Annotated in this window: 62 protein-coding genes (2 of these 62 running past the window's edge); 59 read left to right on the forward strand and 3 right to left on the reverse strand. The window is 55.6% G+C overall.

Annotation, left to right across the window (positions count from 1 at the left end; all coding sequences use genetic code 11):
- The 55 genes from AC0CW1_RS02225 to AC0CW1_RS02495 form a co-directional block, all read left to right on the forward strand.
- On the forward strand, nt 1-631 hold the 3' portion of the coding sequence (locus AC0CW1_RS02225) for a FliH/SctL family protein (RefSeq protein ID WP_488181483.1). The gene continues 158 nt to the left of window position 1, outside the view; only the last 631 of its 789 coding nucleotides appear in the window; the start codon falls outside the window, past its left edge; its stop codon occupies nt 629-631.
- 10 nt (nt 632-641) lie between these two features.
- A complete protein-coding gene (gene fliI, locus AC0CW1_RS02230) occupies nt 642-1,943 on the forward strand; it encodes a flagellar protein export ATPase FliI (protein WP_488181484.1) in 1,302 nt (433 codons plus the stop codon).
- Nucleotides 1,940-2,395: a flagellar export protein FliJ gene (fliJ, locus tag AC0CW1_RS02235; RefSeq protein ID WP_488181485.1), complete on the forward strand. Its 456-nt coding sequence runs from the start codon at nt 1,940-1,942 to the stop codon at nt 2,393-2,395. The genes fliI and fliJ overlap by 4 nt, the downstream gene beginning before the upstream one ends.
- 11 nt (nt 2,396-2,406) lie before the next feature.
- Nucleotides 2,407-3,270, forward strand: coding sequence for a magnesium transporter MgtE N-terminal domain-containing protein (locus AC0CW1_RS02240; protein WP_488181486.1), 864 nt, complete (start codon nt 2,407-2,409; stop codon nt 3,268-3,270).
- Nucleotides 3,271-3,368: 98 nt separating this feature from the next.
- Nucleotides 3,369-5,015, forward strand: coding sequence for a flagellar hook-length control protein FliK (locus tag AC0CW1_RS02245; RefSeq protein WP_488181487.1), 1,647 nt, complete (start codon nt 3,369-3,371; stop codon nt 5,013-5,015).
- Nucleotides 5,016-5,039: 24 nt separating this feature from the next.
- Nucleotides 5,040-5,606 carry a flagellar hook capping FlgD N-terminal domain-containing protein gene (locus AC0CW1_RS02250; protein WP_488181488.1) on the forward strand — a complete coding sequence of 189 codons (567 nt, stop codon included), beginning with the start codon at nt 5,040-5,042 and terminating at the stop codon, nt 5,604-5,606.
- Between the two features lie 20 nt (nt 5,607-5,626).
- Nucleotides 5,627-6,019, forward strand: coding sequence for a TIGR02530 family flagellar biosynthesis protein (locus AC0CW1_RS02255; RefSeq protein ID WP_488181489.1), 393 nt, complete (start codon nt 5,627-5,629; stop codon nt 6,017-6,019).
- Nucleotides 6,020-6,104: 85 nt separating this feature from the next.
- Nucleotides 6,105-7,433 carry a flagellar hook protein FlgE gene (locus AC0CW1_RS02260; protein ID WP_488181490.1) on the forward strand — a complete coding sequence of 443 codons (1,329 nt, stop codon included), beginning with the start codon at nt 6,105-6,107 and terminating at the stop codon, nt 7,431-7,433.
- Between the two features lie 57 nt (nt 7,434-7,490).
- Nucleotides 7,491-7,721, forward strand: a complete 231-nt coding sequence (locus AC0CW1_RS02265) for a flagellar FlbD family protein (RefSeq protein WP_488181491.1) — start codon at nt 7,491-7,493, stop codon at nt 7,719-7,721.
- Nucleotides 7,722-7,806: 85 nt separating this feature from the next.
- Nucleotides 7,807-8,292, forward strand: coding sequence for a flagellar basal body-associated FliL family protein (locus AC0CW1_RS02270; RefSeq protein WP_488181492.1), 486 nt, complete (start codon nt 7,807-7,809; stop codon nt 8,290-8,292).
- 50 nt (nt 8,293-8,342) lie between these two features.
- The gene (gene fliM / locus AC0CW1_RS02275) at nt 8,343-9,338 is read left to right on the forward strand and encodes a flagellar motor switch protein FliM (protein ID WP_488181493.1); all 996 of its coding nucleotides are present in this window, start codon (nt 8,343-8,345) and stop codon (nt 9,336-9,338) included.
- Nucleotides 9,328-10,632 carry a flagellar motor switch phosphatase FliY gene (fliY, locus tag AC0CW1_RS02280; RefSeq protein ID WP_488181494.1) on the forward strand — a complete coding sequence of 435 codons (1,305 nt, stop codon included), beginning with the start codon at nt 9,328-9,330 and terminating at the stop codon, nt 10,630-10,632. Before fliM ends, fliY begins: the two co-directional genes overlap by 11 nt.
- 17 nt (nt 10,633-10,649) lie before the next feature.
- Nucleotides 10,650-11,012 (forward strand): response regulator, encoded by a 363-nt coding sequence (locus AC0CW1_RS02285; RefSeq protein WP_161259068.1) that lies wholly within the window; start codon nt 10,650-10,652, stop codon nt 11,010-11,012.
- Nucleotides 11,013-11,057: 45 nt separating this feature from the next.
- The gene (locus AC0CW1_RS02290; RefSeq protein WP_488181495.1) at nt 11,058-11,699 is read left to right on the forward strand and encodes a FliO/MopB family protein; all 642 of its coding nucleotides are present in this window, start codon (nt 11,058-11,060) and stop codon (nt 11,697-11,699) included.
- Complete coding sequence (gene fliP, locus AC0CW1_RS02295; RefSeq protein ID WP_488181496.1) at nt 11,696-12,460, forward strand: flagellar type III secretion system pore protein FliP; 765 nt, start codon at nt 11,696-11,698, stop codon at nt 12,458-12,460. Before AC0CW1_RS02290 ends, fliP begins: the two co-directional genes overlap by 4 nt.
- Before the next feature lie 15 nt (nt 12,461-12,475).
- The gene (gene fliQ / locus AC0CW1_RS02300; RefSeq protein WP_488181497.1) at nt 12,476-12,757 is read left to right on the forward strand and encodes a flagellar biosynthesis protein FliQ; all 282 of its coding nucleotides are present in this window, start codon (nt 12,476-12,478) and stop codon (nt 12,755-12,757) included.
- Between the two features lie 20 nt (nt 12,758-12,777).
- Complete coding sequence (fliR, locus tag AC0CW1_RS02305) at nt 12,778-13,578, forward strand: flagellar biosynthetic protein FliR (protein ID WP_488181498.1); 801 nt, start codon at nt 12,778-12,780, stop codon at nt 13,576-13,578.
- 43 nt (nt 13,579-13,621) lie between these two features.
- Entirely contained in the window at nt 13,622-14,701 is a 1,080-nt protein-coding gene (flhB, locus tag AC0CW1_RS02310; RefSeq protein WP_488181499.1) for a flagellar biosynthesis protein FlhB, read from the forward strand.
- Between the two features lie 46 nt (nt 14,702-14,747).
- Nucleotides 14,748-16,808 carry a flagellar biosynthesis protein FlhA gene (flhA, locus tag AC0CW1_RS02315; RefSeq protein WP_488181500.1) on the forward strand — a complete coding sequence of 687 codons (2,061 nt, stop codon included), beginning with the start codon at nt 14,748-14,750 and terminating at the stop codon, nt 16,806-16,808.
- Nucleotides 16,809-16,811: 3 nt separating this feature from the next.
- On the forward strand, nt 16,812-18,083 hold the full coding sequence (flhF, locus tag AC0CW1_RS02320) for a flagellar biosynthesis GTPase FlhF (protein ID WP_488181501.1): 1,272 nt from the start codon (nt 16,812-16,814) through the stop codon (nt 18,081-18,083).
- On the forward strand, nt 18,083-18,970 hold the full coding sequence (locus AC0CW1_RS02325) for a MinD/ParA family protein (protein WP_488181502.1): 888 nt from the start codon (nt 18,083-18,085) through the stop codon (nt 18,968-18,970). Before flhF ends, AC0CW1_RS02325 begins: the two co-directional genes overlap by 1 nt.
- 76 nt (nt 18,971-19,046) lie before the next feature.
- Nucleotides 19,047-20,165 (forward strand): protein-glutamate methylesterase/protein-glutamine glutaminase, encoded by a 1,119-nt coding sequence (locus AC0CW1_RS02330; RefSeq protein WP_488181503.1) that lies wholly within the window; start codon nt 19,047-19,049, stop codon nt 20,163-20,165.
- A gap of 30 nt (nt 20,166-20,195) precedes the next feature.
- Entirely contained in the window at nt 20,196-22,304 is a 2,109-nt protein-coding gene (locus tag AC0CW1_RS02335; RefSeq protein WP_488181504.1) for a chemotaxis protein CheW, read from the forward strand.
- Between the two features lie 12 nt (nt 22,305-22,316).
- The gene (locus AC0CW1_RS02340) at nt 22,317-22,775 is read left to right on the forward strand and encodes a chemotaxis protein CheW (protein ID WP_488181505.1); all 459 of its coding nucleotides are present in this window, start codon (nt 22,317-22,319) and stop codon (nt 22,773-22,775) included.
- Between the two features lie 95 nt (nt 22,776-22,870).
- Entirely contained in the window at nt 22,871-23,350 is a 480-nt protein-coding gene (locus AC0CW1_RS02345; RefSeq protein WP_488181506.1) for a chemotaxis protein CheD, read from the forward strand.
- A 12-nt stretch (nt 23,351-23,362) separates the two neighbouring features.
- The gene (locus tag AC0CW1_RS02350) at nt 23,363-23,734 is read left to right on the forward strand and encodes a hypothetical protein (protein WP_488181507.1); all 372 of its coding nucleotides are present in this window, start codon (nt 23,363-23,365) and stop codon (nt 23,732-23,734) included.
- Between the two features lie 38 nt (nt 23,735-23,772).
- Nucleotides 23,773-24,573 carry an RNA polymerase sigma factor WhiG gene (whiG, locus tag AC0CW1_RS02355; RefSeq protein WP_488181508.1) on the forward strand — a complete coding sequence of 267 codons (801 nt, stop codon included), beginning with the start codon at nt 23,773-23,775 and terminating at the stop codon, nt 24,571-24,573.
- A 38-nt stretch (nt 24,574-24,611) separates the two neighbouring features.
- Nucleotides 24,612-26,258 (forward strand): flagellar assembly protein A, encoded by a 1,647-nt coding sequence (locus tag AC0CW1_RS02360; RefSeq protein WP_488181509.1) that lies wholly within the window; start codon nt 24,612-24,614, stop codon nt 26,256-26,258.
- A gap of 39 nt (nt 26,259-26,297) precedes the next feature.
- Nucleotides 26,298-26,621 (forward strand): hypothetical protein, encoded by a 324-nt coding sequence (locus tag AC0CW1_RS02365; protein WP_488181510.1) that lies wholly within the window; start codon nt 26,298-26,300, stop codon nt 26,619-26,621.
- Nucleotides 26,622-26,687: 66 nt separating this feature from the next.
- Entirely contained in the window at nt 26,688-27,317 is a 630-nt protein-coding gene (locus AC0CW1_RS02370) for a hypothetical protein (protein ID WP_488181511.1), read from the forward strand.
- A gap of 88 nt (nt 27,318-27,405) precedes the next feature.
- Complete coding sequence (locus tag AC0CW1_RS02375) at nt 27,406-27,834, forward strand: hypothetical protein (RefSeq protein WP_488181512.1); 429 nt, start codon at nt 27,406-27,408, stop codon at nt 27,832-27,834.
- Nucleotides 27,835-27,998: 164 nt separating this feature from the next.
- Nucleotides 27,999-28,697, forward strand: coding sequence for a 30S ribosomal protein S2 (rpsB, locus tag AC0CW1_RS02380; protein ID WP_488182101.1), 699 nt, complete (start codon nt 27,999-28,001; stop codon nt 28,695-28,697).
- 134 nt (nt 28,698-28,831) lie between these two features.
- Nucleotides 28,832-29,479 (forward strand): translation elongation factor Ts, encoded by a 648-nt coding sequence (tsf, locus tag AC0CW1_RS02385; RefSeq protein ID WP_488181513.1) that lies wholly within the window; start codon nt 28,832-28,834, stop codon nt 29,477-29,479.
- 130 nt (nt 29,480-29,609) lie between these two features.
- The gene (pyrH, locus tag AC0CW1_RS02390; RefSeq protein WP_488181514.1) at nt 29,610-30,332 is read left to right on the forward strand and encodes a UMP kinase; all 723 of its coding nucleotides are present in this window, start codon (nt 29,610-29,612) and stop codon (nt 30,330-30,332) included.
- Nucleotide 30,333: 1 nt separating this feature from the next.
- Nucleotides 30,334-30,891: a ribosome recycling factor gene (gene frr, locus AC0CW1_RS02395; RefSeq protein ID WP_488181515.1), complete on the forward strand. Its 558-nt coding sequence runs from the start codon at nt 30,334-30,336 to the stop codon at nt 30,889-30,891.
- A complete protein-coding gene (locus tag AC0CW1_RS02400; RefSeq protein ID WP_488181516.1) occupies nt 30,891-31,124 on the forward strand; it encodes a hypothetical protein in 234 nt (77 codons plus the stop codon). The genes frr and AC0CW1_RS02400 overlap by 1 nt, the downstream gene beginning before the upstream one ends.
- Before the next feature lie 78 nt (nt 31,125-31,202).
- On the forward strand, nt 31,203-31,985 hold the full coding sequence (uppS, locus tag AC0CW1_RS02405) for an undecaprenyl pyrophosphate synthase (RefSeq protein WP_488181517.1): 783 nt from the start codon (nt 31,203-31,205) through the stop codon (nt 31,983-31,985).
- A 14-nt stretch (nt 31,986-31,999) separates the two neighbouring features.
- Nucleotides 32,000-32,797: a phosphatidate cytidylyltransferase gene (locus AC0CW1_RS02410; protein WP_488181518.1), complete on the forward strand. Its 798-nt coding sequence runs from the start codon at nt 32,000-32,002 to the stop codon at nt 32,795-32,797.
- Complete coding sequence (gene ytvI / locus AC0CW1_RS02415) at nt 32,794-33,897, forward strand: sporulation integral membrane protein YtvI (RefSeq protein ID WP_488181519.1); 1,104 nt, start codon at nt 32,794-32,796, stop codon at nt 33,895-33,897. The genes AC0CW1_RS02410 and ytvI overlap by 4 nt, the downstream gene beginning before the upstream one ends.
- A gap of 5 nt (nt 33,898-33,902) precedes the next feature.
- Complete coding sequence (locus tag AC0CW1_RS02420; protein WP_488181520.1) at nt 33,903-35,078, forward strand: 1-deoxy-D-xylulose-5-phosphate reductoisomerase; 1,176 nt, start codon at nt 33,903-33,905, stop codon at nt 35,076-35,078.
- Nucleotides 35,075-36,130: an RIP metalloprotease RseP gene (rseP, locus tag AC0CW1_RS02425; RefSeq protein WP_488181521.1), complete on the forward strand. Its 1,056-nt coding sequence runs from the start codon at nt 35,075-35,077 to the stop codon at nt 36,128-36,130. Before AC0CW1_RS02420 ends, rseP begins: the two co-directional genes overlap by 4 nt.
- A gap of 4 nt (nt 36,131-36,134) precedes the next feature.
- Nucleotides 36,135-37,205, forward strand: a complete 1,071-nt coding sequence (gene ispG / locus AC0CW1_RS02430) for a flavodoxin-dependent (E)-4-hydroxy-3-methylbut-2-enyl-diphosphate synthase (RefSeq protein ID WP_488181522.1) — start codon at nt 36,135-36,137, stop codon at nt 37,203-37,205.
- A gap of 287 nt (nt 37,206-37,492) precedes the next feature.
- Complete coding sequence (locus tag AC0CW1_RS02435) at nt 37,493-39,214, forward strand: proline--tRNA ligase (RefSeq protein WP_488181523.1); 1,722 nt, start codon at nt 37,493-37,495, stop codon at nt 39,212-39,214.
- 48 nt (nt 39,215-39,262) lie between these two features.
- Nucleotides 39,263-39,943, forward strand: a complete 681-nt coding sequence (locus tag AC0CW1_RS02440) for a glycosyltransferase family 2 protein (RefSeq protein WP_488181524.1) — start codon at nt 39,263-39,265, stop codon at nt 39,941-39,943.
- A gap of 405 nt (nt 39,944-40,348) precedes the next feature.
- Entirely contained in the window at nt 40,349-41,692 is a 1,344-nt protein-coding gene (locus tag AC0CW1_RS02445; RefSeq protein WP_488181525.1) for a PhoH family protein, read from the forward strand.
- 179 nt (nt 41,693-41,871) lie between these two features.
- Nucleotides 41,872-43,020, forward strand: a complete 1,149-nt coding sequence (locus AC0CW1_RS02450; protein WP_488181526.1) for an MGDG synthase family glycosyltransferase — start codon at nt 41,872-41,874, stop codon at nt 43,018-43,020.
- Nucleotides 43,021-43,164: 144 nt separating this feature from the next.
- On the forward strand, nt 43,165-46,959 hold the full coding sequence (locus tag AC0CW1_RS02455; RefSeq protein ID WP_488182102.1) for a PolC-type DNA polymerase III: 3,795 nt from the start codon (nt 43,165-43,167) through the stop codon (nt 46,957-46,959).
- A 333-nt stretch (nt 46,960-47,292) separates the two neighbouring features.
- Nucleotides 47,293-47,997, forward strand: a complete 705-nt coding sequence (locus tag AC0CW1_RS02460; protein ID WP_488181527.1) for a hypothetical protein — start codon at nt 47,293-47,295, stop codon at nt 47,995-47,997.
- A gap of 76 nt (nt 47,998-48,073) precedes the next feature.
- Entirely contained in the window at nt 48,074-48,265 is a 192-nt protein-coding gene (locus tag AC0CW1_RS02465; RefSeq protein ID WP_488181528.1) for a helix-turn-helix domain-containing protein, read from the forward strand.
- Between the two features lie 42 nt (nt 48,266-48,307).
- Nucleotides 48,308-48,913, forward strand: a complete 606-nt coding sequence (locus AC0CW1_RS02470) for a CHC2 zinc finger domain-containing protein (RefSeq protein WP_488181529.1) — start codon at nt 48,308-48,310, stop codon at nt 48,911-48,913.
- Entirely contained in the window at nt 48,910-50,733 is a 1,824-nt protein-coding gene (locus AC0CW1_RS02475) for a YfjI family protein (RefSeq protein ID WP_488181530.1), read from the forward strand. The genes AC0CW1_RS02470 and AC0CW1_RS02475 overlap by 4 nt, the downstream gene beginning before the upstream one ends.
- Complete coding sequence (locus AC0CW1_RS02480) at nt 50,660-51,133, forward strand: TubC N-terminal docking domain-related protein (protein ID WP_488181531.1); 474 nt, start codon at nt 50,660-50,662, stop codon at nt 51,131-51,133. Before AC0CW1_RS02475 ends, AC0CW1_RS02480 begins: the two co-directional genes overlap by 74 nt.
- The gene (locus AC0CW1_RS02485) at nt 51,130-51,417 is read left to right on the forward strand and encodes a hypothetical protein (protein WP_488181532.1); all 288 of its coding nucleotides are present in this window, start codon (nt 51,130-51,132) and stop codon (nt 51,415-51,417) included. Before AC0CW1_RS02480 ends, AC0CW1_RS02485 begins: the two co-directional genes overlap by 4 nt.
- Before the next feature lie 8 nt (nt 51,418-51,425).
- Complete coding sequence (locus AC0CW1_RS02490) at nt 51,426-51,626, forward strand: hypothetical protein (RefSeq protein ID WP_488181533.1); 201 nt, start codon at nt 51,426-51,428, stop codon at nt 51,624-51,626.
- 131 nt (nt 51,627-51,757) lie between these two features.
- Complete coding sequence (locus AC0CW1_RS02495; protein ID WP_488181534.1) at nt 51,758-52,201, forward strand: ArpU family phage packaging/lysis transcriptional regulator; 444 nt, start codon at nt 51,758-51,760, stop codon at nt 52,199-52,201.
- Nucleotides 52,202-52,406: 205 nt separating this feature from the next.
- On the opposite strand, the gene AC0CW1_RS02500 is transcribed toward AC0CW1_RS02495, so the two are convergent.
- Nucleotides 52,407-53,231, reverse strand: a complete 825-nt coding sequence (locus tag AC0CW1_RS02500) for a hypothetical protein (protein WP_488181535.1) — start codon at nt 53,229-53,231, stop codon at nt 52,407-52,409.
- A 17-nt stretch (nt 53,232-53,248) separates the two neighbouring features.
- Nucleotides 53,249-53,473, reverse strand: coding sequence for a helix-turn-helix domain-containing protein (locus AC0CW1_RS02505; RefSeq protein ID WP_488181536.1), 225 nt, complete (start codon nt 53,471-53,473; stop codon nt 53,249-53,251).
- Nucleotides 53,474-53,584: 111 nt separating this feature from the next.
- On the opposite strand from AC0CW1_RS02505, the gene AC0CW1_RS02510 reads away from it, so the two are divergent.
- The 4 genes from AC0CW1_RS02510 to AC0CW1_RS02525 all read left to right on the forward strand — a co-directional run bounded on the left by AC0CW1_RS02510 (nt 53,585) and on the right by AC0CW1_RS02525 (nt 57,046).
- A complete protein-coding gene (locus tag AC0CW1_RS02510; RefSeq protein WP_488181537.1) occupies nt 53,585-53,836 on the forward strand; it encodes a hypothetical protein in 252 nt (83 codons plus the stop codon).
- A 68-nt stretch (nt 53,837-53,904) separates the two neighbouring features.
- Nucleotides 53,905-54,606, forward strand: coding sequence for a hypothetical protein (locus AC0CW1_RS02515; protein WP_488181538.1), 702 nt, complete (start codon nt 53,905-53,907; stop codon nt 54,604-54,606).
- Between the two features lie 167 nt (nt 54,607-54,773).
- Nucleotides 54,774-55,952, forward strand: a complete 1,179-nt coding sequence (locus tag AC0CW1_RS02520; RefSeq protein WP_488181539.1) for a site-specific integrase — start codon at nt 54,774-54,776, stop codon at nt 55,950-55,952.
- A gap of 74 nt (nt 55,953-56,026) precedes the next feature.
- Nucleotides 56,027-57,046 (forward strand): hypothetical protein, encoded by a 1,020-nt coding sequence (locus AC0CW1_RS02525; RefSeq protein ID WP_488181540.1) that lies wholly within the window; start codon nt 56,027-56,029, stop codon nt 57,044-57,046.
- A gap of 22 nt (nt 57,047-57,068) precedes the next feature.
- Here the strand turns inward: AC0CW1_RS02525 and AC0CW1_RS02530 are convergent, their stop codons facing one another.
- A protein-coding gene (locus AC0CW1_RS02530) for a DNA-methyltransferase (protein ID WP_488181541.1) crosses the window boundary here: on the reverse strand, nt 57,069-57,671 show its 3' portion. 240 nt of this gene lie beyond the right edge of the window; the window shows 603 of its 843 coding nt (coding positions 241-843); its start codon lies beyond the right edge, outside the window; it ends in the stop codon at nt 57,069-57,071.

The raw sequence follows: 57,671 nt of genomic DNA on the forward strand, positions 1-57,671 counted from the left end.
CCTCGAAGAGACGCGTCTGGCTGTTCAGGAACTGATGATCCAAGCGAGAGAACAAGCGAACGCCATCATTACCGGCGCCAACGCAGAAGCTGCAGCTATCATCGCGGCGGCGGAGCAGGAGGGTGAGGCAATTCGTTTGCGCCAGGCCGAGGAAGGATACCAGCTTGGTATCGCCCAGGGCCTGGAATCGGCCCGGCAGGAGGCGGAAGCCATTATCGCCGAGGCATGGCGTGAAGCGGAAGCGGCTCGCCAGGCCAAATCCGCCTATATCAACAACTCGGAAGCAGAGATGGTGGAACTGGCCATTGCCATCGCTGAAAAGATCCTTGCTTATGAGATCACCAACCGGCAGGATGTGGTGGTCCATATCGCCGCCAACGCCCTCAATAAGGTGCGCGATATGAGCGCTGTCATTCTCAAGGTCAACCCTAAGGACTATCCCCTCGTTCAGTCGATCAAACCGGAACTGACGGCCATGGTCAAGGGGTTGCGCACCCTGGCGGTGGAACAGGACGAGACGGTGACCGTTGGCGGATGTATCATTGAGACCAACCACGGTTACGTCGATGCGCGCATCGATGCCCAGTTGGATGAGGTGCGCAGGGTGATTCGAGAAGTGATGCACGGGTAGGTGGAAGAGCATGCAAAAGTATCTGCAGGCGATAGGAACCATGGACCCGGTGCGGCTGAACGGAAAGGTGTCACAGGTGATCGGCCTCGTCGTCCAGTCTGACGGCCCCAGCGCCAACCTGGGCGAGGTGTGCCTTGTCTCCACCCAGACAGGCAAACAGCGGGTCCGCTCCGAGGTGGTCGGATTCCGCGAAGGCAAGACCCTGCTCATGCCTCTGGGAGAGATGGGCGGCATCGGGCCCGGTTCCCAGGTGCTGGCCACGGCAGACATATTAAAGGTCGCTGTCGGGGAAGCGTTGCTCGGCCGCGTGCTCGACGGACTCGGCAACCCCATGGATGATGGTGGACCTATCGCCACGACAGGTGATTATCCCCTGACAGCGCCGCCGCCCAACCCCTTGAAGAGGCAACGCATCCATCAGCCCCTGCCCCTAGGCGTCAAAGCCATCGACGGCCTATTGACCTGTGGTCGAGGCCAGCGTCTTGGGATCTTTGCCGGATCGGGCGTTGGCAAGAGCACTCTGCTCGGCATGATCGCCCGCAACACGACGGCTGATATCAACGTCATTGGGTTGATCGGTGAGCGGGGACGCGAGGTCCGTGAGTTCATCGAAAAAGACCTGGGGCCGGAAGGGCTCGCCCGTTCTGTTGTTGTCGTCGCCACGTCAGACCAGCCGGCGCTGGTGCGATTGAAAGGCGCCTTTGTGGCGACGGCAATCGCTGAATTCTTCCGGGATCTCGGCAAGGACGTCATTTTGATGATGGACTCGGTTACCCGTTTTGCTATGGCCCAGCGGGAGGTTGGCTTGGCTGTTGGCGAACCGCCGGCCACGCGGGGTTACACGCCGTCCGTTTTCGCCATGTTGCCCAAGCTGCTGGAACGCTCTGGCACCTCTGACAAAGGCACCATCACCGGGCTCTATACGGTGCTCGTCGACGGTGACGACATGAACGAACCGATCGCGGACGCCGTCCGGGGTATCCTGGACGGACACATCGTCCTATCGAGGGACCTGGCCGCCCAGAACCACTACCCGGCCATCGACATCCTCAGCAGCGTCAGCCGGGTCATGATTGAACTGGTCAGTAAGGAGCACCGAGACGCGGCAGCGCAACTGCGCAGCGTTCTCGCCACTTACCGGGAGGCTAAGGACCTCATCGACATCGGCGCTTACCAAAAGGGCGCCAACCCGCAGATCGACCACTCGCTGAAAAAGATCGATGCTTGCCGAGAATTTTTGCGTCAGGACATCTTCGATGCGTTCCCTTTTGACGAGACCATCAGCAAGCTGCGGAATATCTTTGCCGCATGAAGCCATTTCGGTTTAAATTACAGACGCCCCTTGACTTGAAGCTACGGCAGGAAGATGTTTTGAAGGGAGAACTCCAGCGCCAGCAGGAACTGGTGCGGCAAAAAGAAGCCGAACTGGCTGCCTTGCGGGATACGATGGCTACTGCGATGGACAATATCCGACCCCGTCCCAGGGCGCCCTTCAATGTGGAAGAACGGTTGCTCTTTAACCAGTACTGGCTTCGATTGAAGGAGTTGGAGGCGCGGCAGGAGAGGGAACGGCAACGGGAGCAGACCAAACTGGCCGAGATCAGGCAGTGCCTGCTAGAGACGATGCGTGACCGCAAGGTGATGGAGCGGTTGAAGGAAAAACATCTCGCCGACTACAAGAGAACCTTGTTGCGAGAGGAACAGAAACTGCTTGATGAAATGGCTCTCAACCGGTTTAACGGAAATGACGAATATAACGAATAGGGGGGAAGGAGATGGCTGACACAGAAGCGGCGCAGGGAGAGAAAAAAGGGATGTCCATGACGATGCTCTTTTTGCTTTTGGCGTTGCCGGTCGTTTTGCTGGCCGGGCTAACCGCCGCCCAGGTGACCGGTCTCGTTGATCTGGCGCCGCAACTGCGCGGTCTTCCCGTCATCGGTTCCCTCTTCCCGCAGAAGGATCCCGCTTCTGAAGGCTTCCAACAGACGCTGGAAGAACACCGCATCGCTCAACTGCAAGCGGAAAAAGAAGCTTTGGACGCTAAACTGGCCGAGATGCAAGCGGCGGCGGCATCTGCGCAATCCACCGCTCCCCAGGACGACGCCGTGAAACAGCAGAAAGCGGAACTGGAAAAGCAACTGGCCGCCCTGAAGGAACAGGCGGAGAAGGATAAACAAGCCCAGGCTGATCTAGAGAAATTGGCTGAGCGGCTCTCGGTGATGAAAGCGGCCATCGCCGCCAAGATCATGGAAAATCTCCCTGACGATATGGTCAATCAGTTGCTCAACGGGATGGATGTCGACAAGGCGGCCAAGATCACCGCCGCTCTTGCCCCGGCGCGGGCCGCCCGCCTCTCCATGGCATCGGGCGACGGCGATGCGGCGGCCCGGGAAAAAGCCGATTCTGATCTGAAAAAGAGCGAACTCACCAAGAGCAACTATCAGAACCTAGCCAAAACGATCGCCGCCATGAAAGCCGACGATGCAGCCATGTTGATGGAGCAGTTGCCTGACGAGGTGATCGCCTCCATATTGCGGGAGATGAACCAGGACGCAGCTGGAAAGGTGCTGTCGGCGTTGACTTACACCAATCCGACGCGGGCTGCGCGCCTCGTCAATTTGATGGGGACTCGCGGCTGAATTGCCGGATTGATGACTGCTCACAAAGCTTCGCTGAAAGGGGGAATGCCTGGGCTGAAAGACAGCGAACCTGCGTTTTTATTTCAGGAGGTGAATCGATGGCAGACCTATCCATCCTGAATGGGTTGGCTCTTCTTCCCGCATCTTCGCCTTCCGCCGGCGGCGGAACGGGCGGAACAGGAGGAGCAAACAGCACAACCCAAACAGGCAAAGGCTTTTCGAGCTACCTGCAAGACAGTCTCTACTTTTTCCCTAAAACCCAGGAAAACCGGATGAATCAACGAGTAGCCCTCTTCAGTAGCGCCCCAAAAAGTCTTGACTGCCAGCAGGAAACGCAACGAGCCGAAAAACTTGCGGCACGATTGACCCAGCGCGACAGCAAAGCTCCAGAGAGGAGCAACGAACGGAGCCGAGTCCGGCGCAACGACGATCGAGCCGATGAGGCCGCTACCAACGAGGCAGAACCAGTCGCCGACGAAACTGCGCCAGCAAAGAAAAGGTCAACCCAACCGAAGGATCCAGCAAGGGTCGAGGCAGCATCTGTCAAGCAAGAAGATCCGAAGGATGCAGTTCAACCTGCAAAGGTCATTGAAGAGACACCTGTTGCGGCAATCCCGCTCATCGCCTTTGTCACTCAAACAAATCCTCCCGAAGGAGGAGAACTTGTTTCTAACGGTACTGAACTTTCCGCCGAAGCGGAGATGCAGGGCAAGCCGATGCTTCCGTCTATCGCCGCCGATGAGCCGAGACAACCAGACGGCAGCAACGCCAAGGCATTCGCCAGCTTGCTGTCGATGGAATCACTCGAAAAAACCGCGTTGCCTCAGGGACTACCGAGACAACAGAGTCAACCGGAAACACCACTTCTACCGGCCGCTGTCGTCACCGAACCAAAGGCGATGGAAACAAAGACCCCTTCTGCCCTGTTGACAGTCCCGCCGAACCAACTGGCCCTCCTTGCAGGCCTGCGCAAGGAACAAGCTGAGAGCGGTCAAGCCATGGCCGTAACTACAGATCCCCAGCAGGCAGGCGAACCGGCCCAGGTGGAAACAGCAACAGCAAGTCCTGTTACAGTAGCCACTCAAGGGAAAGGGGAAACCTCGACCGGCTGGATGGCTGGAGGGCAGAACCCAAACGCTAACCCCTTTGCCCAGACGAACGTCAAAGGCGCCCCTGCAACAGAAGGGGAAATTTTCCGATTAAATGAGGCCCAGGGACTGAACAGCCGGACGGCTCCTGCGGCAGAAACTGTTTCCGCTTCGCCCAAACCGGCGATGAGCCGTGAAGCCGCAAGTGTCATGCGCTCCGACGTATTCCGCCAGATCGTGGCTAACAGCGAATTGCTGAAGAAGGCAGACACAAGCGAATTGCGGATTCAACTGAAACCGGAGTTCCTCGGCAAGCTGAACCTCAACCTTTCTGTCGAGAACGGCATCGTCTCTGTTCGTTTTGCCGCCGAAAACCCGCAGGTACGGCAGATGCTCGAGTCTAACTTGAATCAACTGAAACAATCGTTGGAGGATCAGGGCTTACGTTTTGACCGTGTGGAGGTTGGCGTCGGTCAACAGGGAGCGGATTCACATCACGGCGCTGGCGATTCTCGTCAATCTTCGTCAGAGCGATGGGAAAGTCTCGGCGGCGGACAAACCAACGAACGGACCGACCTTACAGACAGCAGTTCCATCGATTTCGTTGCCACACGGGCCTACTATCGAGAGGATACAACCGTAGAGTTTCTGGCCTGACGGCCACAAAAGGGGGATAGGCTGATGGCAGGCACGATCGACAATGTGGGCAGCGTTTATACGGCGCCGACAGGGACGACGACGAAAAAGAGCAACAGTGAACTGGGCAAAGATGATTTCCTCAAACTGCTCGTTACGCAGCTCCGCTTCCAAGATCCGATGAAACCGATGGAAGACAAGGAGTTTATCGCCCAGATGGCGCAATTCTCTTCCCTGGAGCAGATGAAGAACATCGCCGATGGCTTTGAAAAATTCCAAACCTCCCAGGAGAACGTCATGAGCGGTATCAACAACGTTCTCGCCAGTTTCATCTCCGTCCAGCAGCAGATGCAGGCCGACAACATGATCGTCTCAGCGGTGAGCTTCGTGGGCAAACAGTTGGAGGCAACGGTGCCTAAACTGGACGAGAAGGGAAATCCGGTGAAAGACCAGGATGGAGACATCGTCACGGAGAAAATCGCCGGCGAAGTGACCGGTGTGAGCATCAGCAACGGCATGGCAGCGCTTCAGGTCCAATATGAGGTCAACGGCGAAAAGAAAACACGGGACGTTCTCTTAAATGAGGTCACAAAGGTAACCCAAGCGAGCTAAGCAAAATCGAAGACAGGGAGGTGGCGGCCTTGGATAACCGAATCCTCTATCCGCAGCCGCTAATCCCGGGCGTCGGCAAACCGAAACCGGGCTCAATCTCTCAGCCATCCGGCCAAACCTCTGGTGATTCCTTTCAAAAGATCCTGGATCAAAAGACGCTCAAATTTTCTTCCCACGCGTTGCAGCGTTTGGCTCAACGGAACATCTCCCTTGGAGAGGCAGAACTGGGCAAGCTGAACGACGCTGTAGATAAGGCGGGGCGCAAAGGGTCGAAGGAATCCCTGATCCTGATGAAGGATCTGGCGCTGGTTGTATCGGTGAAGAACCGCACCGTCATCACGGCTGTCGATGGAAACGCCATGAAAGATAACGTGTTTACCAACATCGACAGTGCTGTCGTCATTACGGAATAAGGGCTGGACCTCCAGAAGGAAGCCCAGGCTGCTGAACGATTGAGGCGGCCATCCGTTTCAAACATGCAAGGAGGTCGTATTTTCTATGATGCGCTCCCTTTTCTCCGGTGTTACCGCGTTGCGCAACCACCAGACGCGCATGGACACCATCGGCAATAATATCGCCAACGTGAATACGATTGGATTTAAAAAGAGCCGCGTCACCTTTGCTGACGCCCTCAACCAGACCACTCGAGGCGCCTCATCTCCTCAAGGCGGGCGGGGAGGCACTAACCCCATGCAGGTCGGTCTCGGCATGAACATTGCCACCATGGAAACGGTTTTCACCCCTACCAGTGTCCAGGGAACAGGCAAGAATTCTGATCTGGCCATCGAGGGAGATGGATTCTTTCTGCTCGACGACAGTGGCTCACAGTACTATACGCGGGCTGGAAACTTCGATCTCGATACAGAATACAATTTCATCCGCACCGACAATGGCATGAAGGTGATGGGCTATATGGCCGATGCTACAGGAGTGATCGATGCCAGTAAAAGTCCTGTGGCGATCAATATCAATGATAAATTGCAGATGCCAGCTTCAGCGACGAATCGTGTTTCCTTCAATAAAAACCTGAACAGCCTTCAGGCCAGTTCTAAGCCAATACAAAAATCAATAGAGATCTATGATTCAAAAGGTGGCAAACACAACCTTGTGTTAACGTTGAAAAATGTCAGTAATGCTACCACAACAAACACATGGCAGGTTTCGGCCCGCGTCACGACGGAAGATCCGGTGAACCAAACAATTACAACAGCAGGTGGAGTGATTCAAGGAACGATTTCGTTTTTTAGCAACGGGATATTTAAGAGTTTTGATGTGACCAATGCCTCGGATTTTGTATTTACAGGCTTAGGCGTCAATCCCATAACGGTCATGCCAATCACTTCTTATCCAGCTAATTATGTCTTCCCATCCGCTCAAACGGATTCGCGCCTCTACCTCGACCTGCACGCCATCACCCAATTCGATTCAGAGACGACGATCGATAAACTCAGTCAAAATGGTTACGCCGATGGCGCTTTGAAGAGCTATGCCATCGACGCAGCGGGTGTGCTGACAGGCACTTACTCGAACGGGCAGAATCGAAAAATGGCCCAGGTTGCTGTGACCACATTCTCCAACCCTGCTGGTTTGCTTAAGGCAGGCTCCAACCTGTACACGCGCACGAACAACTCGGGCGAGCCGAATACAGGCCAGCCAGCTGTCGGCAGCCGTGGCGCCATCACACCAGGGGCGCTGGAGATGTCCAACGTCGACCTCTCCCAAGAGTTCACTGATATGATCACGACCCAGCGTGGCTTCCAAGCAAACAGCCGGATTATCTCCGTTTCGGACAGCATGCTTGAAGAACTGGTTAACCTCAAACGATAATCCTCGACGGGCGGGTGTCCCGCCCGTTTCTTTTCATTGATAATGGAGGGCGGGGCGATGATCAAAGTCAGGCGACTGAATCAAAGCGAACTGGTGATCAATGCGGAATTGATTGAACAGGTGGAGGCGACTCCGGATACGATCATCACCTTAACGACAGGCAAGAAGATCGTCGTATTGGAAAAGCCTGATGAGGTGGTGGAAAAGGTGATCGCTTACCGCCGCGCCTGTCTCCCCTCGCACTTTAATGATAAAATCGAAGAATCACTGACAAAAAGAAGGACCTAGCGGGAAGAACTCGAATGAATGTATAATTAGGTAAGGTAGGGCCTGTATATTTATACCTTTGCCAAGGAAGGAGCGTTTTTCCGGAATGGCTGAAACCGAAAACGCGCCCAAAAAGAAACCGCTGAACATGAAGCTGATCATTATCGCCGTTGCCGTGTTGGTTTCGGCGGCCATCATCGCTGTGGCGGTATTCAAGTTTTTTATCAGTCCGGACGCAGTATCAGAGCATGCGCCAAAAACGACTGTGCCCAAAACAGTGGGGGTTCTTTTTGAGGCTGGCGACTTTACGACCAACCTGGCTGATCCCGGTGGGAAACGCTTTCTCAAAGCCAAGGTGATCCTCGAACTGAATGAGGAGAAAAAGGATGAGAAAAAGCTGGCCGAGTTGAAAGAACAGCTTCCGGTTATCCGCGACCGGATCCTCTATATCCTCAGCGCCAAGACGGTAGAGGACTTCCAAGTTACCGAGAGCAAGGAAAAAGTCAAGAAAGACATCCTAGTAGCTTTGAACAAGCAGTTCGGCGCTGACAAGTTCCGCAACGTTTACTTCCAAGAACTTGTCTATCAATAAGTCCTGCCCGATAGGAAGATGACGGATTTCAGGAGGTGTGAGGGTAGGACATGAGCGATATTCTGTCCCAGGCTGAGATTGACGCGCTTCTGGCCGCCCTCGCCAGCGGTCAGGTAACCCCTGAGGATGTCAAAGATGACTTAACGAGCAAGATCCGCGTTTACGACTTTAAACGACCGAATAAATTCTCGAAGGATCAGATCCACACCCTGCAGGTCATCTACGAAAACTACTGCCGCAGCTTGACGACCTACCTGGCCGCCAACCTGCGCACACTCGTCCAGATTTCGGTGCAATCCCTGGACCAGTTGACCTACGAAGAATTCATCCGTTCCATTCCCAACCCAACCATCGTCAACATCTTCACCATGGCGCCGTTGAATGGAAACGGGATCATGGAGATTCACCCCAACATCGCCTTCGCCGTCATCGACCGGCTCTTTGGGGGAACAGGCAATCCGCCTGACAAGATCCGGGGATTGACAGAGATTGAGCAATCTGTCTTTCAGCGGACGACACGGCGCATGTTGGATAGTTTCACCGAGGCATGGGACAACATCGCCCAGGTGAAAGCGCGCCTCGAGATGATCGAGACAAACCCGCAGTTTATTCAAATCGTGGCGCCTACGGAGATGGTTGTTGTCGTCACCTTGGCATGCAAGATCGGCGATGTCGAGGGCATGATCAATATCTGCCTGCCTTATATATTACTGGAACCGATCATCGGCAAGTTGAGCGCCCATTTTTGGTTCTCCAATGCGGCGAAAGAACGAACGACAGAGCAATTGGAAGCGTTGCGCAACCGGCTGGAACGGGCGCTCGTTCCCATCACAGTGCTGTTAGGACGCACCACGCTCAGCGTCGCTGAACTCCTAGACCTGCAACTGGGTGATGTGATTCAGTTGGACAATCGTACCGATTCCGAACTGGAAGTGCTCATCGGTCAGCGGGCGAAATATCTAGCGCGTCCGGGTCTCTCCGGCTCCAAAATGGGTATTCAGATCACAGCGACCTACGAAAAAGGAGTTGAGACAGATGATGAGTAGCGGCGTCCTTTCCCAGGAGGAGATCGATGCCCTGTTGAGAGGCGCCGACATCCCCAGTGATTCTGCTGCGCCGCTGGCTGCCGAGGAACCGGAAGCCGACTTTAGTGAGCTGGAAAAGGATGTAATCGGCGAGATCGCCAATATTTCCATGGGGACGGCGGCGACAACCCTTTCTACCTTATTGGGGAAAAAAGTTGACATTACAACGCCGCGTGTGACAGTCACAAGCAAAGCGGCGCTGCAAAAGGATTACCCATCTCCGTTTGTCGTCGTCGATGTGACCTATACTGCCGGATTGGAAGGCAACAATGTCCTGATCATCCGTGAATCGGATGTATCGATCATTGTCGACCTGATGATGGGTGGAGACGGCATGTCACCACCGACAGAATTGAACGAGATCCACTTCAGCGCCATTTCAGAAGCGATGAATCAGATGATGGGCTCCGCGTCCACCTCCATGGCCACGATGCTGCAAAAGAAGATCGATATCTCACCGCCGGCGCTGAATACCATCGACTTTGCCAATGAGAAATTGCCCCATCCAGAGATGGATCCTGTGATCAAGGTGTCCTTCCGCATGGTCATCGAGGGTCTCGTCGACAGCGAACTGATGCAAATCTACCCCATCCCCTTTGCGAAACAGCTTGTATCGGGATTGATGGGCGATATGTCATCGCCACCGGCGAGTGCGCCGACGCAGTCGACAGCACCGCAAATGACGCCGACCCCTCCGTCGGCCGCCCATGTGCCCGCCGCTCCGCCGCCTCCTCCTCCGCCGGCTTCCCATCCTCCTGCGGAATCGCCGATGGTGGCGGCTGCACCGCCGCCTGGTTACGGAAGCCCGCCGACGGAGTATGGTTACCCACCCCCGGGGTACGGCTATCCGCCACCGGGATACTACGGAGCGCCTCCCGGTTATCCTCCCCAACCGCAGGCCGCCGCTTATCCGCCACTACCGTCGCAAGCCCCGCCTGTGCCGGTGCAGCCAGTCCAGTTTGCGCCCTTGCAGCCGCAGCGTAGCGGCAAGGATACGACCAACCTCGGGCTGATCATGGATGTCCCCTTGCAGGTCACTGTCGAACTCGGAAAATCGAGGAAAACCATCCGGGATATCCTCGATCTCGGACCCGGTTCGGTCATTGAGCTTGACAAACTTGCTGGCGAGCCGGTCGATATCCTGGTAAACGGCAAACTGATCGCCAAGGGAGAAGTTGTCGTCATTGATGAGAACTTCGGTGTGCGGATAACCGATATCGTCAGTCCCATCGAAAGGATAGGCAATTTACAATAAACGGAGGATGATTGAGTATGGGAAACCGGATTCTGATCGTAGATGATGCGGCTTTCATGCGCATGATGATCAAGGATATCCTGACAAAGAACGGATATCAAGTGGTCGGTGAAGCGGAAAACGGCGCCGTGGCCGTAGAAAAGTGGAAAGAATTTCGACCTGATCTGACGACCATGGATATCACCATGCCAGAAATGGACGGCATCAACGCTGTTCGCGCCATCCGCCAGGTTGATCCTAATGCCCGCGTCATCATGTGCAGCGCCATGGGGCAGCAGGCGATGGTCATCGACGCCATTCAAGCCGGCGCCAAGGACTTTATCGTCAAGCCGTTCCAGCCGGACCGAGTGCTGGAGGCCGTCCGCAAGGCGTTAGGCTAAGGGTTGCTCAACAAGTTTCTCCTGAACAACAAGTGGGAGATGAGGATGAACTACAGTCGGCGTATTGGCCGCCGGATCATCGGCGGCCTGGTGTTTTTTGGGCTCCTTTTTTTCCTGCTGACCCTTTCGATGGTTGCGATGGCGGCGGAAGCGGCGCCGGGAAGCATCCTAGATCAAACCTACACGCAGCAGGTGGAAACGGAACAAAAGGTCGGTCCCGTATCGACGGGCGACCTCCTCATCCGGCTGTTTGGCACGCTGTTCCTGGTGGGCATCACCGGATGGGTTGCCGTAACGTTCTGGAAACGAAAGCACCAGACGGCCGGACAGGGAAACTGGATGGCTGTATTGGATCAGGTCAGCCTGGCGCCGAACAAAAACCTCGTTGTCACCGATATTGCAGGAAAGGTCTTCGTTATCGGCGTAACCGACCATTCGATTCAGCCGATCTTGGAAATCACCGATTCTCAAGTCATCGAAGCGTTACGGCAGGTGCAGGAGGATAACCGGCAGTCGCCTGCGGCGTCATTGGGGATCGACTTTTTCTCTGGCTTGCTGGCGAAAGGCAAAGGCCCATCAGATCCAGAGCCTTCCTTCCACGCGGAGATGACGAAACAGATTCAACGGTTGAACGCGCTTCGTGAGAGAAGAGGAGAGCCCGATAGGGAAGGGGAGGACAAGCTGTGAAGTCCTCGTTTGGCCGAGGCTTCATTTTATTGGTTTTAACGCTGTTAATACTTTCCTGGGCGGGGCCCGCGCAGGCGGCGCCGCTGCAGATACCGACGGTCAGCTTCGGCGTCGAATCAGCGCAAAACCCTTCAGAAGTTTCCACCAGCCTGCAGATCATCTTCTTGTTGACCATCCTATCGCTAGCGCCGTCGATCCTGATCATGATGACTTGTTTCACCCGGATCATCGTGGTGTTGCATTTCACTCGTACAGCCCTGGCCCTGCAGACGATGCCGCCAAACCAGATCCTGATCGGACTGACCTTGTTTCTGACCTTCTTCATCATGGCGCCTACCTGGACCGCCATCAATGATCAGGCCTTGCAGCCGTACCTGGCCGGCAATCTCACCCAGGAACAGGCGCTGGAGAAGGCTTCCGATCCCTTGCGGGAATTCATGCTAAAGCAGACCAGGGAAAAGGATTTGGCCTTATTCGTCAATATGTCAGATATGGAGCAGCCGCAAACGTACCGCGACATCCCCACCAAGGTTGTCATTCCGGCTTTTATACTCAGTGAATTGAAAACAGCCTTTCAGATCGGCGCCGTCATCTATCTTCCCTTTATTGTCATTGATATGATTGTCGGATCGGTGCTTATGTCGATGGGCATGATGATGCTGCCGCCGATGATGATCTCCCTGCCCTTTAAGGTGCTGGTCTTCGTGCTTGTCGACGGATGGTACTTGATCGTTCGCTCCCTGATCCTCAGCTACCAATGACAGACGAAAAGGAGGATGGCTGTGACACCGGAACTGGTGATTCAGTTAGGACGCGACGCCTTGACCGCCGTTTTGCTGATTTCTGCGCCGCTCCTGGGCGCCAGTTTGCTTGTCGGTTTGGTGATCAGCGTATTTCAGGCCACCACTCAGATTCAGGAAGCCACGCTCACCTTTGTGCCGAAGATCATCGCTGTTTTTGTCGTCGTTCTCCTCTTTGGCCCCTGGATGCTGGAGGCGATGATGAAATATGTCGATCAGATGCTAGGCTCTTTGAATACCTATACCTTTATTCGGTAATTTCGGGAGAGGAATAGACATTGGAAGCGGTCATCAACATTATGCTCAATCATTTGGATGTGCTGCTACTGATGATGACCCGGGTGGGCGGCATCATAACCTTGGCGCCCGTTTTCAATTTTCCTGGATTTAATAATCTGGCAAAGGTCGGCCTCTCCTTCATGATTTCCCTGATTCTCTTTTTGGCCATGCCGGACAGCGCCTTGCCGGTTCCACCACAGGATCTCATCAGTTATGTCCTCGTTGTGGCGCAAGAGGTTTTACTTGGCTTAGCCATCGGATTTATCATGCAACTTGTTTTCGCGGCAATACTGACCGCTGGTCAACTGATCGATATCCAACTCGGATTCGGGATCGTCAATATCATCGATCCCCTTTGGGGCGCCCAGGTGCCCATGACTGGCGTATTCTTGCAAATCCTCGCCTTATTGATTTTTCTCATCTTTGACGGTCATCTTCTGTTGATTCAAGTGTTGGCTGACAGCTTTCGCATCTTGCCGGTGGCTGGCAGTCCCTTTAGTCTCGCTCTATCAGGAACCATCGCCGACTTTATGATCCGCCTTGTCTCCGGGGTCTTGTTGATCGGTGCTCAGTTGGCCATGCCGATCATCGGCATCATCCTGATCAACGATATCGCCCTGGGCCTTGTCTCGCGGACAGTGCCGCAGATGAACCTGTTCGTCATCGGCATTCCCCTGAAAATCATCGTGGGCGTCGCCTTCTTATGGATTACGCTCCCCTTTTATATCGATGGATTAAACCGTTTGTTCACTTTGAGCTTTACCCATGTGTCTGATTTCATGCGCATACTCAGCCCATAATAGGGCTTTTCAAAAGGGCTTCTGAAAAAGAGGGATGAAGCCGATGCTGAAGTGGGACCTGCAATGGTTTGCCGAAGATAAGACAGAAAAACCAACAGCGAAACGGCGCGCGGAAGCGCGCAACAAGGGCCAGGTGGCCCGTAGCCAGGAGATCAACACGGCGCTTATCCTGCTGTTCAGTTTTCTCGCTTTGCGCAGTTTCGGCGTCGAGACGATGGACGGCATGGAGCGCATGATGGTTTACCTGCTGGGCACTGTGACCTTGGAGGAAGTCACTCCTCTTTCAGTGATCACGACGGGCACGACGATCGCCCTGCGGACCATGCTGATGCTCGCGCCTTTTATGCTGGCTGCCATGGCAGCGGGCCTGCTGGCCAGTTACCTGCAAGTAGGCTTTATGTTTTCCTCAGAAGGTTTGAAAATGAACTGGGGAAAACTGAACGTCATTGCTGGCCTGAAGAACATCTTTTCTAGCCGTTCGTTAGTGGAATTGGTCAAGTCCCTCCTGAAAGTCGCTGTCATCAGCTATGTAGCCTATTCGGCGGTCGTCAAATACCTGCATCTCTTTCCCAAACTGCTTGGCATGGATGTTCAGGCGGCTGTGTCGGCCATTTCTACTGTCGCCTATGACGTAGGCTTCCGGGTGTCCGTCCTGCTGATCGTCGTATCTGCCCTTGACTACTGGTATCAATGGTACAAGCATGAGGAATCGCTGAAGATGTCCAAGCAGGAAGTCAAGGATGAGTTCAAGCAGGCGGAAGGGGACCCCCAACTCAAAGGCAAGATTAAACAGCGCATGCGTGAAATGGCTATGCGCCGCATGATGCAGGAACTGCCTAAGGCGGATGTGGTGATCACGAACCCGACACACTTCGCTGTCGCACTCAAATATGAAGGTGGAACCATGACCGCCCCAGTCGTTATCGCCAAAGGCCAGGATTATGTGGCCTTGAAAATCCGGGAAGTGGCTCAGGATCACGGGATACCCCTTGTGGAGGATAAACCATTAGCCCGGGCCTTGTACGGATCTGTTGAAATCGGCCAAGAAATTCCCGCCGAACTGTTCCAGGCGGTGGCGGAGGTCTTTGCCTTCGTCTTCCGGTTGAAGAAAAAACGGGCCTGAAACGTAAACAGGGGGAACAGGGATCAATCGGAAAGGATGTGAACTCATGGCTGCGCCGCAGACCAAAAACGGCGCCATCAGTTATACCGATCTAGGTGTGGCCCTCGCCATTTTGGCCACTGTGATTATGATGATCATCCCCTTGAATCCCGTCTTTCTTGATATGCTGCTCATCTTCAATATTACCATTGCCATGCTGGTCCTCCTAGCCACCATGTTTGTGGAAGGCGCCCTGGAGATCTCCGTATTTCCCACGCTGCTCCTGATCACGACCCTCTTCCGCTTGGCCTTGAACGTATCGTCGACGCGCCTTGTGTTGCTTGAAGGCTATGCGGGACAGGTGATCGAGCGGTTTGGCAATTTTGTTCTCGGTGGCAGTCCTGTCGTCGGTTTTATCGTCTTCGTCATTCTCGTCATTATCCAATTCATCGTCATCACCAAGGGCTCCGAGCGGGTGGCCGAGGTGGCGGCCCGCTTCACCTTGGATGCCATGCCAGGAAAACAAATGGCGATTGACGCCGACCTAAACCAGGGCACGATCAACGAAGCTGAGGCGAAAAAGCGCCGGAGGGATATCCAGCGGGAATCGGACTTTTACGGCGCTATGGATGGCGCCACCAAGTTCGTCAAGGGAGATGCCATCGCCGGCATCATCATCCTGATCGTCAACATCTTCGGCGGCTTTTTTATCGGGGTCTTGCAAAAGAACCTCTCCGTGAGCCAAGCGGCCATGAAATATACGATCTTGACTGTCGGGGACGGTCTGGTGACACAAATCCCGGCGCTGCTCATCTCGACGGCCACCGGTATCATCGTCACCCGTGCGGCTTCTGACTCTAACCTGGGACAGGACTTGACTGGACAACTGTTTGGTCGCCCCCGCATCCTCTATATCGGGGCGGGTGTGCTGGCGCTGTTGGGGGTTATCGGGCTCCCACCGATCCCCCTCTTTACCATGAGCGCTTTTCTCGCTTTTCTCGGCTACCGGATGAACCGGGTCAAAGCAGCTACGGCTGTCGCTGAGATTGAAAAAGCTCAAGAGCAAGAGATCGAGGAGATCAAAAAGCCAGAGAATGTCATCTCCCTGCTCAATGTGGATCCCTTGGAACTGGAGATGGGTTACGCCTTGATCCCCCTCGTCGATACCCAGCAGGGGGGCGATCTGCTTGACCGCGTAATCATGATCCGACGCCAATGTGCTTTAGAACTGGGACTCGTCGTTCCGCCCATCCGCCTCCGCGACAACATGCAGCTTAAGCCGAACGCCTATTCCATCAAGATCAAAGGTGTCGAAGTGGCTGGCGGAGAACTGATGTCGGATCATTACCTGGCCATGGCACCAGGATTTGATGATGGTTCCGTGCCGGGTATCGACACGAAGGAACCAGCCTTTGGACTGCCTGCCAAGTGGATTACGGCGCAATTGCGCGACCAGGCTGAGCTGGCCGGCTACACCGTCGTCGATCCGCCGAGCGTCATCGCCACCCATCTGACTGAAGTGATCAAGACCCATGCCCACGAAATCCTCGGTCGCCAGGATGTGCAGAACCTGCTCGACCATGTTAAGCAGACCCACCCGGCTGTCCTGTCCGAACTGCTCCCCGACCTATTGAGCCTCGGCGATGTGCAGAAAATCCTGGCCGGTCTGCTTAAGGAACGTGTTCCCATCCGCGACCTGGTCACCATCATGGAAACGCTGGCCGACCATGCCCGTATCACCAAGGATACCGATGTTTTGATCGAATACACCCGCCAGGCCTTGGCCCGTCAGATCGTCAAGCCCTATCTGCTTCCGGGAACGAATGAACTGGCTGTCATCTCCCTCGATCCCTCGCTGGAGAACCGGATCCGGGAAGCGATCCAGCAGACGGAGCATGGAACCTACCTGGCCATCGATCCGATGGAGGCGCAGCGCCTGCTTTCCTCCCTTTCTACAGAGGTGGAGCGTGTATCCCAACTCGGCTATCAGCCTGTCATCCTCTGCGCACCCATCGTTCGCCTTTATTTCAAACGCCTGACTGAGCGGGTTGTACCTCATCTGGTAGTCCTGTCTTATAATGAGATCAACACCCAACTGCAAGTACAGACGATTGGGATGGTGAAGTAAGCCTTGCGGGTCAAACGATTTGTTGCGCCGACCGTTCAGGAAGCCATGAGCAAATTGAAGCAGGAAATGGGGAAAGACGCCGTCATCCTCCATACCCGGAAGATCAAAGAGGGTGGCATCTTTGGGCTTTTCTCCCGTGAAATGGTGGAGATCACCGGCGCTGTCGAGGACAGTTCCGTCATCGCCAGGGAGGCGGCGCAACCTGGTGGTCCAGTGCTGCCGGGCTTGCTTCGGTCTGGCCAAGGGGTTCGAGAACCTCGCAGGCTTATCTCGGTCGCCGAGCCTGCCGGCGCGCCACGTTCCGGCGGAACGGATCGTCCCCTCGATGTGATCGCAGGCGCCACCCCTGAAGGGTCGGCTGTGAAAAAAGTCGAACCGGAGGAGAAAACCAGCCCTGTTGGGATCGATAGGGAACTCAAACAAATGAAGATGTTGATGGGTGAAATCCTGGGGAGACTGCATGAAGCGGATGCCAACCTTCCCGTCGAACTGCATTCGGCATTCAAACGCCTCATCGAAAATGAAGTCGACGAAAGGTTGGCTCGCCAGATTATCCGGCAGATCTTTGAAAACAACAATGGGCAAAGCGTCTGGGATCCAGAACGTGTGCGCCGACTTGTGCTCGACCAGTTGGCATCTCTTCTGGGACAACCCCGGCCGATCCTGTTGCCGGAAACGGAAAAAAGCCAGGAAGTAGTGATGATGGTCGGGCCGACTGGTGTAGGTAAGACGACGACCATCGCCAAACTGGCAGCCACCTTTTCCATCGTCAACCGGCGCAAGGTGGGATTGATCACCGCCGATACCTATCGGATTGCTGCGGTGGAGCAGTTGAAGACCTTCGGCGACATTATCGGTGTTCCCGTTGATGTCGTCTTTACGCCCCAGGCGCTACGTTCAGCTATCGACCGCCACCGCGACAAAGAACTGCTGTTGGTGGACACGGCCGGACGGAGCCACAAAAATGACAGCCAGTTGGAAGAACTGAATGCCTACGTGGAGTTGAGTCAACCCAGCCGGACCATCCTGGTTTTGTCGGCTACGACAAAATTCAAGGATTTGTTACAGATCACCGAGTGTTTTTCCCGGATGACCATTGACCGCTACCTCTTAACCAAACTCGATGAGACGAATCATTACGGTTCTATCGTCAACCTCGTCCATGGAACAGGTAAACCACTTTCGTATGTCACCACAGGCCAGAATGTTCCCGACGATATGGAGGTCGCCGACCCGAAAAAGCTGGCCAATCTGATCTATGGAGAGTCGAACTGATGAAAGATCAAGCCGAAAAGCTCCGGATCATGATGAACAATATGCGTCAGACAACGGAACGGACAATTCGAGGCGACTCTCCGTCGACAAGGGTGATCTGCGTATCCAGCGGAAAGGGGGGCGTCGGCAAGACCAACCTGACCCTGAACCTTGGTCTGGCCATGATCGATTACGGTATGCAGGTAATGATCCTTGACGCCGATATGGGCATGGCCAACATCGATGTGATATTGGGGAAGGTGCCTCCCTATAACCTGTACCATGTGATCCGCGGAGAAAAGACACTCGATGAGGTGATCTTTTCAGGACCAAAGGGAATTCAGACCATCTCGGGCGGTTCAGGCGTTGCGGAACTAGCTGACTTGAGCGCCAAGGAATTGGATAACTTTATCGCAAGACTGTCCGGGATAGAGAGATCGGCTGATATATTTCTGATCGATACAGGCGCTGGCATTTCACGAAACGTCCTTTCCTATGTATTTGCTGCTGATGAACTACTGGTTGTCACCACGCCGGAACCGACGGCCATCACCGACGCCTACGGATTGATCAAGTCTGTCGATTCCATGCAGCGGGGCAAACCCATTTCTGTGGTCATCAACCGGGTCGACGATGAAAAAGAGGGCGACAGCGTGGGGAAAAAGCTGACCACGGCGGTTCGACAGTTTTTGCAACGAGACATTGTGATTGTCGGCACGATCCCTGATGACCCGTCTGTGGCGAAAGCGGTTAAGAGCCAGACGCCTTTCTACCTACAAAATCAATATTCGCCGGCTTCTCAGGCCCTTTCCCGACTGGCGGCGACCCTCTGCAGCCTGCCGGTTCGAACGGAAGGGGGAGGGGGGATCGGCAGGTTGTTTCAAAGGATGAAAAGCTTTTTTCGGTAAAGCGGGTTAGGCAGGAAAAAAACAGACCTACGTGGAAGAAAAACATAGGACGGCAGAAAAGTCCGGGGGTGATCGTATGCCGCAGATCAAAGTATTGGTTGTCGACGATTCCGCATTCATGCGCAAAGTCATATCGGATATGATCGCTGCTGAACCGGGTATGGTCGTCGCGGGGACAGCTCGCAACGGGCAGGATGCCTTGGAAAAAATCGCCCAGCTTTCACCTGATGTGATCACCCTGGATGTGGAAATGCCTGTCATGGATGGACTAACCACCTTGGAACGCATCATGGCCTCACGACCGATACCTGTTGTCATGCTCTCCAGTTTGACCCAACAGGGCGCCGATGCCACCATGCAGGCACTGCAAAAAGGCGCTGTCGATTTTGTGCCGAAACCATCGGGCGCCATCTCCCTGGACATCCACAAGGTGCGCCAGGAGTTGATCGGCAAGCTGAAAGTGGCAGCCATCGCCAAAGTTCGCCCCCGGATGGTCGATGTGCGCTCGCCGATACCAGCGAGTACGCTGCCCTCAGCGCCTCCCACCCCGGCGACAGCGCCGGCGCCGGTTCCAGCTCCGCGGGCGGTGACAGGGTCGCAGCGGTTGAACAAACTGGTGCTTCTTGGCACATCCACAGGCGGCCCCAAAGCGCTCTATGAGGTCATCCCCAAACTTCCCGCTGATCTCGGCGCCGCCGTCCTCATCGTTCAGCATATGCCTCCTGGTTTTACCCGCTCACTGGCGGAGCGCCTTGACGCCGCATCGGCTCTCAAGGTGAAAGAGGCCCAGGACGGGGAAGAGATACAGGCGGGTGTCGTCTACATCGCGCCGGGTGACTATCACTTCAAGGTGATCGTGGTGGAACAGCCTGGCGCAGGGCGGCAAATGCGGGTGAAACTGACGCAAGAACCGCCAGTAGGCGGACACCGACCTTCTGTCGATGTGATGATGCTATCGGCTGCCCAGCAGTTTTGGTCCCATATGGTGGGCGTGATCCTGACCGGTATGGGCGGTGATGGAACCGAGGGGATGAAGCTGATCAGGAGCCGCCGGGGCCGCACGATCGCAGAGGATGCTTCGACCTGTGTGGTATTTGGGATGCCGAAAGTGGCCATTGAATCGGGATGCGTTGACAAAGTGGTCCCCCTAACCGGCGTCGCCGATGAAATAGTGAAATCATTGCAGGACAGATAGTTCGGCAACTATGGAGGTGTGAAGAACGAGATGGATATGTCACAATACATGGACATGTTTATGGAAGAATCTCGAGAGCATCTGCAAGCGCTCAACCAAAAAATACTGGAACTGGAAGACAATCCACAGGATCTGGCGATTCTCGACGAGATCTTTCGTTCCGCCCATACTTTAAAGGGTATGTCGGCTACGATGGGTTTCGAGCGCATCGCTGAGCTCACCCATGAGATGGAAAATGTCTTGTCCGTATTGCGGGGTTCCCAGGTAAGTGTTAACACGGCTATCGTCGATCTGCTTTTTCGATGTCTCGACGCCCTGGAAAACATGGTGGAAGCCGTCAGTAGCGGTGAAACGGGAAGTGCAGATATCTCGGAACTGGTTGACCAACTGCGCAAGGCCGGCCAAGGTCAACTTGCTGATGTTGCGGCTGCGCCCAAAGTTCGAAAATCGGAGGCGGTTGGCGTGAGCGAACCGAAGCAACTGGAGGAAGCGAACCTCCCGGTCATGGGTGGACCGGAAATCCTCAACGCCTTCGAAATCAACCAGTACGATCTGACATTGCTTCATGAAGCACAGCGCAAACGGTTCAGCGCATACCATATTCAGGTGGAACTGGCGACTGGCTGTGTAATGAAATCGGCCCGAGCCTACATGGTTTTCCGCAATCTTGAGGAGATCGGTGAGATCATCAAGTCTGTTCCCTCTGCTCAAGAGCTGGAAGACGAAAAGTTTGACACGAGTTTCCAAGTGGTCATCGTCACCCGCCAGGACGAGGAAGCTGTTCGTAAAACCATTGATTCCATCGCCGAAGTTCGCGTCATAGCGGTCACCTCGCTGAATATTGGCGAGGTGCGCATCCAGGAAGGACAGGAACCGGAGGTTGCCTCTTATGCTGACAAAGAACAAGAGGCTATAACATCTCCTGATGCCGCTGCCTCCGGCAAAGCTCGTCCGGCAGCCGGTTCGGGCGCGCAGGAAGTTCGCAAGTCAAAGGGCAGCCAGACGGTTCGCGTTGATATCGAACGCCTTGACAACCTGATGAACCTCGTCGGTGAACTGGTCATCAACAAAACTCGTCTCGAGCAGATTTCGACGACGAGCAACCTGACAGAACTGAATGAGACCATCGAGCATATCGACAGGATCACGACGGACCTGCAAAACGTGGTCATGAAGGTCCGCATGGTCCCCATCGAACAGGTCTTCAACCGCTTTCCTCGCATGGTGCGCGATCTGGCCAAGGAACTGGGCAAAGAGATCAATCTTATCGTCGAGGGCAAGGAGACCGAATTGGACCGCACCGTCATCGACGAAATCGGCGATCCTCTCGTTCACCTGATTCGCAACGCTATCGACCATGGCGTGGAAATGCCCGATGTGCGCCGGCAAAAAGGCAAACCTGTGGAAGCGGTCGTCCGCCTGGTGGCCAAACATGAAGGCAACAATGTCATCATTGAAGTCGATGACGACGGCAGGGGCATGGATCCGCAGACCTTGCGGACGAAGGCGGTTCAGAAGGGACTGATCACCGCCAAAGAAGCCGAACAGTTGGATGATCAAGGCGCCCTTAACCTGATCTTCTTGGCTGGCTTCTCGACAGCGGAAAAGGTGTCCGACGTATCGGGCCGGGGCGTCGGTCTTGACGCCGTGCGGACCAAGATCGAATCGCTCAGCGGCTCCGTGGAGATCGAAACGAAACCGAATGCGGGAACAAAATTTAAGATTCGCCTGCCCTTGACATTGGCCATCATCCAGGCCTTGCTCGTCAATGTAGGCGAGGAGATTTACGCCATCCCCCTCGGCACCATCGACGAGACGACGAGCATCATTCCCAACCAGATCAAAAATGTGCAGAGCCAAGAGGTTGTCCTGCTGCGTGGGAGTGTGCTGCCTCTGGTCCGTTTGGACAAAGTTCTGGAAGTTCCCAAGGCGGCCGAGGCGCCAGAAGAACTTTATGTGGTTGTCGTTCGCAAGGGAGAAAAGAAAGCCGGCCTGATCGTCGATTCCTTGATCGGTCAACAGGAGATCGTCATCAAATCGCCCGGCAAGCTGCTGCAAGGCATCAGCGGCATCGCCGGAGCAGCCATCTTGGGCAACGGCCAGGTTTCTCTAATCCTCGACGTTGGCACACTGTTTTAGGAGGTGAGGGCCGTGGAAAAGAAGGATTTTTCTGATGAGCTTCAGCTTGTCGCTTTCGCGCTGGCCGGTGAAGAATATGCTGTGGATATCCATTATGTGCAGGAGATCAACCGGTTATTGAACATCACCCGGGTGCCGAAAGCCCCCTTTTACGTGGAAGGTGTCATCAACCTGCGCGGAAATGTCGTTCCTGTCATTGATCTGCGGAAACGGTTCTCACTGCCGCCGCGGGAAACGACGGACCGGACTCGGATCATCATCGTCAAGGTCAAAGAGATCACCGTGGGCATCATCGTCGACGGTGTATCGGAAGTGACGCGCATCCCTTCCACGGCTGTAGAACCGCCGCCCGGTCTCGGTGGCAGTGTCGATATCGATTTCATCCATGGCGTAGGCAAACTGGGTGAGCGGTTGCTGATCCTCGTCAATCTTGAAAAGATCATCGATCTCGCCGCTACGGAAGAGGGGTAGCATCGCGGCAGGAATCGAAACATCGCTTGCTGTCCCATGAACAGGGCTGTTTTGGCCGTTTATGGCGGCAACAGGTGTGAAGGGATGATGGAGGCATGCTGATCAAGGTGGGCATGGCCGACCTGAAGGCATCAAAGGCGCCAGACAATTTAATGACTTCAGGTCTTGGATCCTGCATCGGAATTTGTTTATATGATGCCGTTGCCAAAGTCGGAGGACTGGCCCATATCATGCTGCCTGCATCCACCCAGGCTCGGAGTTCTGAAAACAAGGCCAAATTTGCCGATACGGCGATTCCCGTACTCTTGGAAGAGATGTTCAAACTGGGCGCTGTAAAGAGCCGTCTGGTGGCGAAAATCGCCGGAGGCGCACAGATGTTTTCCTTTCCTGGCGCATCGGATGTGATGCGCATCGGCGAACGCAACGCCGAGGCGGTCGTCCACCGACTGAAGCAAGAAAACATCCCTCTTTTGGCCCGCGAGACAGGGGGGAATTTCGGACGCACCATCGAATTGGATACACTCACAGGCAAACTGCACATCCGCACCATTGACCGCGGTGAGAAGGCGGTGTAGGGAGGAAGGACATTGGCTGGCGCCAAACTATGGATACCTGTCGCTTCAGCCGCATTCGTCTGGCTGCTTACCGCCGTCGTCGCCCTCGGCGCTTCTGTATCCTGGCCGGCCCTTCTGAGCCGTAGCTTTAGCGCAGCGGCAGTCGTCGGCATACTGACTTTTGCCATCGTCATTTACCTCGATCGCATTCTCAAACAGGACGGAGAAGGAAAGCCGTCGGCAGTCCTAAGTGATGGGTCGGCTAAGGGGACAAAGGTCGATGTTCAGGTTCCCTCAATGAATCCTTTTGTGCCCGGACAGATCGACGCCGATTTGGACCAACTCCTGGCTGACGATCCCTCACGGGCTGCAGAAATCGTGCGGAAGATGCAGTTGGACGATTGACCGGCCTGATTCGAACAATCACTCTAGGATCGGGGTAGGTGGAGACGATAATTATACCGGCGAAAGATACGGCGAGAGCAAGCGCCCTCTGGGGAAATTACAAAGACCATAAGGATCGGGCGGCTCGTGAGGAGCTGATCCTAATTTATGCCCCTCTGGTGAAGTTTGTCGCCGGCCGGTTGGCGATCAGCCTCCCACCCAATGTAGAGCGCGACGATCTGATCAGTTACGGAATCTTCGGTCTCATGGACGCCATCGAGAAGTTTGATCCCGGTCGTGGATTGAAGTTCGAGACCTATGCGATCGCTCGCATCCGCGGCTCCATCCTGGATGGTTTGCGGGCGATGGATTGGGTGCCTGTTTCGGTGCGCCAAAAGACGCGCGAATTGGAAAAGGCCTACGCTTCACTGTCTAATCGCCTGGGGCGGGAAGCGACCGACGAAGAAGTTGCCGAGGTTCTCGGACTGAACACGAATGAGTTTGCGAAACTGTTGCAGGATGTGCAAGCGACGACCATCATGTCCCTGGACGAATATTGGATAACCGATTCTGACAAGGGGGATCCGGTCCGCTTGATCGACTCGCTGGCTGACGAACAAGTTGAAGAACCGACGGCCGCGTTGGAATTCGAAGAGACGCGTCAACTGCTAGCCCGCGCCATCGATAAGCTTCCTGAGAAGGAACGAACAGTGATCGCCCTTTATTATTATGAAGGCCTCACATTGAAAGAAATCGGTGCTGTCATCGGCGTATCAGAGTCTCGTATCTCCCAATTGCATACAAAAGCCGTTTTGCGATTGCGGGGCCAATTGGCGAGGCAGCAGAAGAAAATATTCTGAACGGGATTGACAAAATTAGGTCCTCCGGAGGTGAGAGTGTGAGCGGTTCCAACATGGATGCTGGGTCGGACAATACGTCTGCTTCTGAAAACCGCCAGGGCTGCTACCGGATCGAGTACCGTTCGGAGGGCGTTGTTCTCTCTGTCTTTCCGCCAGTCGGCATGGGAAGAGCGGTAACGGTGGAGGAAGTCTTACAGGATGTGAAGGAACGGGAGATCCGCAACCCCGATGCCAAGGTCATCCGGACAACGGTCTTTCGTATGGAACAGAACGTCATCATTGCTGAACCGCAGCAGGAAATCATCCGCGATGGGCAAGTGAAGGTGGATATCGATCGAGACGGTATGCGGGCGTACCTGATCGTGTACCCTCCCCGCGGCGGAAAAGCCGTCACCTTTGAAGCAGCCAAAAAGGCTTTGGAGCAGGCTGGCGTCATCTTTGGCATCGATGATGAAAAAGTCGAACATGCCCTTACGCACATCCAGGCGGGCCAACAGGTCACCGTAGCCGTTGGGCAATCCGCTGAAGACGGAAAAAACGCCAAGATCGATTACAAAGTCAATACGGATACGCGGATTCGGCCTGTTGAGTTGGAAGATGGACGGGTCGATTTTTACAATTTAAATTTAATCCGCAACGTTCAGCCTGGCGAAATCCTGGCCATCCGCACCCCGCCAACAGAGGGCATCTCGGGGTCGACGGTCACGGGGAAGGAAATCCGGCCACGACCAGGCAAGGATACCCGCATCCCTGCGGGAAAAAATACGCAACTCAGCGAAGATGGCTGCATCTTGATGGCGGGCACAGCCGGTCACGTATATTTTAACGGAGAAAAAATACAGGTTGATCCTGTTTTCGAACTTAAAGGCGATGTGGACTTTTCCTCAGGCAACCTAAATTTTCTCGGTTCCATCATCATTCGCGGTTCGGTTACCTACGGCTTCCAGGTCAACTGTGAAGGTGACCTGGAGGTAGGGGGCTCCATCGACGGCGGTTCTGTCACGGTCGGCGGCAGTCTCACCGTCCGCCAGGGGATCCAGGGACAGCAAAAATCGCTCATCACCGTCAACGGCAATGTGATCAGCCGGTTCATTGAAAACGCCACGGTCAAAGCCGGAGGGGATATTGTCGTCGGCGAAGGGATCATGCATTCCTCCGTCGATGCCGGAAGAAGCGTAACAGTAGGCGGGAAAAGGGGACTCATCGTCGGCGGTCGCTGCAGCGCCGGGGAAGAGATCAACGCTAAAAACGTAGGCTCCCTTCACTCCACCGTCACGGAGATCGAGGTGGGCATCCGTCCTGAAAAACGGGCTGCTTACAACGAACTGGTAAAAAAGCTCAATGAGGCCCGCGCCAACCTGGAAAAAACGGAAAAAGCCGTTGCTGTATTGAAGGATTGGGAAAAGCGGCAGGGGCAACTCCCCATGGAAAAGCGGATGTTGCTTTGGAAGTTGACACAAGCCTATTCGCAACTGTATAAAAATGTGGAAGCATTGACAAAAGAAAAAGAGTCCCTTGACGCAGAGTTTGAGCAGGTCGCCAAAGGTCGCATCCGCGTGGCCGCCCGTCTCTACCCTGGCGTCCATATCCGCATCGGCCAGTGCACGACGCGGATTCGCGATCCCATCGACTTTTCCGTGGTCTATATCGATAACGGAGAGTTCCGTTTCTCACCCTTCTCCTAGCTTTTCGCGCCCATTCATGGTACGATGGGGGTGATGGCGGTGACGATTCGTCCCGTCGACATGCAGGTGATCGTGCCCAAGGTGGCAGAAGTGGGCAGGCTTCAACAGATTCAACAGCAGGCCCAAGAATTGCAACAACAGTTTGCAGCCCAGCAGACACAGACGCAAGCGGAATACCGTCAAAAAACGGTGCAACAATCGCCTCACTCGGAAGAATCACGCATTGAGGACCGTCAACAGCCGAAACAGCAAAGACAGCGAAAACCGAGGCAAAAGGGAATCCAAGCCGATCACGACAATGATGGTGATGGTTCGCCCGCAGGGGATCCGCTGCGGGGCAGGATGCTGGATATAACGATATAGCAGTAAATGGGGGGAAGATGAACTGTGGACTCCGGCACGCTTTTCACAGGGATTGGATGCGTTTTGATGGGTGCCGGCTTGACATCGTCATTCTTGCAGCGGCAAAAACAGCGAGAAAAGACAGAACAGGAGATCCTGCGCAAACAACTGGCAGAAGCCCGGTTGGTCAAAAGGGACATGGAGACGTTGTTGGCTGCGGCGATGCAGACTGGCGACGAAGTTGTCGATGAACTGCGACAGGAAGTGGAAGCGGCTCACAAAATCCTCGACCGATTGGAGAGATTGTCCACAGGGGCGAATGAAATTGCTCACACAGATGAGCCGTCCCTTCACAAGAAAGCGCTTGCTGTCGGGGATAGGACGTTTCAAACCCATCCGGCGGAACCCCATTGTCATCAGGCGGTTCTGGAATCTTCCGGCGCGGACAAGATCAAACCCATTCGACCGGTCTACATCCAAGAATACCTGCAACATCAAGGTGCTCGCGCCAACATGTCCAACAGCGCCATCGGCAAGGGAGAAACACTGCTGAAGTCGCTGGGAGAGGGAGACCCGCGCCAATGGACGAAAAGTCAGCGCTACGAGATGATCCCCCAACTGCGCCGGATCGGACTAAACGATGGAGAAATCGCCCAACTGTTGCATCTCGGCAAAGGAGAAGTGCAGTTGGTCACTGAACTTCGTAGGAGGGCATGAGAGGGTGAAGCGCGGTTATACCCCCGGAGAGAAGAGAACCTTTTCGGAGCGTCCTTTTTGGTCGCGTGACGGGAGGGTTCTCTTTGCTTTGGGTTTGCTCCTTTTTGGCGCCGGACTCGTCATGCAATCGTCCGCAGGGACGGACAAACCGGAACAGAGGGCAATTCAAAAAGCAACTGCTGAGCATAGTCCCCCCATGGAAGCATCTGTCCCAAAGGAGGAACCCCAAAAGGCGGGTGAGAATTCTCAAAAAGCGGGAGAGACGCTTTCTCGGGGAAAAGAGCCAACAAGTCCGCAAAAGGGCATTATCACGCATTCTATCACCGTCACCTCTGGCGATACCTCCGAAACGGTGGCCCGGAAGCTGCATGCCGCCGGCGTCGTGGTTGATGCGGAACGGTTCAACCGTTTCCTGGTGGAAAAAGGGTATGCCACTCGCATCCAGGATGGGAACCATTCCCTTCCAGAAGGCTTGGCGGAGATCGATATCGCCAAACGTCTGGTCGGAATGCAATAAATCTCGACTTTCTCTCTTGTCTTCTACCATGCATCTATGGTATCATTCTTGATGGTGTGTTAATTCCACACGGTTGACGACCCTTTCTCAGGTGCCCTGGCGTTCGGGGTGGGGGAAAGGGAATGAAGCAACCGGAGGGCAAAACCTGGAAGGAGGTGGATGTTGTGGCGGTTATTTCGATGAAGCAGTTGCTGGAAGCCGGTGTTCACTTTGGACACCAGACTCGGCGCTGGAACCCCAAAATGGCGCCCTACATCTTCACGGAGCGAAACGGTATCTATATCATCGACCTGCAGAAGACAGTTCGCAAAGTCGATGAGGCGTACAATTTCATCCGCGAAGTGGCGACCCAAGGGAAGAAAATCCTGTTTGTCGGTACCAAGAAGCAGGCGCAGGATTCCGTCAAGGAAGAGGCCGAGCGTTGCGGCATGTACTACGTGAACCAGCGCTGGCTGGGCGGTATGCTCACCAACTTCCAGACGATTCAAAAGCGCATCTCCCGTCTGCGTGAACTCGAAAAGATGGAAGCCGACGGCACCTTTGAAGTCCTGCCGAAGAAAGAAGTTTCCAAGCTCCTCCATGAAAAAGAGAAGCTTGAGCGCTTCCTTGGCGGCATCAAGGACATGAAGGACCTGCCGGGCGCCATTTTCGTGATCGACCCGCGGAAAGAGCGCATTGCCGTTGCCGAAGCGCGTCGCCTGGGAATCCCCTTGGTTGGCATCGTCGACACAAACTGTGACCCCGACGAGATCGACTATGTGATTCCTGGCAACGACGACGCCATCCGTGCTGTCAAACTCTTGACGGCCAAGATGGCGGACGCCGTGCTGGAAGGCAACCAAGGACAATCGGACGCCCAGTAGTCAGAAGGGGGTGACCGGGGGAAACCCCGCAGTCACCCTTTTTTGATGCCGATCCCCTTACATAGGCTTCTAAAGGCTGTTACGAAGGGTTATACTACCCGAATGAGGTCATACGAATAGGAGGAGTATCGAACATGGTTACTGCAGCCATGGTGAAAGAACTGCGCGAACGGACCGGCGCCGGCATGATGGAGTGCAAAAAAGCGCTGGCCCATACCGATGGGGATATGGAAAAGGCAGTCGCCTTCCTGCGTGAACGGGGCCTTGCTGCCGCTGCCAAAAAAGCCAGCCGTGTCGCTGCCGAAGGTCTGGTTGAATCGTACATCCACGGTGGCGGGCGTATCGGCGTCCTCGTCGAGGTGAACTGCGAAACCGACTTCGTCGCCAAGACCGACGACTACAAAAACCTCTGTAAGGACATCGCTATGCAGATCGCCGCTGCCAAGCCGGAGTATGTCCGTCGTGAAGAGGTGCCGACTGAGCAGATCGACAAAGAGAAAGAGATCCTGCGCAACCAGGCCCTCAACGAAGGCAAGCCCGAAAAGATCGTCGACAAGATGGTGGAAGGCCGCGTCGAGAAGTACTACAAAGAGATCTGCCTGCTTGAACAGCCTTTCATCAAAAACCCCGATATGACCGTTCAGCAGATGATCACCGAGGCTGTTGCCAAGATCGGCGAAAACATCAACGTCCGCCGTTTCGTCCGCTTCGAATTGGGCGAAGGCCTAGCCAAGCGGCAAGATGACTTCGCTTCGGAAGTCATGGCCGAAATCAACAAGTAAGCGAGAAAACAGCAATACGAAAAAAGGGGACACGTTGTGTTCTCTTTTTTATAAGTGCCGTTTTTTGCAGGGAAGAGGATTTTCTTTCCGTTTGTAGAAGGGATAAAGTGAAAAGGGGAGGTACGCCCCATTGGAGCCGAAATATAAACGGGTCGTCCTAAAACTGAGCGGGGAAGCGCTGGCTGGCACGAAGGGCTATGGCATCGATCCCGATGTGGTCAATTCCATCGCCGATCAGATCCGCCATGTCAAACAGAAGTGTAACGTTGAACTGGCTATCGTCGTCGGCGGTGGCAACATCTGGCGCGGCGTCGCCGGTTCCGCCAAGGGCATGGATCGAGCTACAGCCGACTATATGGGGATGCTGGCGACGATCATGAACTCCCTGGCTCTCCAGGATGCCTTGGAAAAGCGCGATGTCCATACGCGGGTGCAGACGGCCATTGAGATGCGCCAGGTCGCCGAACCCTATATCCGCCGGCGGGCGATGCGCCACCTGGAAAAAGGACGGGTCGTCATCTTTGCCGCCGGAACAGGCAACCCCTACTTCTCGACCGATACGACGGCAGCGCTGCGGGCCGCAGAGATCGAGGCCGATGTGATCCTGATGGCCAAGCGCGGCGTCGACGGCGTCTATGATTCGGATCCGCGCAAAAATCCCGACGCCAAAAAGCTGGATGAGCTCACCTACATCGACGTGCTCAACCAGGGTCTCGGTGTGATGGATTCGACGGCGACGTCCTTATGCATGGATAATTCAATCGCCCTGATCGTCTTCGGCTTGGAAACTCCGGGAAACATCGAGCGTGCCATCATGGGAGAGGACATCGGCACGGTGGTTGGGAGGAAGTAGCATGATCAACGAGATCAAAAAAGAGACCGAAGATAAGATGAAAAAGACCGTCGATGCGTTGCGCAAGGAGTACCAACACATTCGCGCCGGCCGGGCCAATCCCGCTTTGCTGGAGAAGGTGACTGTCGAGTACTACGGCGCGCCGACGCCGGTGAACCAGTTGGCCAACGTCTCGGCGCCGGAGGCGCGATTGCTGACGATCCAGCCCTGGGACAAGTCGGTCCTGCCGGCCCTCGAAAAGGCGATCCTTAAATCGGATCTCGGTTTGACGCCGACCAGCGATGGCACGGTGATCCGCCTGGTCATTCCCCAACTGACTCAGGAGCGGCGCACCGAACTGGTGAAAACGGTGAAAAAACGAGCAGAAGAACACCGGGTCATCCTGCGCAACCTACGGCGCGACGCCAACGAGGATGTGAAAGACCTGCAAAAGGAGCACATCATCTCCGAGGACGAGGGAAAGCGCGCCCAGGAGGAGATCCAAAAGCTGACCGACAAGTACATCAAAGAAGTGGACCAGGTGGCCGAGCGCAAGGAAGCGGAGATCATGGAAGTGTGATGACTGCCGAGCAGGTCCTGAGCCAATGGGAACAGGCATTGATCGGGCTCACTGTGGAACAGGCGGCCGAGATGCTGGCGAAGCAAGGCATCGAAGTCGATTTCCAGCCTACCGGCCCGGAGATCGCTTCCGGCGCTTCCGTTCCGCGGGTCATCCAAATCCGTCTGGATTCATCCCGGCCGACCATCGTCTACGGGCGCTTTCGCTGCTACCCATTTCATGGAGTCGACTAGACCCCCTCGGGGCCCCGAGGGGGTTCGTCACTCCCGGCTTTTTTATAAAGAGAGGGAAGACATACGGGAGGGGTCATTTTGCCACCATCGTTTTGGCCCTTTGGCCGATCAAAGGATGCCGAGCCGGAGCAGTCGCTGATTCAGAAACTTGACCCCCAACGTATCCCCCAGCATGTGGCTATTATCATGGACGGCAACGGCCGGTGGGCCAAGCGCCGCGGATTGCCGCGCGTCGCCGGTCACCGGGCCGGCGTCCAGTCTTTGCGCCGCGTCCTGGAGACTTGTGAGGAATTCCATATCCGCTATCTCACTGTCTACGCCTTTTCGACGGAGAACTGGAAGCGACCCGCCGACGAGGTGAATGCGCTCTTTGATCTGCTTGTGGAGTACCTGCAACGGGAACTGGACACCCTCCATGCCAAGGGGGTGCAGATCTGCACCATTGGCAAAGTTTCTGAATTACCTGAAAATCCCAGGAAAGAATTGGAACGGGCCATCCGTCATACAGCGAACAACGATAAGCTGACCCTCAACGTGGCGCTGAACTATGGCGGCCGGATCGAGATCGTCGAGGCTGTCAAGGCGATCGCCCGCCAGGCCAAGGAAGGTCAGATTGAGCCGGATCGTATCGATGAAGCCTACTTGAACCGCCACCTCTACACCGCCGACGTGCCTGATCCGGATCTGCTGATCCGCCCGTCAGGCGAACTGCGGCTCTCCAACTTCTTGCTCTGGCAGTCGGCCTATACGGAGATCTGGGTCACCCCCACCCTTTGGCCGGATTTCGGGCGAAAAGAGATGCTCCAGGCCTTGGTCGATTACCAGGGGCGGGACCGGCGCTTCGGTGGAGTCAAAGTCTAGGAGGAGCTTCCTACATGCTCTGGAAACGCGTCGCTAGTGCTGCCGTCGGCGTTCCCCTCATGATTGCTGTCGTCTGGGCCGGCGGATGGGCCATGACCGCCGTCGTGGCGGTGCTCGCTGTTGGCGGCTTTTATGAATACCTGCAGATGGTCAGGCGGCTCGATGCGGATCCGCCCCTTTGGATGGGTTATGGACTGTCGGCGGCGCTCGTCTTGGCGGCTCATTTCGGCGGAGAATCACTGCCTGTGGTCGCCTCGGCAGGCGCTTTGGCCTTCCTCCTCCAACTGGTCCTCGCTTTTCCGAGGGTCAAGCCGGCTGACGGCGCCTTGGCCTTCGCCGGCGCCTTCGTCATCGCTTGGCTCTTGAGTCACCTGATCCTGCTTCGCCGCTTGCCGAATGGCATGGAGGCGGTGCTGATCGCTTTTTTCCTGACCTGGGCCACCGACACAGGCGCCTACTTCGCCGGCCGTTCCCTCGGCAAGCGACCCCTGGCAGCCCGCGTCAGCCCTAAAAAGACGCTGGAAGGTTCCCTGGGCGGCTTAATTGCGGCGGCGCTCGTCGGCGCGACCCTTGGTCCCCAATGGTTTGCGGAAACCTCCTGGTTGATCTGGCTGCCCTTTTCTCTTGTCGCTTCCGCCCTGGGCCAACTGGGCGATCTGGCCGAATCGGCCTTGAAGCGGATCGCCGGTGTGAAGGATTCGGGCGACCTAATCCCGGGACACGGCGGCGTCCTCGACCGTTTTGACAGCATCCTCTGGACGGCGCCAGCCACCTATTACTTTTTGCGATTCCTTGAGGAGTTTTTGCGATGAACGATTGGCAACACTGGCTGGGCCACTTCCTGCGCCTGGCTGCCATCGCCCTCTTTATCGGGCTCGCCTATTTCGTCATCCAATACGCCTTGCCCCTGACGGTGGAGGTCTTCAGCCGTCTGGGCGTTTACCTGTTGCCTTTTTTGCTGGGCGCCATGATCGCCCTGCTCATCGAGCCCGTCGTCGAGTTTCTCACGAACAAGACGCGCCTCTCGCGAGGCTTGACCACCCTTGTGACGCTGCTCCTTTTTCTCGGCCTCTTGAGCGTCAGCCTGGTCGTCATCATCAGCCGCCTCGTCGTCGAGATGGTGACGATCGCCTCGAGCCTGCCGTCGCCTCAATTGTTGACGAACACCTTCACGGAGTGGACCAAGGCGGTGGCGCCTTATTATGAATTGGTTCATTCGTCTCCGGAGATCTATACGACAGTGGAGCGAATTGCCGGCGAAGGTGTCGTGGCAGTAAAGAATATGGCCGTATCCGGGTCAAACTATCTCCTGGACATGATCACGTCGCTTCCGTCCTTTTTCACGATCCTGGCGTTCAGCCTGGTGGCGAGCTATTTCTTCAGCCGTGACAAAGGAGCAATCCTGCAACTGGTCTACAACCTGGTGCCCGACAGTCGGGCCGTGCAGGTCCGCCAGGTGATCCTGGAACTGGGCGACGCTTTTGTCGGCTTTGTTCGCGCCCAGGTGATCCTAGTATCCATCACCGGCTTGTTAACGATCATTGGGCTCTATCTCCTGGGGAATGAATATGCCTTTACCATCGGGATCCTCACGGGGATCATGGACCTCTTGCCGATCCTGGGCCCTGGTCTTGTCTTCTTGCCCTGGATCATTTGGGAACTGCTCACGGGCCAGTTTCCGGTCGCGGCCAATCTGAGCATCCTCTACGGCATCCTTGTCCTCAACCGCCAGTTTATCGAGCCGAAGGTGGTAGCCGATTCCATCGGCCTGCATCCGCTGGCCACTCTGACCGCCCTCTATGTGGGGTTAAAGGCCTTTGGCGTGCTCGGGGTGATCGTTGGACCCACCATCGTGCTGCTGCTCGTGTCGATGCATCGGGCGGGTGTGTTTAAGAATTTCCGAACGAGGTGAAGCGCTTGAACAAAGGGATCGCCATCCTGGGGTCGACAGGCTCCATCGGGCGACAGACGCTGGAGGTCGTTGACCGGAGCGAGGGGCGCCTGACGGTGCAGTCCCTGGCTGCAGGCAGTAACTGGAAGGAAGTACTGGAACAGATCGAGATCTACCGGCCGCGTTTGGTGGCTATGATGGAGACAGGAGCGGCTGAACGGCTTACTGATGCGCTCCAGGAACGAGGTTTGTCCACCCCGGTGGTGACCGGTGAGATCGGTCTAGCCGAGGCGGCCTGCCTGCCTGAGGTGGATACGGTCGTCACCGCTGTCAGCGGTGCAATCGGCCTAGGGCCGACAATGGCCGCCATCGAGGCCGGAAAAGAGATTGCTCTAGCGAACAAGGAGACCCTTGTCGCCGCCGGACCGCTCGTCATGGCGGCGGCGCGACGCCGTGAGGTGGCCATCCTGCCGGTCGACAGCGAGCACTCGGCCATTTTTCAGTGCCTGCAAGGGCAAGACCGCCGTCTGGCGCGGCTGATCCTGACGGCATCGGGCGGACCCTTCCGGGACAAAAGCCTGGAAGAGTTGCGTCGCGTAACGCCGGAAGATGCGCTGCGCCATCCCAATTGGCGCATGGGTCCGAAGATCACCATCGATTCGGCGTCCTTGATGAACAAGGGGCTCGAGGTGATCGAGGCGCGCTGGCTCTTCGACATCGATTTTGATGACATTGAGGTGCTTGTCCATCCCCAGAGCATCGTCCACTCCATGGTCGAGTTTGCCGACGGCTCCATCCTCGGTCAGATGGGCCTGCCGGATATGCGTTTGCCCATCCAGTATGCCCTCAGCTATCCCGAGCGCTGGCAGACAGGGTGGCCGCGCCTTGACCTGACCCAGACGGCGGCGCTCACCTTCCGGAAACCGGATCTGGAGCGGTTTCCGTCGTTGCATCTGGCCATAACGGCTGGGCGGACAGGGGGATCGCTGCCTGCCGTCATGAACGCCGCTAATGAGGTGGCTGTCCACGCCTTTTTGGATCGTCAGATTGGCTTCATGGATATCCCCCGTATCGTCCGGGAGGCGATGGAGGCTCATGAGTGGCGGCAGGAACCGGACCTCACGGAGATCCGGCAAGCCGACGAGTGGGCCCGGCGCTTTGCGGCGGAACGGGTACGGAATGGAAGGGAGGTTTCGGCTTGACCACATTCCTGGCCTCGGTCTTTGTGTTCGGGTTGATGATCTTTTTCCATGAACTAGGGCACTTTGCTGTCGCCAAGGCGGTAGGCGTTCGGGTTCTGGAATTCAGCATCGGCATGGGCCCGCGGCTCTTCGGCCTGCGAAGGGGGTCGACCCTCTATGCGTTGCGCCTGCTGCCTGTCGGCGGTTTCGTGCGCATGGCCGGCATGGAACCGGGGGAAGACGGCCAGTTCGCCACATCGCCTAATGATCCCGGCAATTTCAACAACAAGACGGTGACACAGCGGGCGGCGGTCATCTTCGCCGGCTCCTTCATGAATTTCATCCTGGCGTTTCTGCTGTTCATCTATATCTACACCATCATCGGCGTGCCGACCTACTCGAACGTCATCGGCGATGTGCTGGAAGGCAAACCGGCCCAGGCGGCCGGGATCCAGCCGGGTGATCGCATCGTCGCCGTTGACGGCAAGGCCACCGGCAACTGGGCCGAACTGATCCAGGAGATCCATCCCCGGGGCGGTCAGGAACTGACCCTCACCGTCGAGAGTCAGGGCGCTTCCCGTGATGTGAAAGTCGTCCCGGCGCTCGATCCGGAGCGCAATGTGGGTCAGATCGGGATCGCTGTCGATGACAAGTCGGTCTATCACGAGAAAAAAGGGCTCTTCACGTCGCTGAAGCTGGGCATCGTCAACACCTTCGGTATCACCGCCATGATCCTCCAGTCGATCATACAGATGATCACCGGAGCCGCGCCAGCCGAGGTGGGCGGGCCGGTCATGATCGTCAGCGAGATCGGCAAGGCGGCCCAGGTGGGTTTGATGCCCCTATTGATGCTGGCGGCGGTGCTCTCGATCAACCTGGGCTTGCTCAACCTCTTTCCCATCCCCGCCCTCGACGGCAGCCGTCTCGTCTTTCTCGGCTTGGAGGCCCTGCGCGGCCGCCCCATGGATCCGGCCAAGGAGAGCATGATCCACATGATCGGCTTCGCCCTTCTGATTGGATTGATGCTGCTCATCGCCTATAAAGACGTGCTGAAGCTGTTGGGAGGGGGGTAAGTCGGTGGACATCGCACTGCCGCGGCGGAAGACGCGCCGCATCTATGTAGGGGACGTCCCGATCGGCGACGGAGCGCCCGTCTCGGTCCAATCCATGTGCAACACAGACACGCGCGACGCGGCGGCCACGCTCGACCAGGTCCATCGTCTAACTGAGGCCGGTTGCGAGATCATCCGGGTGGCCGTCCCTGACGCCCAGGCGGTCGACGCGCTGGCCGTCATCGTCAAGGGATCGCCCATTCCGGTCATCGCCGACATCCACTTCAACCACCGCCTGGCCATCGGCGCCCTCAAAGCCGGCGTGCAGGGACTTCGGCTCAATCCCGGCAATATCGGCGGCGCCGAGAACGTGCGGGAGGTCTTGGCCGTCGCTCGGGAGCGGCAGGTCCCCATCCGCATCGGCGTCAACGCCGGCTCCTTAGAAAAAGGCCTATTGGAAAAGTACGGCGGTGTTACGCCGGGGGCCATGGTAGAGAGCGCCCTCGGCCACATCCGGTTGCTCGAAGACGAGAACTATCCCTGGATGAAGATTTCCCTCAAAGCCTCGTCGGTGCCCCTGATGCTTGCCGCCTACCGCTCCCTGGCCGAGCAGGTCGATTACCCACTGCATATCGGCGTTACCGAAGCAGGGACGGTCCGCTCAGGCATCATCAAGTCAGCCGCCGGCATCGGCGCTCTTCTCGCCCAGGGGATCGGCGACACGCTGCGCGTCTCCTTGACGGGCGATCCCTTGCCCGAGATTCGCACCGGCTGGGAGATCCTCAAATCGCTCGGCTTGCGGAAACGAGGGCCCGAACTGATCTCCTGCCCGACCTGTGGACGCTGCCAGGTGAACCTGACGGCTGTCGCCGAGGCGGTCGAGACAGCCCTGGAGAAGGAGATGAGACCGATCAAGGTGGCCGTCATGGGCTGTGTCGTCAACGGCCCCGGCGAGGCCCGCGAGGCCGATGTGGGCATCGCCGGCGGCAACGACTGCGGCCTCATCTTCCGCAAAGGCGAGATCGTCCGCAAGGTTTCCCAGGCGGAGATGGTCGACGCTCTGCTGGAGGAAATCGGGAAGCTGCCAGACGACTAGCTTTATATAAACCTTCCCCCAAGATTTTGTCTCTTCCATCTCTAGCGATCCGCTCCCTGTTCAAGGGACATTCCTTCATGTGCGTGAAAGGCGCGGGAAATGGCAAAACTAGCGAATGAGTCTCCGTCGCCAAATTACGCATTTTTCACCTTTACTGCTGCGTCGAGCAACTGCCGTGACAAGTTCGCCTCTTGTCTATGCTGCCAAAAAGGAATGAACCTTGATAGGCATGTCAGATACATACGTAATGAATCGTCTCCAGAAAAACAATGGAGTGTGACGTCACCGTGCGCATGTCGCAGCTTTTTGCCCCCACCTTGCGGGAAACACCGGCCGAAGCGGAGGTTATCAGCCACCAGCTCTTGTTGCGAGCTGGCTTCATCCGCCGTTCCTCTGCTGGTGTCTACCACTACCTTCCGCTGGGCCACCGGGTGCTCCAGCGGATCATGGCCATCGTCCGCGAGGAGATGAACGCCGCTGGCGGACAGGAACTCCTGATGCCGATCATCCAGCCGGCCGAGCTCTGGCTCCAGTCGGGCCGCTGGCATGTCTACGGCGATGAACTCTTCCGCCTGAAAGACCGGCACCAGCGCGACTTCTGCCTCAGCCCCACCCATGAGGAAAGCATCACCGACCTCGTCAAGAACAACGTCTCCTCCTACCGGGACCTGCCGATGCTGCTCTACCACATCACCAACAAGTACCGCGATGAGCGCCGCCCCCGCTTCGGCCTGATGCGCGGTCGCGAGTTCATCATGAAGGACCTCTACTCCTTTGACCGCGACGAAGCCGGTCTCCATGAATCCTACATGAAAATGTACCAGGCTTATGTGAACATATTCCGCCGCTGCGGTCTCACCTTCCGCCCGGTCGAGGCAGACCCTGGCGCCATCGGCGGCACCGGCGGCTCCCATGAGTTCATGGTCCTCGCCGAATCGGGCGAGGCGGAGATCGTTTACTGTAACGCCTGCGACTATGCCGCCAACACGGAGAAGGCCGAGTGCAAACCTCAGGTGACGCCCGGATTGCCTCCATTGTCGGTGGAACAGGTGGCCACGCCCGGCCAAAAGACGATCGAAGAGGTCTGCAACTTCCTCAAGGTCAGCCCGGCCGAAACGATCAAGACGATGATCTTCCGCGCCGACGATAACCTCGTCATGGCCCTGATCCGCGGCGACCGGGAGATCAACGAGGTAAAGCTGAAAAACCTGCTCGACTGCATCGACCTTCGCATGGCCACCGAAGAGGAATGCCGGGAAGTCAGCTCCGGCGGAGCCGGTTTCCTCGGCCCTGTGGGGAGCAAAGAGATCGCCATCTACGCCGACCCCGAGGTGATGGCCTTGACGCGTGCCGTCGCCGGCGCCAACGCACCTGACGCCCACCTGATCAACGTCTGCCCGGGGCGCGACTTCACCGTCAAAGCAACGGCCGACCTACGGCTCATCCAGGTCGGGGAACCTTGTCCCCAGTGCGGCGCCCCCCTCAAAAAAGCCCGCGGCATTGAAGTGGGCCAGGTCTTTAAACTGGGGACCAAGTACTCAAAAGCCCTCAACTGCACCTTCCTCGACGAGAAGGGGCAGGAGAACCTGATGGTGATGGGCTGCTACGGCGTCGGCGTCAGCCGCACCATGGCCGCCGCCATTGAACAGAACCATGATGAGAATGGCATCGTCTGGCCCATGGCCATCGCCCCCTTCCAGGTCGTCGTCGTGCCCGTCTCCAACAAGGATGAGGCACAGATGGAGGCCGCCGGGGCGATCTACCGGGAACTGAACGCCAAGGGCATCGACACCCTGCTCGATGATCGGGCCGAGCGGGCTGGCGTCAAGTTCAAAGATGCCGACCTGATCGGCATCCCTGTCCGCATCACCGTCGGCAACAAGCTGGCCAGCGACGGTGTCGTCGAGGTCAAACTGCGCCGCAGTGGCGAGCAATTTACTGCGACCCGCCAGGAAGTGGTGGAGCGGGTGCAGGCGTTGATCCGGGAGCAAGTGGGAACAGCCGGCTAAAAACAGGGAAAACGGCATCGACCGGTTCCTGTAGTCCCTGACTTTGGGGTGAAGCCATTGTCTCTTTCCGTCATCATTCCAGCTTATAATGAAGAGCGCACTGTCGCCGATGTCGTTCGTGCCGCTCTTGCCTCTCCCTATCGGGATGACGTGATTGTTGTCAGCGACGGCTCAGAGGATCAGACTTCGCTTCAAGCGCGGATGGCAGGCGCTTCGGTGCTCGAACTTCCTGAAAACAAGGGCAAAGGTGCGGCCATGCTGGCTGGCGCCCTTGCCGCATATCATCCGGTGTTGCTCTTTCTCGATGCCGATCTGATCGGCTTGCGCCCCGAACACCTCGTCAGCCTGGCGACACCCCTTATCCAAGATAACGCCGACATGACTGTCGGCATCTTCGAACAAGGACGCTCATCGACCGACCTTGCCCAGTTTGTTGCGCCCTACCTGTCAGGACAGAGGGGGATCAAGAAGGAAATCTTTCTCGATGTGACCCTGTTAGCGGACAGCCGCTATGGTGTTGAAGTCGCCTTGACGAAGCACTTCCGAGACCGTCCCCACCTGCGCAAGCGGGAGGTCATCTTGCCGGGTCTGACCCATCGGATGAAAGAAGAAAAGCTCGGGCTGGTGGAGGGTGTCAAGGCGCGGATGAAGATGTACTGGGAGATCGGCGCCGTTCTCTTGGACCGAGAGTCTAGACGAGAGCGGGATAATGTAGACGATATGCATTAGAACGACAACAGAGCAACCGTATTATGGAGAGCCCGGAAGATAAGCAGTGTCTTCCGGGCTCTTTTTCACCTCGCCTACACAACGGCCGATAAGGCCCAGCGGCAGGTGGGGGGAATTCGAGATCACCTTCTCCCTGGTCAAAAGAGGACTTTTTTCATCCAACGGACATCCTTTCGCAGGTTCTTTGTCTTCTTTGCTGGGGCTGCACGTAAGCTGTATTAAAGGGAATTTAACAACCCCGGCCCAGGAAGAGGCGCCGGACATGTGGAAATCCATTATTCAGTAACATGATTCAAAAAAGCGCTACAGGCCAAAAAAAGGGGGGGCGCGCGGGAGTTAAGGCGAGGAACATCACCGGCGCAGGCGACGCAAAGGAAAAACCAACAGGGAAAGGCGGCTGGCACATTGGAAGATCTCAAGATCTACATCCTTGACACCAACGTGCTTCTGCAGGACCCCGAAGCGATCTTCGGGTTTCAGGACAACGATGTGGTGATTCCGGCGGCTGTAATCGAAGAGTTGGATGGAAAAAAACGATTCCAGGATGAAATCGGGCGCAGCGCCCGCCTGGCGTCCCGTCTGCTTGACGGGATGCGAGACAAAGGCTTTCTCCATGAAGGGGTTCCGCTGCTCGACGGTGGCACCTTGCGGGTGGAACTCAACCATCGCGACCTGTCCGGTTTTCCCGAGGCCTTTCAACCGGCCACCAACGACAACCGCATCCTCTCTGTGGCCTTTAACCTAAAAAAAGAAGAGGCGCTCCGGAGCGGCGATGGCAGACCGGTGATCATCGTCTCCAACGACGCCATCGTGCGCATCAAGGCCGATGTGCTGGGCATCGAAGCCCAAGAATACAAACGGGACCGTGTCGCCTATGACCGTGACCTCTATATGGGCTTTCGCGAGTTGACCGTGCCCGCTGAAATGATCGACCGGCTCTACAGGGAGCAGTCGATCGACCCTGAGGAAGAAGCGACCTTGGCCGGCATCCCCTGGTGTCCCCATGAGTACGCCATCCTGCGCGACGCGCTAGGTTCGAGCCGATCCGCCGTCGCCCAAGTCAGCGATGATCGCCGACAGATGGCGCTGGTGCCGCCGTCGACGCCATCGGTCTGGGGGGTGACCCCCCGCAACGTGCAGCAGAAGATGGCCTTGCGCCTGCTGCTCGACGACAACCTCCCCTTAGTGACGATCTGCGGCAAGGCCGGCACCGGCAAGACACTGCTGGCGCTGGCTGCCGCTCTCCATAAAACGATGGACGAAGAACGGTACAAGAAGATCCTTGTGTCCAAGCCGGTTGTGCCCATGGGACGCGACATGGGCGCCCTTCCGGGCGAGATCGACGACAAATTGCGCCCTTGGATGCAACCGATTTATGACAATCTGGAATTCCTGCTTGGTTCGAAGAGCGAGATGATGAAAGACATTTTGGAGGAGTACGGGACCATCCAGGTGGAAGCCTTGTCCTACATCCGCGGCCGCAGCATACCCAAGCAGTTCATCATCATCGACGAGGCCCAGAACTTATCGAAACATGAGATCAAAACCATCGTCTCCCGCGTGGGCGAGAATAGCAAGATCGTCGTCATGGGCGATCCGCACCAGATCGATGCGCCTTATCTGGACGAGACGAACAACGGCCTCGTCTACCTGGTGGAAAAATTCAAGCATCAGGAGGCGGCCGGTCATGTGGTGCTCACCAAGGGGGAACGGTCGAGATTGGCCCAGTTAGCGGCAGACTTGCTGTAACCCCCGCCGTTGGCGGCGGACCCCTTGCAACGTTGCCTTGAGTGCCGATAGACAACATGGTAAAATTGAGAAAAAGGGGTGGCCCTGGGGGGCCACCTGTTTTTTGCAGCGATTGCGATGAATCATGGAAAAAGGGTTTTTTCTAAAAATCATCCTAGTAACTGTACGGAGACATGATGATGGTTAAAAATCAGGAAGCAACGGATGTCCTGATCCTGTCCGTCGAGGCCGGAACCGGCCATGGCCGGGCGGCTCAGGCGGTCGCCGAGGCGCTGAAGAGTCGCGGCATGACGGCCAGGATTGAGGATGCCTTCTCCTTCGGACCGCACTGGGTATTCGCTTCGGTCATCGGCGCCTACCTCCGGGTGTTGGAATGGGCCCCGTCCCTCTACCGATTCCTCTATCATTCAGCGGCACGGCCGAAAGCCGGTTTTCTGGGACAACAACTGCTGACCTCTTATCTGGAGGCCTTTATCGGCGATGGACTGGCCCAATTGGTTCGCCAGAGCCGGCCGAAGGCGATCCTCTGCACCCACCCCTTTCCCATGGGGATCCTCTGCCGATTCCAGGAAAAAGGGTGGCTGAAACAACCCTTAGCGGGTGTCGTCACCGACTTCTGCATCCACCCCTTCTGGGCTTTTCCCGGCGTTCACCGCTACTATGTGGCCGGAGAGGCGCTCCTGGACGAATTGGCCTCCTATGGCCTTGAGCGGGAGCGGGGGCAGGTGACAGGCATCCCTATCGATCAATCCTTTCAGCAGGCTGCCCGCCTGTCCCGCAGCGAGGCGGAGGCGGAACTGGGACTCCCGACAGTGGGGCGGCGCTTGCTCGTCATGGGGGGCGGGCTCGGTCTCGGGCCTGTCGAAGCCTGGGTGCGGGGAATCCTCCAGGCGTCGGTGGCAGACATGCAGATCGTTGTCGTCGCCGGTCGCAACCAGGACCTGGAGGAGCGTCTGAGAAGGATCATCGCGCCGCCGGAACGGCTCGTCGTCCTCGGTTTTACCCGCAAGGTGCCGCTGTTGATGGCCTGCAGCGACCTCTTCATCACCAAACCGGGCGGCCTTTCCTCCTCTGAGGCCCTCGCTATGGGCTTGCCCCAACTCCTCTTTCCGCCCCTGCCCGGCCATGAGGAAGTGAACCACCGCTTCCTCCTCAACCACCAGAGCGCCTGGGAGGTAGAAGAGGGAGAACTGGCGGCTCAGGTTGAAGCGATCCTTTCCGACGACAAGGCGCTGGCGGGGCGCCAGCAAGCGGCCCGGCGACTAGGCAATGTCTTCGCCGCCGATGCAGTGGCCGCTGATGTGGAGAGGCTGATCGCGCAAAGGTGACAGTCACAGCGCCGGTCAATTTTTAGATTCAGCCTGCTCGATTGACGTTTATTCTTTGCTGACGATCGGACATGCAATTTCGCTCGATCCGCCGAGTTGACGATTTTACTGTATTTCGGTATTGGGGGAACACAAGTGGCCACAATGCCTGACATCCTTTTGCCAGGAAAAAATTCAACAACGTTAAGCCGGCCAGGGGACGCTGACCCGGCGCCAATCGCCTCGGCAACGAGTCGACTTGAGAGCGGCATGGCGGGGACAAGCCTGGTTCCGGCCCAATCGCTCTTCGCTGTGCGCCGCGTCACTGTCCAGCGCCAAAAAGCCGCCTGGACCATCCTGGCGCGGGCCTGCCGGCCCTGGAACGATGACGATCTCCGGGAGTTTCGCGACAAGATCCATGCCGCCGTTCCCGGGCTACGCGACCTCTCGGTACAAATCGAATGCCCTTTAGAAGAACCGCAGCAACTGGTCGACGCCTACTGGGAGTGCCTGATCCGCGCCGCCGTGCCGGAAAGCCGCCCTGGCGTGCGCAAAGCCCTGATGAAAGCACCCCCCCGCCTGCGCAGCGACGGCCTCGTCATCGCCGTCGACCCGGCCCAGGCCAACTGGCTGCGCAGCCGCCGCGTCGACCGCGATCTAGCCGAGACGGCTGACCGCCTCTTCAGCGTCCGCCTCCCGGTTTTCTTGGAAGAGGCGGAACCGCAGGTGAATGACGAATACCTGCTCGCTCAGGAGGAGGAAGAAAAGCGTCTCCTGGCAGAGCAGTTCAGAGCCGCCGCCGAAGCCAACGGAAACGGCGGGAGCAACGGCGGTGGAGGGGCCAACGGCGGGACAAGCGTCGGCGACAAAGGATCCGCCCCAGTCGGCGAGATTTATGGCAAGGCGATCGGTGACACGACCTTCATGCCGATCCGAGACATCCAGGACGAGGAGAAGAGCGTCATCATCGGGGGCCGCGTCTTCGGCCTGGAGACGCGGGACCTGAAATCAGGCCGCCGCCTCGTCACCTTCAATGTGACCGACGAGTCCGACTCGATCACCGTCAAGGTCTTCGAGGGCGAAAAAGAGAACATCACCGAGGACGGCCGCCTCAAAGACGGCGCCTGGGTGAAGGTGCGCGGCTCGGTGCAGCTTGACAAGTGGCAGCAGGAACTGACCGTGCTGGCCCGGGATATCAACGGCCACAAGGCGGTCATCCGGCCCGACAACGCCGCCGAAAAGCGCGTCGAGCTCCATGCCCACACGAAGATGAGTTCCATGGACGGACTCGTCTCCGCCAAAGACCTGGTCACACGGGCCGCCCACTGGGGCCACCCGGCCATCGCCATCACCGACCACGGTGTCGTCCAGGCTTTCCCAGAAGCCTTCGAGGTGGGCCGCAAGCTCAAGATCAAGGTCATCTACGGCGTCGAGGGCTACCTCGTCGAGGAGATGCCGGCGCCGAATGGCGAAAAGCTCAAGTCCTGGCACATCATCATCCTCGTCAAAAACATGACAGGCCTGAAAAACCTCTACAAGCTGATCACCAAGTCCCACCTGGAGTACTATGAGCGGCGTCCCCGCATCCCTCGAAAGCTCCTGGAGGAGCACCGCGAGGGCCTGATCCTGGGCAGCGCCTGCGAGGCCGGCGAACTGTTTCACGCTATGCTCAAGGGCGCCACTGACGACGAACTGAAGCGGATCGCCGCTTTTTACGACTACTTGGAGATCCAGCCCATCGGCAACAACCTCTTTTTATATAAAAAAGGGGAGGTGCCCTCCGAAGAGGCCCTCCGCGATCTCAACCGGCGCGTCCTGCGCATCGCCGACGAGATGGGCAAGCCCATCGTGGCCACTGGCGACGTGCACTTTCTGGAACCCCGCGACGAGTGCTACCGGCGCATCCTCATGGCCGGCAAGGGCTTTGCCGACGCCGACGACCAGGCGCCCCTCTACCTGCGCACGACTGACGAGATGCTGGCCGAATTCCGCTACCTCGGCGAGGCCGATGCCAAGCGCTGTGTCATCGACAACCCGCGTCTCATCGCCGACATGGTCGAGGAGATCAAGCCGATTCCCGACGAGTTTTTCCCGCCCATCATCGACGGCGCCGAGGACCAGATCCGCGAGATGACGGAAGGGACCGCAGCGGAGCTCTATGGCGACCCATTGCCAGAGGTGGTGCGAAAGCGCGTCGACAAGGAGCTCCACTCGATCATCTCCAATGGCTTCTCCGTCCTCTATCTCATCGCCCACAAGCTGGTGAAAAAGTCCAACGACGACGGTTACCTCGTCGGCTCACGGGGGTCTGTCGGCTCCTCCCTCGTGGCCACCTTCACCGGCATCACCGAAGTCAACCCGCTACCGCCTCACTACCGCTGCGGCGGCTGCAAGCACTCCGAGTTCATCATGGACGGATCTATCGGCTGCGGCGCCGACCTGCCTGACAAAAACTGCCCCCACTGCGGCCAGCCGCTGATCAAAGATGGCCACGACATCCCCTTCGAGACCTTCTTGGGTTTCGAAGGCGACAAGGTGCCCGATATCGACTTGAACTTCTCCGGCGAGTACCAGCCGCGGGCCCACAAGTTCACCGAAGAGCTCTTCGGCAAAGACTACGTCTTCCGGGCCGGCACCATCGCCACCATCGCCGAGCGGACCGCCTATGGCTTCGTCAAAAACTATATGGATGAAAAGAAGATCCCCGCCCGCAGCGCTGAACTGAGCCGGCTCGTCGGCGGCTGCACCGGCGTCAAGCGCACCACCGGGCAGCACCCCGGCGGCCTGATGGTCGTGCCCCGTGATGGTGACATCCACGACTTTACGCCCCTCCAGCGGCCTGCTGACGACACCAAGTCGGAGACGATTACGACCCACTTTGACTACCACTCCATCTCGAGCCGCCTCGTCAAGCTGGACATCCTCGGCCACGACGACCCGACGGTGATCAAGATGCTGGAAGACCTGACGGGCGTCAACGCCAAAGGGATCCCCCTAGACGACGCCAAGACGATGTCCCTCTTTTGCAGCCCTGACGCCCTCGGCGTCACGCCCGAGCAGATCCGCTCCAACACAGGCACCTACGGCATCCCCGAGTTTGGCACCAAGTTCGTGCGCCAGATGCTGGAGGACACGAAGCCGAAGACCTTCTCCGACCTGGTCCGCATCTCCGGCTTCTCCCACGGCACCGACGTGTGGCTGAACAACGCCCAGGACCTGATCAAGAGCGGCACTTGCAAGACCGGTGAGGCCATCTCCACCCGGGACGACATCATGATCTACCTTATGTACCAGGGCCTGCCGCCGAAAAAAGCCTTCTCGATCATGGAAGGCGTCCGGAAGGGAAAGGGCGTCAAGCCCGACGACGAGCAACTAATGCGGGACAACAAGGTGCCCGAGTGGTACATCGAGTCCTGCAAAAAGATCAAATACATGTTCCCGAAGGCTCACGCCGTCGCCTATGTGACGATGGCCTTCCGCATCGCCTGGTTCAAGGTCTACTACCCGGAAGCCTTCTACGCTTCCTTTTTCACCGTCCGGGCCGATGAATTTGACGCTGACCTGATCTGTCAGGGCTCGGCCCATGTGCGCCGGACCATCGAGGAGATTGAACGGAAGGGCAACGAGGCCACCGCCAAGGAAAAAAACCTCCAGACCATCCTCGAACTGGCCCTGGAGATGTACGAGCGGGGCATCCACATGCAACGGGTGAACCTGGACCGCTCCCACGCCGCCAAGTTCATCATCGAACCGGAAGGCCTCCTGCCGCCCATCGGCGGCCTCCCCGGCGTCGGCGTCACCGCCGCCCAGAACATCATGGCCGCTCGGGAGGAAGGGCCCTTCTCATCGATCGAGGACCTGCGCGTGCGCAGCCGAGTAAGCAAGACGGTCATCGAGGCATTGCAGAAGCATGGGACCTTGGATGGGATGTGTGAGACGGATCAGATGTGTCTGTTCTAAGATTTTTTGAGTACACCTAGTCCCTATAGGAAAGCCCGCTAACCCTTGTCCTGCTTGGGTTCGCGGGCTTTTTGACGTTTCTACCGTCATAAAAAAATGTCCTTGTTGTTCGCCCAAAATGAGCCTTTTCGGCTAGGTCTGTGACCAACTTGTGACCAAATCAAAACCCCGGAGCCCAAGCGGGGTAAGTCTTCCGGGGTTTTGGCCTGGAAGAAAGCCGATAGGGCGAATCAGTGAAACCTAGACGTATTGACCCGACTAATAGGACAAGTTAATATTAAGGCGAAAGAAAGAAAAAGTGCATTTCGTATATTATGGGGTGGTGTATTCCTTGTGGCCGAGATATCTTCAAAAGAGCTAATGGAATCCTTGAAGGAAAAGGGGATCAGCATTACGACCCGGACCCTTCAAAACTGGATGACATGGGGGTTGATAGAGAAGGGGGAGAAGAGGGGACGCGAAAAGTTTTATCCCGCCGAAACGGTTAGGGACGCTGCGATCGCCTACTGGATGCTAAGCGGCGAAAAGGGGTTATATCGAAAAAAGTACTCCGTTAACGAGGTGACGGAAGCAAAGCGAATGGCCCGGTTGATCCAGGGTAGCGTTACTCAGCGTTGCGAAGAGTTTTTCGATTCCCAAGGAAGGTTCATTGAAGAGTACCCACGGCTTTACCTAGCCGGCATGGATTATATGCTTTTGCATATGTTCCTCACCTATGGTCTGGAAGATTTGAAGGCTAGAAGAATGGAGCCAATAGTAAACCAGTTTATTTCCCATGTAATGCTTTTCTCTAGAGACACTCGGGCCGATATGGTTAAGCAGCTTTGGGGTCTTAGAAAAAAGATTATTGATTCTAAAAACCGGGTTGGGTATTACGATGAGGATACGAACGAATACATCACAGACAAAGAGCAGATAGCGAGGAGAGCGCTTTTCTTAGAGCACGATGAAAAACTGATTACAGAAAAAGAGGATGCGCTTCGCTATCTGGAGCAATTGCCGGACATAGAAACAATCTTCAAGGTCTTATCAAACTAATGGGCGTAAGCCCATAAATTTTTCCGCAATATGCGAAACGGTGAATTTCATAGATTCAGATATGGAGGTTTTAACTGTGACGAAAGTAGCCTATACCGTTGCCGAATACTGCGAGATGTTCAGCGTGAGCAAATCCGCCGTCAGTGAGGATATGAAAAGGGGAAAAATCCCCTCTATCCGGCCGACGTCCCGGAGGGTACTCATCCCCGGTTGGTATGTGCAGCGGCTACTGAACGATAACCCCGCTCCTCAAGCCCAAGGGCAATAAAAAAGCCCCGGCGTGAAGCCAGGGGAGAAATGGGGTGGTATATTGCTTGCTGTTCAGCATTCTACCACATACGACCTCATCCGGGAAATAAAAGCCCGGCTCAGTGTAGAGGAAGCGGCCAGGCGAGCGGGGTTGAACCTTCGCCGGCAGGGGCGCCGATGGGTGGCCCCTTGCATCTTTCATGAAGGGGATCACACCCCCAGCTTATACGTCTTTCCGGACGGCGGCTGGAAGTGTTTCGGCTGCGGGGCGCATGGGGATAGCCTGGACCTCCTGGCCAAAGCATGGGGTGTCCCGCTCGCTGATGCCATTCGGACGCTGGCCGAGGAGTACGGACTGAGCCGCCCAACGGACCCGGATACAAAGCGGCAGGTAAGGGAGGCGGCCAGGCGCCGGGAGCGGGAGAGATACCTGGAAGGAAAACTGCAGCGAATCATTGACGATCAATTCCGCCGGTTGGCGGCCATGGAGAGGGCTGTATATGCTATTCAGCGCTCTATCCGGACCCCAGCGGACCTAGAGCGGCGCGAAGTCGCTGCTGCCTATCATCTTCTCCCTTTTCTGTCTTACCTGCTGGATAGGCTTATCGTTGGAACTGACGAAGAGCGGCTGGAAGCCGCCCTGATAGCGCGGGAGTGGAACCCATGACGAAATCATTAGCCGCTATATATGATGCACTCAGCCCGGAGGAGAAAGCAAAGCTGGGCATTGAATCCGGCCCCGCGCCATTGCCGGATAACAAGAGCGCAGAGGCTGCCCCTCCTCCTCCGGAACCGGAACAATGGGAGCCGCCCGTCCCCTTTACCGAGTATGACCTTCCAACCTTTCCGGTGAGCATCTTCCCGGCCTGGCTGGGCAGATTCGTCCAGGCGGAAGCGGAGGCTACGCAGACGCCGGTGGACCTGGCCGGCATGTTGGCCCTGAGCGTCTTGGCCACGGCGACAGCGAAGAAGGCAGTCATTCTCCTTCGCCCCGGTTGGGTGGAGCCCCTGAACGTCTGGACCGTGGTCACGCTACCGCCGGGGAACCGGAAAAGCGCTGTCTTTGGGGAGATGTTCTCGCCGGTCGAAGCATGGGAAGAGAATGAAGCCCGGAGGTTAGCCCCAGAGATAGCGGAGGCCAAGGAGCGCCGGAAGCAATTAGAGGACCGGCTAAATCACGTCCGGAGCCAGGCCGCCAAGAGCAAGGGACCGGAACGGACCGAGTTAGAAGAGCAGGCGATTGAACTGGCCCAACGGCTTGAAGAGATGATCGTTCCATCTCAGCCCCGCCTTGTGGCCGACGATGTAAGCCCCGAGAAACTGGCTAACCTGATGGCTGCCCATGGCGGCCGCCTGGCGATCCTTTCCCCCGAAGGGGATACCTTCGATATCATGGCCGGGCGCTACACCCAGGGGAGCCCGAATCTAGGGGTGTACCTCAAAGGTCACGCCGGCGATACGCTGCGGGTGGACCGGGTAAACCGTCCTCCGGAGTACATAAAGCATCCGTCCCTTACGCTAGGCCTGGCTGTCCAGCCGGAGATATTGAAGGGGCTCATGGATAAGCCGGGATTCCGGGGAAGGGGACTCCTAGGGCGCTTCCTGTATTCCCTACCGAAGAGCCTTGTGGGGCGGCGCCGCACAAAGACCATGCCGGTCGATGACTCGACCCGCCAGGCCTATTCGTGGGGAATTACCACGCTGATGAACATGCCGGCCGGAACGGAAGGGGACTCCGGACAGCCCGCTCCCCATACCCTGCGGCTATCTCCCGAGTCGGAGAGGATCCTCAATGACTTCGAGGCGTGGCTGGAGCCTCTGCTGGACGAACATGCCGGAGAGCTTGGGGGAATGGCCGATTGGGGCGGGAAGCTCGCCGGCGCCGTGGCCCGGGTGATGGGTCTTATTCACTTGGCGGCCAATATCGGGGGGCAAGTCCCCTGGACCGTCCCTGTAAGCCCGGAAACGGCCCTAGGAGCCGTTACGTTGGCCCGTGAGTATCTTATCCCCCACGCCAAGGCCGCTTATATGGAGATGGGCTCAGACCCCGAAATAGAGGCAGCCAGGGCGGTCTGGGAGTGGATTGAAAGCAGGGGAGTGGAATCCCTCACGAAGCAGGAGATATGGCAAGGGACCAAGAGCAGATTCCAGAGGGCGGAGGGGCTGAACCAGGCCCTCAAGATACTCGTCGAGCGGGGCTATATCCGGGAGAAACCAAAGGAGAGGACTGGACCCGGAAGGAAGCCCGCTCCCTCGTACTTAGTGAACCCGCTCTGCAAGTCCTACAATTCCTATAATCCCTACAATCCACCCAGCGGTGAACAATCAGATGACCCCCAAGCGTCCTATAAATCCTACAATACCTACAATTCGACAATTCGAACGAGCCGACCGGATTCGAGGAGGGAGAGCTATGAGGCCCTTGCTGGCCAAACTGACGGCTGCCGGGATTACGGTTTACTTAGAGGGGGACAGGCTGCGCTATAAGGCCCCGCCGGGCGCCATGACCCCGGCGCTTGTGGCCCAGGTGCAGGAGAACAAGGAAGCCCTGATCCGTTACTTTCGATGGGACCCAGCCCGGGCTGCTACCCTCATCGATGAAGCGAATGCCCGGGTGTGCAAGGCCTGCCCTTCCGGAATGTCCTTCTTTCCCTGGCTGGAGGCAAAGCGGCCGGACCTGGCCGCCGAGTTTCACCGATGGGAAGAAGCCATGGCCCAGGCCGAGCGAGGGAAGGATATGCCGGCCTTCCGGCTGGCCGTGAGCGAATGGGAACGGGTGTGCAAAGAGGCCTTCGAGAGGTATCTCTTCCGGATACCCGGCGTGGAAATCCCCTGGCCAACGACGCCGCAACAACAGAGCCTTTTCTTTGCGGGGGTGTCGGCGTGACTGATCAGTTTGTCATCGTAAAGCAGGTGAAGGCGCTTTTGGTCTTCTCCATGGAGGAGTTTAACGCCATGTTGCAGGCCAATCCGGAGATATGGCGCCGGGCGCTACAGCGGGGGAAGGGCTGGAAGCGGCATGAACAGGCGCAGACCCGGGTGGTCCCCCGTCCGCCATCCTGCAAGGACTTCTGCAAGTCCCTTGAGCGGGAAACCGGCTGCCATTTTGCGCCGGTCCAAGGTTCGAACTACTGCGTGTCTCGTCAAGGTCCGGCCATCCGCCGGCAATAGGAGGCGACATGAATCATCAAATCCAGGTGCAGACGCTGGTCGATGCCCTAGAGCGGCTGACCGGCGCGGATAAAGGGGAACTCGCCGCCGCCTTCCTGGAGGAGCGGGGACTCACCGGCCAATTCGGGGAATACCTGGCCGAGCGGCTGCGGCAAGTGGCCAACCAACAACGAAAGCAGGTCACGGCGCCGCCGGCCGTCCCCGGCTAGAAGAAGGACAGGGAAAAAGCGGGGTGAGAGGCCCGCTCGATGGTTCACTTGACAAATTGAGCCGTTTCGGTGGTTCTACTTGATGCCGGGCATATCAAGCAAAGGATAGAGCCTATTCGAGGAGAGATTTCATGCTAGAAGCGTTAGCGAACATCGACAAAGAGGCTACCCGGAAGCGCGTGGAGAGCGCCCTAGAGACGGCCCGTACATACCAACAGATAGGACTCATTCGGCGTGAAACAAGAATAACCCGGGAGTACTCTCCCAGGTTTAGCGGATCAACCAATAAAATCGGTAAGCCGGTCGAAGAGGCTGCCGTCTGGAATGCAGACACGGAAGAGCGATTGAAGGAGCTTACCGAGCGGGTGGAGCGCGCCATAGGCGCCCTCAATAGGACCGAGCAGGAGATCATCCGACTTCGCTACATGGGCAAGGAGGAGGCCTTTGATTATCAGGTATGGTCCGAAGTCGGAATGAGCGAGCGAACCTATTACCGGGTGAAGGCCCGGGCGTTTAATAAGCTGGCGTTTATGCTGCGGCTGGAGGTGTACTTGACGGCGGGGGAGGGGGGATAAAAAAGAACAGCGCTCCGAAAAAAAGGGGAGCGTTATTAGGAGCGATCCGAAAAGCGAATTTAATTAAAGAGAGCGCTTAAAAAACGGGTACTTAAAGAAGAGTATCGAGTAAGTAAACAGGAAGCAGGTACAGTAATGATGGGAAGGATTACTCAGATAGCAGAAAACCAACTTCAATTTAATAGCTCGGATAATCTCTTTTATGTCATAATCCTTGCTGTGTGCTATAAAGCAACAAGTCATTAATATACTTTTTAAAGTTATCTTCGGCACCATGTGATTCGAAAATACCTTCTGTACCCATTATTAAAGCATTTGTCAGAAGAAAATATTCTTCGTTTTGTTTATCTCTTAAGGTTATAGTCCCTGCTTGTTTTGTATTCTTATTGATAAAGCGGTTAATAAGGCTATCATAATAGTTGCCGCTCATATTTCGTTTTATTTTTTGGTACAACTTATAATCTAATTTAGATCTAACAACAAAAAGGTTAAAGTTAATTAATATTTCTCGTGTTTTGTTGTAGTTAGGTTTTATAAAATCAATAATATACCAAATCAAAAAATTAATTCTACAAACATTTATTCGGTGAATCAAAGAGTTATTTGACATATTTGTTTTTTTGCCAATGAAATGTACCTCATCTAAAAAAGCTAATATTAATTCGATTTTATTCCGTGTATAAGTTTGATTATTTGACTGTTCGCACTCTAAAATATCCCTATATTCATCATGCGCGTTAATTAGACGAGGAGAAGCGTATTTTAAGTTGTTAGCAATGTGAGATTCAAATTCTTCAAACAAAATATATGCTTTATCAAGGTTATCGTTAAATGCCATTATGTGTTTATAATAATTCAATGGATGTAGTATTATCGGAGAAATTAATTCCTGATACACTTCTTTATAATATTTTTTTTCTTCTCTACTCTCGCTAAACAGATGAGAGAGAAACTGACCCGCTATCACCCCCGTTAAACCGGCAGATAGTAGTCCGGATATATATGGAGTTAGATCAACCGAATCAATCACAAAAAGCTCTCCCCTTTTTATTCAACGGCATCTCTAGAAGATTTAGGTACATATTCAAAGAGGTCTCCGGGTTGACAGCAGAAGTACTCGCAAATTCGATGAATTACTTCAAGAGATACAAATTCTCCGCGTGACATTTTGGCCATGGTTGCAGGAGATAAGCCCAAGGCAATCCGCAATTGTTCTCGCGTCATTCCCTCATCAATCAATCTTTTCCACAAATTGTTGAATGAAAAAGCCAAATAGTCCGCCCCCTTTTTTGTAGTATAAACCTTAATCTTCACGAAAGCAAAGAAAAATTACGCAAAACTATTGAAACCATCTTCATGATATTGTAGAATTAGTACGCGGTAATGAAGAAAATTGATATTGTCTTCGTGTTGGAAACAAACTATGTCAAGGCATCCGCAATAGCTAAGGAAATCAATCCCACTCAAAATGGAGGTGGTTTATATGGTCCAAATCCTTCGGCGGTGGCTCAACGAGCGACAGAAGCGCCGAAACAGGTCGTGCCGGTGGGCGATCTACTTCGCCGGCGGCTTCCAGGTAAAAAAATAAAGGCCCGCTCTCTGCTGCAACAGGGAACCGGGCCGGTGGAAAAGTAACATCGCCATTGTACCCGCTTTTCAGGCAAAGGGAAAGCGGGGGCGGACGGAATTGGAGGAGACGTAGCATGATTTCAAAGCAAGACAAAGAACTCATCGGCTTGATGTGCAATGACGCACTCGCCTATACCTACAAACTGCAGAAGCTATCGGACGAAGCCCGGGCCATCGTCGTGGATGCTCAAGAGCGAGCGGGAATGAAAGACCCCGCGGGAGTAACCGCTATTCTCTGTCGGCTGATGGACGATAAGGCCCTCACTCCAGATTGGTCCGCTCCCGAAACTGTAAAGACCGCCCTTTTCGAGTGGTCTCAGCAGATTGACTGGATGATTATTCGAATCGAGCGATTCAGGCAAGCGGGGAGCTTGCCGGCCGCCCTGATCCGAACCGTGCTAAAGCCGCTTAGGGAGGTTTTTCGATACCTGGACGCCCTCAAAACTGGTGACCAGGAAACTCCTTGCAGTCAGGGGGAAATCCCGGAGGCAGCTCCGACCGGCCTCTGTGATGACTTCGCCGCACTGGTGGAAGCGCGGGAAGGCGCCATCGTCCGGGCGCTTCATGGGAATAAGGAATGGGTAAGGCGAACCGAGCAGTATCAGCGCGCCCTTGATACGCTAAAGGCGGAACTGACGGAGCCGGCGCAATGCGGCCTGATGAGTCTGGACGAAGAACATAGTCGCTTACTGGCCATCGAGAAGAGAACGGGCTACATGCAGGGGCTCAAAGACGGAGCCAACCTGGCCAAGCTGCTCGAATTGGATGTCGCCTGAGCAACCGGGGGGAGCGGGGGGATTAACCACGCTCCCTTCTCAGAAGGATTAATTCTAGGGATTCTAGGAATTGTAGGACGATGAGAGGAACAACGGGAATCTTCATTATAGGTATTCTAGGAATTGTAGGATGAAAGCATAGCGGTTAAATCGGAAGGGTGAGATACATGGCCCGCGGGAGCATTAAGAAATACGAAGGCCCGAAGGGGACAAGCTGGAAGATCACCATCGATATCGGCAAGGACGCCGATGGCAAGCGGCGGCAGCGGAAATATACCTTTGTCGGAACAAAAAAGGAAGCCGAAGCCAAGCTGCGGGAACTCCTCAGGGAAGTCGATACAGGGACCTATGCGGATCCCACACGAATGACCCTAGCGGAATACCTCCGGCATTGGTTTGAGACCCGGAAGGCAAACCTGTCGAAGGCGTCCGTCCGGCGCATGGAGGGCCTGATTGAAAAGCATTTGATTCCGGGCCTAGGAACCGTCCCTCTCCAGAAGGTGAACCCGCTCCAGATCCAGCAGTACATAATCGACGAATTGAACGCTGGCCGGGTGGGGCACATGGCCAAGAACAGAAAGGACCTCTCCCCGACAACCGTCCGGAAGTCAGTGGCCATCCTGAAACAATCCCTTGACCAGGCTGTGAAGTGGGGGATGCTATCCCGGAACCCTGTGGAGGCCGTGGAGATGCCCAAGATTCAGAAGAAGGAGATACGGATCTTGTCGGTCGAGGAAGCTGATCGTCTGATGAATCACTTCAAGGAGCGGGACCATTACGCCTATGTCCCGACAATGATCGCCTTCCATACCGGGATGAGGCGGGGGGAAGTCCTGGCGCTGCGCTGGGAGGACGTTGACCTTAAGAACGGTGTGATCACCATCCGGCAGTCGAACAGTAGCTACAAGCGGGAGGAGCCCGAATTTAAGGCGCCCAAGACGGCGAGCGACCGGCGCCAGGTGGAGATAGGCCCGACACTCGTCCAGTTCTTGAAGGAGCATAAGCGACAGCAGGCGGAATGGCGCCTGAGAGCGGGGCAGATATGGGACGATAAAAATAACCTGGTGTGCAGCCTAAAAGACGGGACACATATCAACCCGCCGATGCTATCCCAAGCCTTCTGGTACACGGTGAAGAAAATCGGGCTCGATGGAGTGGACTTCCATGCCCTACGACACACCCATGTTTCGATGCTCATTAAGGCCGGCGTCCCGGTGAAGGTGATCAGCGAGCGGGTGGGCCATGCGAACGTCAATATCACGCTGAACACTTACGCCCATCTCTTCCCGGGGATGCAGAAGGAAGCGGTGACGAAGTTTGAACAGTTAATTACAGGAAGTGGATAAAACCACTTCTTTTTTGTTATTTGAATAAAAATCTTTATTATTGGGCATTATTACTCCTACATAGGAGGGTAAAAATGCCATCTGGGAAGGCTTTTATACAAGAGCGCATTATATATGAATACATGTTATACAGAGTTAAAAATGATCAACTGCGTGTCAGTCATATAGTTAAAAGTGGAAAGTATAATGCCAAAAAAAACATCACACTTGTAGATGATCTTGAGTTTAACAACACTACTTTCCCGGACTTTGATAAAGTGTTTTTTCGTAAGGAAAAACAAGGAAGACCCGGAGAAGTAAAGTTTCTGACATCAGACTTTGATTATCATAAAAAAAAGACTAGTAAAGAAAAATACGAAGCGTTTAAGCGTCAGAACGGTTGCATAATAGTACTAAAACATGACGCTATACCTAGTGGTTTGGTAGAAGATTACGCTGTTGATGTGTACCAACTTGATTTAGACGACTTTAGTTCTTTTGCTAGAGAACATTTCAATAGATTGCTTCACATGCAAATATTAAACAGAAAAAATACTATAGATAATTCTTTTAAGATATGGCTTTTTAGTCAAACAAAAAACTTCTATGAAAAAACAAATAACCCGGAAGTAGTTCCTGCTTATGAAAGCGGTATATGGTGCCCTACAGATAAACTATCGAGCTTTCAACTTGGGGTAAAGGATAAGGTCATATTCTTGAAATTTGGGCCTTCCTCTACCCAAAAAGTAAGAGAAAGCTGGCAAAGAAATAATGAGATTGATAATGATTGGTATATTAAAAAAATTTGGATCGGAGAAGTAACGGAAGGAGTACAAGACAGGAGAACTTACTGTGAAAATAAGGGGATAAGTATCACAAAACCGTTATGGAATAGTGAAGTGAAGAGTGGTAAGCTTTGGCCTCAGGTATTTGAATTTAGCAAAGTATCAGTTATAAATAGACAAGTTTCAGTTAAAGAAATTTATAAGGTATTTCCTGAGTTAGTAATACCTATACTTTATGATGTTTATACTCAGCAAGTGTCCCGAGAAATAGCGCACGAAATGTACATGTCTTTTATTGAGTGGGTTTCTTGGAACGACGAAAAAGGGTAGTAGTAGTATATACTACCCTTTTTCATGAAATCAATTTCAAGTTCTCCTTTTCCGACGTTCTTACTATTTCATCAATGTATTTTTTATTTAGCTCATAACCAACAGCATTTCTGTTTTGTCTAACGGCCTCTAATAAGGTTGTTCCGATACCACAGAATGGATCTAGCACAACATCGTTTTCCAAACTATAGAGGCGAATTAGTCTGCGGATCACTTCTGATGAACACGTGGCAGGGTGGATGGGATGAGAAGCAGAATTTATTACCCAAACGGGATCTAACCATTCCTGTAAGTCGTTTTTATGAATCCTGTTCATTTCACTATTTGCCCGCTCAAATATAGAGGGTCTTTCTTTTATTCCGGGCTTTCGAAAAATTAAAACATGCTCAATTAGAAGGTCGTTATACAAAAGTGGCGGAACCCCGTAATCTTTAAATTCTTTTGTACCTACAGAACCTAAAATTTTCCCTGAATGTTCACCTTTTTTTACTCCAAACTTTTTCCATATGTAGTGTTGAAAAAAGTCCAAATCCATTTGATTGGTAAAAAAGTGTATTAGATCTGACTGTAAAGAATAGAGACGAGGTCTTTCGTTTTCGTTTTTTGTACTACCTTTGCGTATGTC

It is taken from the genome of Heliomicrobium sulfidophilum, assembly GCF_057715735.1.

What these genes read in the sequence shown, in the direction of transcription:
- fliI (WP_488181484.1), top strand. Translation starts at nt 642, where the DNA reads ATGCAAAAGTATCTGCAGGCGATAGGAACCATGGACCCGGTGCGGCTG.
- fliJ (WP_488181485.1), top strand. Translation starts at nt 1,940, where the DNA reads ATGAAGCCATTTCGGTTTAAATTACAGACGCCCCTTGACTTGAAGCTA.
- AC0CW1_RS02240 (WP_488181486.1), top strand. Translation starts at nt 2,407, where the DNA reads ATGGCTGACACAGAAGCGGCGCAGGGAGAGAAAAAAGGGATGTCCATG.
- AC0CW1_RS02245 (WP_488181487.1), top strand. Translation starts at nt 3,369, where the DNA reads ATGGCAGACCTATCCATCCTGAATGGGTTGGCTCTTCTTCCCGCATCT.
- AC0CW1_RS02250 (WP_488181488.1), top strand. Translation starts at nt 5,040, where the DNA reads ATGGCAGGCACGATCGACAATGTGGGCAGCGTTTATACGGCGCCGACA.
- AC0CW1_RS02260 (WP_488181490.1), top strand. Translation starts at nt 6,105, where the DNA reads ATGATGCGCTCCCTTTTCTCCGGTGTTACCGCGTTGCGCAACCACCAG.
- AC0CW1_RS02265 (WP_488181491.1), top strand. Translation starts at nt 7,491, where the DNA reads ATGATCAAAGTCAGGCGACTGAATCAAAGCGAACTGGTGATCAATGCG.
- AC0CW1_RS02270 (WP_488181492.1), top strand. Translation starts at nt 7,807, where the DNA reads ATGGCTGAAACCGAAAACGCGCCCAAAAAGAAACCGCTGAACATGAAG.
- fliM (WP_488181493.1), top strand. Translation starts at nt 8,343, where the DNA reads ATGAGCGATATTCTGTCCCAGGCTGAGATTGACGCGCTTCTGGCCGCC.
- fliY (WP_488181494.1), top strand. Translation starts at nt 9,328, where the DNA reads ATGATGAGTAGCGGCGTCCTTTCCCAGGAGGAGATCGATGCCCTGTTG.
- AC0CW1_RS02285 (WP_161259068.1), top strand. Translation starts at nt 10,650, where the DNA reads ATGGGAAACCGGATTCTGATCGTAGATGATGCGGCTTTCATGCGCATG.
- AC0CW1_RS02290 (WP_488181495.1), top strand. Translation starts at nt 11,058, where the DNA reads ATGAACTACAGTCGGCGTATTGGCCGCCGGATCATCGGCGGCCTGGTG.
- fliQ (WP_488181497.1), top strand. Translation starts at nt 12,476, where the DNA reads ATGGCTGTGACACCGGAACTGGTGATTCAGTTAGGACGCGACGCCTTG.
- flhB (WP_488181499.1), top strand. Translation starts at nt 13,622, where the DNA reads ATGCTGAAGTGGGACCTGCAATGGTTTGCCGAAGATAAGACAGAAAAA.
- flhA (WP_488181500.1), top strand. Translation starts at nt 14,748, where the DNA reads ATGGCTGCGCCGCAGACCAAAAACGGCGCCATCAGTTATACCGATCTA.
- AC0CW1_RS02325 (WP_488181502.1), top strand. Translation starts at nt 18,083, where the DNA reads ATGAAAGATCAAGCCGAAAAGCTCCGGATCATGATGAACAATATGCGT.
- AC0CW1_RS02330 (WP_488181503.1), top strand. Translation starts at nt 19,047, where the DNA reads ATGCCGCAGATCAAAGTATTGGTTGTCGACGATTCCGCATTCATGCGC.
- AC0CW1_RS02335 (WP_488181504.1), top strand. Translation starts at nt 20,196, where the DNA reads ATGGATATGTCACAATACATGGACATGTTTATGGAAGAATCTCGAGAG.
- AC0CW1_RS02345 (WP_488181506.1), top strand. Translation starts at nt 22,871, where the DNA reads ATGCTGATCAAGGTGGGCATGGCCGACCTGAAGGCATCAAAGGCGCCA.
- AC0CW1_RS02370 (WP_488181511.1), top strand. Translation starts at nt 26,688, where the DNA reads ATGGGTGCCGGCTTGACATCGTCATTCTTGCAGCGGCAAAAACAGCGA.
- tsf (WP_488181513.1), top strand. Translation starts at nt 28,832, where the DNA reads ATGGTTACTGCAGCCATGGTGAAAGAACTGCGCGAACGGACCGGCGCC.
- frr (WP_488181515.1), top strand. Translation starts at nt 30,334, where the DNA reads ATGATCAACGAGATCAAAAAAGAGACCGAAGATAAGATGAAAAAGACC.
- AC0CW1_RS02400 (WP_488181516.1), top strand. Translation starts at nt 30,891, where the DNA reads ATGACTGCCGAGCAGGTCCTGAGCCAATGGGAACAGGCATTGATCGGG.
- AC0CW1_RS02410 (WP_488181518.1), top strand. Translation starts at nt 32,000, where the DNA reads ATGCTCTGGAAACGCGTCGCTAGTGCTGCCGTCGGCGTTCCCCTCATG.
- ytvI (WP_488181519.1), top strand. Translation starts at nt 32,794, where the DNA reads ATGAACGATTGGCAACACTGGCTGGGCCACTTCCTGCGCCTGGCTGCC.
- AC0CW1_RS02450 (WP_488181526.1), top strand. Translation starts at nt 41,872, where the DNA reads ATGGTTAAAAATCAGGAAGCAACGGATGTCCTGATCCTGTCCGTCGAG.
- AC0CW1_RS02455 (WP_488182102.1), top strand. Translation starts at nt 43,165, where the DNA reads ATGCCTGACATCCTTTTGCCAGGAAAAAATTCAACAACGTTAAGCCGG.
- AC0CW1_RS02475 (WP_488181530.1), top strand. Translation starts at nt 48,910, where the DNA reads ATGACGAAATCATTAGCCGCTATATATGATGCACTCAGCCCGGAGGAG.
- AC0CW1_RS02480 (WP_488181531.1), top strand. Translation starts at nt 50,660, where the DNA reads ATGAGGCCCTTGCTGGCCAAACTGACGGCTGCCGGGATTACGGTTTAC.
- AC0CW1_RS02490 (WP_488181533.1), top strand. Translation starts at nt 51,426, where the DNA reads ATGAATCATCAAATCCAGGTGCAGACGCTGGTCGATGCCCTAGAGCGG.
- AC0CW1_RS02495 (WP_488181534.1), top strand. Translation starts at nt 51,758, where the DNA reads ATGCTAGAAGCGTTAGCGAACATCGACAAAGAGGCTACCCGGAAGCGC.
- AC0CW1_RS02510 (WP_488181537.1), top strand. Translation starts at nt 53,585, where the DNA reads ATGAAGAAAATTGATATTGTCTTCGTGTTGGAAACAAACTATGTCAAG.
- AC0CW1_RS02515 (WP_488181538.1), top strand. Translation starts at nt 53,905, where the DNA reads ATGATTTCAAAGCAAGACAAAGAACTCATCGGCTTGATGTGCAATGAC.
- AC0CW1_RS02520 (WP_488181539.1), top strand. Translation starts at nt 54,774, where the DNA reads ATGGCCCGCGGGAGCATTAAGAAATACGAAGGCCCGAAGGGGACAAGC.
- AC0CW1_RS02525 (WP_488181540.1), top strand. Translation starts at nt 56,027, where the DNA reads ATGCCATCTGGGAAGGCTTTTATACAAGAGCGCATTATATATGAATAC.